The organism is Sphingomonas yantingensis, assembly GCF_014199325.1.
Taxonomy (GTDB): domain Bacteria; phylum Pseudomonadota; class Alphaproteobacteria; order Sphingomonadales; family Sphingomonadaceae; genus Sphingomonas; species Sphingomonas yantingensis.
This window is the reverse complement of sequence record NZ_JACIJJ010000001.1, coordinates 1170555-1225869: the sequence shown is the minus strand read 5'-3', so window position 1 is coordinate 1225869 and position 55315 is coordinate 1170555. Positions and strand designations below refer to the sequence as shown.

General features: G+C 69.7%; 54 protein-coding genes, 1 other RNA gene and 1 pseudogene (2 of these 56 only partly in view). 20 read left to right on the top strand and 36 right to left on the bottom strand.

Features of this window, described 5'->3' with window-relative positions:
* On the top strand, positions 1-431 hold the 3' end of the coding sequence (locus tag FHR19_RS06165; RefSeq protein WP_184025638.1) for a porin. Its footprint begins 985 nt before the window's first position; 431 of the gene's 1416 nt are visible here — the last part of the coding sequence; its start codon lies off the left edge, out of view; the stop codon is at positions 429-431.
* A 34-nt stretch (positions 432-465) separates the two neighbouring features.
* Here FHR19_RS06165 and FHR19_RS06160 read toward each other — a convergent pair whose 3' ends face one another.
* Positions 466-1407, bottom strand: a complete 942-nt coding sequence (locus FHR19_RS06160; RefSeq protein WP_184025636.1) for a quinoprotein relay system zinc metallohydrolase 1 — start codon at positions 1405-1407, stop codon at positions 466-468.
* On the bottom strand, positions 1404-2153 hold the full coding sequence (locus tag FHR19_RS06155; RefSeq protein WP_184025635.1) for a quinoprotein dehydrogenase-associated SoxYZ-like carrier: 750 nt from the start codon (positions 2151-2153) through the stop codon (positions 1404-1406). The genes FHR19_RS06160 and FHR19_RS06155 overlap by 4 nt, the downstream gene beginning before the upstream one ends.
* Positions 2154-2231: 78 nt before the next feature.
* Here FHR19_RS06155 and FHR19_RS06150 point away from each other — a divergent pair, with 78 nt between their 5' ends.
* Positions 2232-2765, top strand: a complete 534-nt coding sequence (locus FHR19_RS06150) for a rhodanese-like domain-containing protein (protein ID WP_184025632.1) — start codon at positions 2232-2234, stop codon at positions 2763-2765.
* A 45-nt stretch (positions 2766-2810) separates the two neighbouring features.
* A complete protein-coding gene (locus FHR19_RS06145) occupies positions 2811-5096 on the top strand; it encodes a TonB-dependent receptor (protein ID WP_184025630.1) in 2286 nt (761 codons plus the stop codon).
* Here FHR19_RS06145 and FHR19_RS06140 read toward each other — a convergent pair.
* Complete coding sequence (locus FHR19_RS06140) at positions 5093-5575, bottom strand: PilZ domain-containing protein (RefSeq protein ID WP_184025628.1); 483 nt, start codon at positions 5573-5575, stop codon at positions 5093-5095. The two genes, FHR19_RS06145 and FHR19_RS06140, sit on opposite strands and share 4 nt — an antisense overlap.
* A 147-nt stretch (positions 5576-5722) precedes the next feature.
* On the opposite strand from FHR19_RS06140, the gene FHR19_RS06135 reads away from it, so the two are divergent.
* Positions 5723-7516 (top strand): putative bifunctional diguanylate cyclase/phosphodiesterase, encoded by a 1794-nt coding sequence (locus tag FHR19_RS06135; RefSeq protein WP_184025625.1) that lies wholly within the window; start codon positions 5723-5725, stop codon positions 7514-7516.
* 9 nt (positions 7517-7525) lie between these two features.
* On the opposite strand, the gene FHR19_RS06130 is transcribed toward FHR19_RS06135, so the two are convergent.
* The 16 genes from FHR19_RS06130 to FHR19_RS06055 all read right to left on the bottom strand — a co-directional run bounded on the left by FHR19_RS06130 (position 7526) and on the right by FHR19_RS06055 (position 21897).
* Positions 7526-8188 carry a response regulator transcription factor gene (locus FHR19_RS06130; RefSeq protein WP_184025622.1) on the bottom strand — a complete coding sequence of 221 codons (663 nt, stop codon included), beginning with the start codon at positions 8186-8188 and terminating at the stop codon, positions 7526-7528.
* A 2-nt stretch (positions 8189-8190) separates the two neighbouring features.
* Positions 8191-10413, bottom strand: coding sequence for a sensor histidine kinase (locus FHR19_RS06125; RefSeq protein ID WP_184025619.1), 2223 nt, complete (start codon positions 10411-10413; stop codon positions 8191-8193).
* Positions 10407-10784, bottom strand: a complete 378-nt coding sequence (locus tag FHR19_RS06120) for a response regulator (protein ID WP_184025617.1) — start codon at positions 10782-10784, stop codon at positions 10407-10409. Before FHR19_RS06120 ends, FHR19_RS06125 begins: the two co-directional genes overlap by 7 nt.
* 40 nt (positions 10785-10824) lie before the next feature.
* Complete coding sequence (locus FHR19_RS06115) at positions 10825-11109, bottom strand: hypothetical protein (protein WP_184025615.1); 285 nt, start codon at positions 11107-11109, stop codon at positions 10825-10827.
* Positions 11106-12146, bottom strand: a complete 1041-nt coding sequence (locus FHR19_RS06110; RefSeq protein WP_184025613.1) for a chemotaxis protein CheB — start codon at positions 12144-12146, stop codon at positions 11106-11108. The genes FHR19_RS06115 and FHR19_RS06110 overlap by 4 nt, the downstream gene beginning before the upstream one ends.
* A gap of 33 nt (positions 12147-12179) precedes the next feature.
* Entirely contained in the window at positions 12180-12632 is a 453-nt protein-coding gene (locus FHR19_RS06105) for a chemotaxis protein CheW (RefSeq protein ID WP_184025610.1), read from the bottom strand.
* A 20-nt stretch (positions 12633-12652) separates the two neighbouring features.
* A complete protein-coding gene (locus tag FHR19_RS06100; protein ID WP_184025608.1) occupies positions 12653-13018 on the bottom strand; it encodes a response regulator in 366 nt (121 codons plus the stop codon).
* Between the two features lie 15 nt (positions 13019-13033).
* Complete coding sequence (locus tag FHR19_RS06095; RefSeq protein ID WP_184025606.1) at positions 13034-13582, bottom strand: chemotaxis protein CheD; 549 nt, start codon at positions 13580-13582, stop codon at positions 13034-13036.
* The gene (locus tag FHR19_RS06090) at positions 13582-14604 is read right to left on the bottom strand and encodes a protein-glutamate methylesterase/protein-glutamine glutaminase (protein WP_184025604.1); all 1023 of its coding nucleotides are present in this window, start codon (positions 14602-14604) and stop codon (positions 13582-13584) included. The genes FHR19_RS06095 and FHR19_RS06090 overlap by 1 nt, the downstream gene beginning before the upstream one ends.
* Positions 14601-15467, bottom strand: a complete 867-nt coding sequence (locus FHR19_RS06085; RefSeq protein ID WP_343053176.1) for a CheR family methyltransferase — start codon at positions 15465-15467, stop codon at positions 14601-14603. The genes FHR19_RS06090 and FHR19_RS06085 overlap by 4 nt, the downstream gene beginning before the upstream one ends.
* Entirely contained in the window at positions 15455-17512 is a 2058-nt protein-coding gene (locus FHR19_RS06080; RefSeq protein WP_184025601.1) for a chemotaxis protein CheA, read from the bottom strand. Before FHR19_RS06080 ends, FHR19_RS06085 begins: the two co-directional genes overlap by 13 nt.
* Complete coding sequence (locus FHR19_RS06075) at positions 17509-17805, bottom strand: STAS domain-containing protein (RefSeq protein WP_184025597.1); 297 nt, start codon at positions 17803-17805, stop codon at positions 17509-17511. Before FHR19_RS06075 ends, FHR19_RS06080 begins: the two co-directional genes overlap by 4 nt.
* 23 nt (positions 17806-17828) lie before the next feature.
* Positions 17829-19358 (bottom strand): methyl-accepting chemotaxis protein, encoded by a 1530-nt coding sequence (locus tag FHR19_RS06070; RefSeq protein WP_184025594.1) that lies wholly within the window; start codon positions 19356-19358, stop codon positions 17829-17831.
* 98 nt (positions 19359-19456) lie between these two features.
* On the bottom strand, positions 19457-20803 hold the full coding sequence (locus tag FHR19_RS06065) for an ATP-binding protein (protein ID WP_184025591.1): 1347 nt from the start codon (positions 20801-20803) through the stop codon (positions 19457-19459).
* Positions 20800-21486 carry a winged helix-turn-helix domain-containing protein gene (locus FHR19_RS06060; protein WP_184025590.1) on the bottom strand — a complete coding sequence of 229 codons (687 nt, stop codon included), beginning with the start codon at positions 21484-21486 and terminating at the stop codon, positions 20800-20802. Before FHR19_RS06060 ends, FHR19_RS06065 begins: the two co-directional genes overlap by 4 nt.
* Positions 21487-21489: 3 nt before the next feature.
* Entirely contained in the window at positions 21490-21897 is a 408-nt protein-coding gene (locus FHR19_RS06055; protein ID WP_184025588.1) for a PDZ domain-containing protein, read from the bottom strand.
* 121 nt (positions 21898-22018) lie between these two features.
* Here FHR19_RS06055 and FHR19_RS06050 point away from each other — a divergent pair, with 121 nt between their 5' ends.
* From FHR19_RS06050 to FHR19_RS06030, 5 genes are all read left to right on the top strand, one after another.
* The gene (locus FHR19_RS06050) at positions 22019-22384 is read left to right on the top strand and encodes a hypothetical protein (RefSeq protein ID WP_184025585.1); all 366 of its coding nucleotides are present in this window, start codon (positions 22019-22021) and stop codon (positions 22382-22384) included.
* A gap of 26 nt (positions 22385-22410) precedes the next feature.
* Positions 22411-22833: a DUF2147 domain-containing protein gene (locus FHR19_RS06045; protein WP_184025973.1), complete on the top strand. Its 423-nt coding sequence runs from the start codon at positions 22411-22413 to the stop codon at positions 22831-22833.
* Complete coding sequence (mprF, locus tag FHR19_RS06040) at positions 22830-25451, top strand: bifunctional lysylphosphatidylglycerol flippase/synthetase MprF (protein WP_184025582.1); 2622 nt, start codon at positions 22830-22832, stop codon at positions 25449-25451. The genes FHR19_RS06045 and mprF overlap by 4 nt, the downstream gene beginning before the upstream one ends.
* Positions 25448-26203, top strand: coding sequence for an AcvB/VirJ family lysyl-phosphatidylglycerol hydrolase (locus FHR19_RS06035; RefSeq protein WP_184025579.1), 756 nt, complete (start codon positions 25448-25450; stop codon positions 26201-26203). Before mprF ends, FHR19_RS06035 begins: the two co-directional genes overlap by 4 nt.
* A gap of 84 nt (positions 26204-26287) precedes the next feature.
* A complete protein-coding gene (locus FHR19_RS06030) occupies positions 26288-29584 on the top strand; it encodes a trifunctional glycoside hydrolase family 18/polysaccharide deacetylase/glycosyltransferase family 2 protein (RefSeq protein WP_184025575.1) in 3297 nt (1098 codons plus the stop codon).
* Here FHR19_RS06030 and FHR19_RS06025 read toward each other — a convergent pair.
* The 6 genes from FHR19_RS06025 to FHR19_RS06000 form a co-directional block, all read right to left on the bottom strand.
* Entirely contained in the window at positions 29581-31197 is a 1617-nt protein-coding gene (locus tag FHR19_RS06025; protein ID WP_184025572.1) for an FAD-dependent oxidoreductase, read from the bottom strand. The genes FHR19_RS06030 and FHR19_RS06025 overlap by 4 nt on opposite strands.
* Before the next feature lie 25 nt (positions 31198-31222).
* Positions 31223-31528: a (2Fe-2S) ferredoxin domain-containing protein gene (locus FHR19_RS06020; protein ID WP_184025569.1), complete on the bottom strand. Its 306-nt coding sequence runs from the start codon at positions 31526-31528 to the stop codon at positions 31223-31225.
* 17 nt (positions 31529-31545) lie between these two features.
* Positions 31546-32082, bottom strand: a complete 537-nt coding sequence (locus tag FHR19_RS06015) for a J domain-containing protein (RefSeq protein WP_184025566.1) — start codon at positions 32080-32082, stop codon at positions 31546-31548.
* Positions 32083-32574: 492 nt separating this feature from the next.
* Positions 32575-32943: RNase P RNA component class A (gene rnpB / locus FHR19_RS06010), an RNA gene on the bottom strand.
* A gap of 33 nt (positions 32944-32976) precedes the next feature.
* On the bottom strand, positions 32977-33171 hold the full coding sequence (locus FHR19_RS06005) for a hypothetical protein (RefSeq protein ID WP_184025563.1): 195 nt from the start codon (positions 33169-33171) through the stop codon (positions 32977-32979).
* A gap of 37 nt (positions 33172-33208) precedes the next feature.
* On the bottom strand, positions 33209-34573 hold the full coding sequence (locus FHR19_RS06000) for an NAD-dependent succinate-semialdehyde dehydrogenase (protein WP_184025560.1): 1365 nt from the start codon (positions 34571-34573) through the stop codon (positions 33209-33211).
* 102 nt (positions 34574-34675) lie between these two features.
* Here FHR19_RS06000 and FHR19_RS05995 point away from each other — a divergent pair, with 102 nt between their 5' ends.
* From FHR19_RS05995 to FHR19_RS05975, 5 genes are all read left to right on the top strand, one after another.
* Positions 34676-34918, top strand: a complete 243-nt coding sequence (locus tag FHR19_RS05995; RefSeq protein WP_184025557.1) for an exodeoxyribonuclease VII small subunit — start codon at positions 34676-34678, stop codon at positions 34916-34918.
* The gene (locus tag FHR19_RS05990; protein ID WP_425505945.1) at positions 34918-35829 is read left to right on the top strand and encodes a polyprenyl synthetase family protein; all 912 of its coding nucleotides are present in this window, start codon (positions 34918-34920) and stop codon (positions 35827-35829) included. The genes FHR19_RS05995 and FHR19_RS05990 overlap by 1 nt, the downstream gene beginning before the upstream one ends.
* On the top strand, positions 35826-36332 hold the full coding sequence (gene coaD, locus FHR19_RS05985; protein WP_184025553.1) for a pantetheine-phosphate adenylyltransferase: 507 nt from the start codon (positions 35826-35828) through the stop codon (positions 36330-36332). The genes FHR19_RS05990 and coaD overlap by 4 nt, the downstream gene beginning before the upstream one ends.
* Before the next feature lie 94 nt (positions 36333-36426).
* The gene (locus FHR19_RS05980) at positions 36427-38790 is read left to right on the top strand and encodes a PAS domain-containing protein (RefSeq protein WP_184025550.1); all 2364 of its coding nucleotides are present in this window, start codon (positions 36427-36429) and stop codon (positions 38788-38790) included.
* The gene (locus tag FHR19_RS05975; RefSeq protein WP_184025547.1) at positions 38787-39206 is read left to right on the top strand and encodes a response regulator; all 420 of its coding nucleotides are present in this window, start codon (positions 38787-38789) and stop codon (positions 39204-39206) included. Before FHR19_RS05980 ends, FHR19_RS05975 begins: the two co-directional genes overlap by 4 nt.
* Here the strand turns inward: FHR19_RS05975 and FHR19_RS05970 are convergent.
* From FHR19_RS05970 to FHR19_RS05960, 3 genes are all read right to left on the bottom strand, one after another.
* On the bottom strand, positions 39188-39919 hold the full coding sequence (locus FHR19_RS05970; protein WP_184025544.1) for a Crp/Fnr family transcriptional regulator: 732 nt from the start codon (positions 39917-39919) through the stop codon (positions 39188-39190). The two genes, FHR19_RS05975 and FHR19_RS05970, sit on opposite strands and share 19 nt — an antisense overlap.
* A 159-nt stretch (positions 39920-40078) precedes the next feature.
* The gene (locus FHR19_RS05965) at positions 40079-40582 is read right to left on the bottom strand and encodes a PIN domain-containing protein (RefSeq protein ID WP_184025541.1); all 504 of its coding nucleotides are present in this window, start codon (positions 40580-40582) and stop codon (positions 40079-40081) included.
* Between the two features lie 7 nt (positions 40583-40589).
* Positions 40590-40814, bottom strand: a complete 225-nt coding sequence (locus FHR19_RS05960) for a type II toxin-antitoxin system Phd/YefM family antitoxin (RefSeq protein WP_184025538.1) — start codon at positions 40812-40814, stop codon at positions 40590-40592.
* 186 nt (positions 40815-41000) lie between these two features.
* Here FHR19_RS05960 and FHR19_RS05955 point away from each other — a divergent pair, with 186 nt between their 5' ends.
* Both FHR19_RS05955 and FHR19_RS05950 read left to right on the top strand, forming a co-directional pair.
* A complete protein-coding gene (locus tag FHR19_RS05955; RefSeq protein ID WP_184025535.1) occupies positions 41001-42371 on the top strand; it encodes a cation:proton antiporter in 1371 nt (456 codons plus the stop codon).
* On the top strand, positions 42371-43573 hold the full coding sequence (locus FHR19_RS05950; protein WP_184025532.1) for an alginate export family protein: 1203 nt from the start codon (positions 42371-42373) through the stop codon (positions 43571-43573). The genes FHR19_RS05955 and FHR19_RS05950 overlap by 1 nt, the downstream gene beginning before the upstream one ends.
* On the opposite strand, the gene FHR19_RS05945 is transcribed toward FHR19_RS05950, so the two are convergent.
* Positions 43570-45090, bottom strand: coding sequence for a tryptophan halogenase family protein (locus tag FHR19_RS05945; RefSeq protein WP_184025529.1), 1521 nt, complete (start codon positions 45088-45090; stop codon positions 43570-43572). The genes FHR19_RS05950 and FHR19_RS05945 overlap by 4 nt on opposite strands.
* Before the next feature lie 165 nt (positions 45091-45255).
* Here FHR19_RS05945 and FHR19_RS05940 point away from each other — a divergent pair, with 165 nt between their 5' ends.
* Positions 45256-45771 carry a sigma-70 family RNA polymerase sigma factor gene (locus FHR19_RS05940; RefSeq protein ID WP_246359294.1) on the top strand — a complete coding sequence of 172 codons (516 nt, stop codon included), beginning with the start codon at positions 45256-45258 and terminating at the stop codon, positions 45769-45771.
* 2 nt (positions 45772-45773) lie between these two features.
* Here the strand turns inward: FHR19_RS05940 and FHR19_RS05935 are convergent, their stop codons facing one another.
* The 3 genes from FHR19_RS05935 to trmD form a co-directional block, all read right to left on the bottom strand.
* Positions 45774-46520: a Crp/Fnr family transcriptional regulator gene (locus FHR19_RS05935; RefSeq protein WP_184025523.1), complete on the bottom strand. Its 747-nt coding sequence runs from the start codon at positions 46518-46520 to the stop codon at positions 45774-45776.
* Positions 46521-46700: 180 nt separating this feature from the next.
* Positions 46701-47087: a 50S ribosomal protein L19 gene (gene rplS / locus FHR19_RS05930; protein WP_184025520.1), complete on the bottom strand. Its 387-nt coding sequence runs from the start codon at positions 47085-47087 to the stop codon at positions 46701-46703.
* The gene (gene trmD, locus FHR19_RS05925; protein ID WP_184025517.1) at positions 47084-47821 is read right to left on the bottom strand and encodes a tRNA (guanosine(37)-N1)-methyltransferase TrmD; all 738 of its coding nucleotides are present in this window, start codon (positions 47819-47821) and stop codon (positions 47084-47086) included. Before trmD ends, rplS begins: the two co-directional genes overlap by 4 nt.
* A gap of 39 nt (positions 47822-47860) precedes the next feature.
* Here trmD and FHR19_RS05920 point away from each other — a divergent pair, with 39 nt between their 5' ends.
* The gene (locus tag FHR19_RS05920) at positions 47861-48766 is read left to right on the top strand and encodes an FAD-dependent oxidoreductase (protein WP_184025968.1); all 906 of its coding nucleotides are present in this window, start codon (positions 47861-47863) and stop codon (positions 48764-48766) included.
* Between the two features lie 97 nt (positions 48767-48863).
* Here the strand turns inward: FHR19_RS05920 and FHR19_RS05915 are convergent, their stop codons facing one another.
* From FHR19_RS05915 to FHR19_RS05900, 4 genes are read right to left on the bottom strand one after another with little or no spacing between them, the layout of a single operon-like run.
* Positions 48864-50051, bottom strand: a complete 1188-nt coding sequence (locus FHR19_RS05915; RefSeq protein WP_184025514.1) for a copper resistance protein B — start codon at positions 50049-50051, stop codon at positions 48864-48866.
* A complete protein-coding gene (locus tag FHR19_RS05910; RefSeq protein WP_184025511.1) occupies positions 50048-51787 on the bottom strand; it encodes a copper resistance system multicopper oxidase in 1740 nt (579 codons plus the stop codon). Before FHR19_RS05910 ends, FHR19_RS05915 begins: the two co-directional genes overlap by 4 nt.
* Before the next feature lie 60 nt (positions 51788-51847).
* The gene (locus FHR19_RS05905; RefSeq protein ID WP_184025508.1) at positions 51848-52189 is read right to left on the bottom strand and encodes a hypothetical protein; all 342 of its coding nucleotides are present in this window, start codon (positions 52187-52189) and stop codon (positions 51848-51850) included.
* A gap of 10 nt (positions 52190-52199) precedes the next feature.
* Positions 52200-53456 (bottom strand): SGNH/GDSL hydrolase family protein, encoded by a 1257-nt coding sequence (locus FHR19_RS05900; RefSeq protein ID WP_184025505.1) that lies wholly within the window; start codon positions 53454-53456, stop codon positions 52200-52202.
* Between the two features lie 187 nt (positions 53457-53643).
* Between FHR19_RS05900 and FHR19_RS05895 the strand changes: the two genes are divergently transcribed.
* Together FHR19_RS05895 and FHR19_RS05890 are read left to right on the top strand one after the other, a co-directional pair.
* Entirely contained in the window at positions 53644-54705 is a 1062-nt protein-coding gene (locus FHR19_RS05895; protein WP_184025502.1) for a LacI family DNA-binding transcriptional regulator, read from the top strand.
* 83 nt (positions 54706-54788) lie between these two features.
* A pseudogene (locus FHR19_RS05890) lies at positions 54789-55315 on the top strand (sugar porter family MFS transporter) (its annotated part continues 883 nt past the right edge of the window); the annotation flags it as partial.

Below are 55315 nucleotides of genomic sequence, written 5' to 3'. Positions count from 1 at the left end.
ACGGCATTGCCGGTTCGCCGAGCTATACCGGCCGCGCGTTCGACGTGGGCGCGAAGCTGACCGCCGGGTCGGCTAGCCTGCTCGGCTATTACTATATGGGCACCGGCGTCGGCACGACGGGGCTGTTCATCCTCTCGACCGATGCGCTGGGGCGCAAGCGCGACAGCAACGGCTTCTACGTCCAGGGCACCTACGGCATCGGCAAGCTGACGCTGGGGGCAAGCTATGGTGCCAGCTATCTCGACCTGGCGGACGGCGAAGTGAACCCGACGCTCCTCGACAACAATTCGAGCTGGGTGGGCCAGGTCCGCTACGGCCTGACGAGCTGGGTGACGCTGCTCGGCGAGTATACGCATACGCGGGCCGAGGCACAGAACAACAACCGCGCGACCAGCGATGCGCTGGCGCTGGGGGCGATCCTGTTCTTCTGAAGATCGACGGGCGGCGGCGACGCCGCCCGTTTCGCTATTGGTCGGCGCGGGGGAAAAGCTCGGCCTCGAGCCGCGGGTAGAAGTGCGAGACCGACCGCTGGAGCTCGTAGCGCGCCGCCTTCAGCCCATCGAACCGAGCCGGGATCGCGACCTCGCCCGCCGCCACCATGTCCAACCCCGCCGCCACCGAGCCGCGAAGACTGCTCTCCAGCCAGTCGATCCAGTCCAGCGTCTGCGCGATCGCCGCCTGTCCGCCCGGATCGAACGGCCCGTGCCCCGGCAGCAAACCCTTGTGGGACATCGCCGCCAGCGTCCCCAGCGTCTTTCGCCACGTTGCCAGATCGGCATCGGGCGTGGACGGCGCGCGATCGTGAAAGACGAGATCGCCGGCGATCATCGTTCCCGTCGCCACGTCGGTGACGACCAGATCCGCCGGGCTGTGCCCCGCCATCGGCGCGAAGACGAGCCGCCGCCCCGCCACCAAGCGCTCGCCCGCGGTCACGGTCGCGGCGGGGACCACCGGCTCGGTTCCGCGCATCCAGTCGCCCAGCAGCCGGTACATGCCGTCCGCATAGCCCGCCGCCGTCGCCTGAAGCTCGCGCCGCACTTCGGCCGTGCCCGCCACTTCGGCGTTCGCGAATGCGCCGGCGGCGAAGCCGTGGTCGGGATGGAGATGCGTCAGGAACACATGCCCGACCGGCTTGCCCGTCAGTTTGCGCGCCACCGCATCGAGCACCCGACCGTAGCGCAGCGACGGCCCGCAATCGATCAGGATCGCCGCCTCGTCCCCCGCCAGGATCGCAAGATTGGCGATCGCGCCGCCATTGCCGCGCTCGATCGGCGCATCGGCCCCGCGCACGATCCACAGGCCGTCGCCCACCTCCACCGGCTCGATCCGATAATCGAGCGACTGCGCCCGCACCGCGACGGGCAGCGCGGCCATGCCGCCGAGCAGCGTGCGCCGCGTCAGCCTCATGGCGCTGCCTGCACCGCGACCCTGCCCTCGATCTCTCGCCCGTTGGTGTCGCGCCCGCGGATCGTCAGCGTGTCGCCGGCGGCGGCGGGGAGGATCAGGCCGATCGCCGGATCCTCCGCGACCGACGCCCAGAGCTTCATCGATCCCAGCCGGGTTTCGCCGCGCCAGACCGACAGTTCCTCGACATGGTAGAGCGGCGTGTTGCCGACGAGGCCGGTGTCCATCGGATGCCGGATCGCGACGCGCAGCCTCGCCTCCGCCCCGACCAGCACCGCCCGCGCGCGCACCTCGCCCAGATGCTCGGCCCAGTCGCCCTTCACGCGGCTGACCGGCGGGGCGGAACAGCCGCCGCCCGCCGCGTCGATCCACGCGCCGTTGATATGCCAGCGCCCGTCGCCGGTCAGCACCGCCGCGCGCACCGGCGTGCGCTGGTCGAGCTTGATCCGCACCGACACCACCGGCGCGGCACCCGTCGGGGCATAGTCGATCGCGACGGGAATGGGGTTGAGGTCGGCGAGAAGGACGATGCGCTTCACGTCGGGCAGCGCGCTGGCGTCGATGGCGACGGGAAAGACGCGCTGGTTCTCCGCCAGCATCGGCATGTCGACGACCACGCGCCGGTCGAACTCGACGGGGGCATCGGCGAACAGCACGCGCGCATGGTCGGCCCACATCGGCGAGCCGAGCGGATCGGCGGGCAGCGCCGCCGCCATCGCAACCGGCGCGAACATGAATATCGCGAGCATCTCCCTCTCCTACCAAGGTAGCGTTTACCCGCGCCCCCGCCCGCCTACCATCCGACCAACGGACGAGGGAGGCGGGCGATGTGGCGGGCGCTGATGCTGGTGGCGGCGCTTCAGGGCGGCGATTTCGACGCCGCTGGCTATCGCATCGCGCGCTATCGCGGCGTCGTGGCGGCAGCGCCGGCCGGGGTCGTACGGATCGACGCCGACGCCGCCCGCGCGCTCCAGCGCCGCGGCGCACGCCTGATCGACGTCACACCGGCCGAGGGCGGGCATTGGGACCCCGCCCGCCGCGCATGGCGGCTGGCCGAGGCCCATGCAACGATCCCCGGCGCGCGCTGGTTGCCCGAGGCGGGGCGCGGCGACGCACCGCCCGGCGCGGTCGCGTGGCTGCTCAGCGTCGCGCCCGCCAACAAGCGCCGACCCGTCGTCGTCTTCTGCCTGGCCGATTGCTGGATGAGCTGGAACGCCGCGCGACGCCTGGTCGCGGCGGGGCATCGAGACGTGCGCTGGTTCGCAGAGGGGATCGACGGCTGGCGCGAGCGCGGCTGGCCGCTGGTCCCCGTGAGCCCGGCGGGCGGCCCCGCCCGCCCCGCCATCGTACCAAAGGCCTAGAGCCGCGGCTCCGCCAGCCTGCCACGATCGGCGCGGGGAGAAACGATGCGACTACCGACACTTCTGACCGCGACCGCGATCGCCATGGCCGGCACCGCGCATGCGCAGGAGGCGGACGCGCCGATCGTCGTCACCGCGCCCGGCACCACCGCCGATGCCGACGATGCCGTCGCGGTGGACGCCGCCGCGATCACACGCGCAGGCCATCCGGACCTGTTCGCCGCACTGACGCGCGAGGTGGCGGGCGTCACGCTACAGGACGCACAGGGCAATCCGTGGCAGCCCAACCTCGTCTATCGCGGCTTTTCCGCCTCGCCGCTTCAAGGGCTGGCACAGGGCCTCGCCGTCTATCTCGACGGCGCGCGGTTCAACCAGCCGTTCGGGGATACCGTGCAGTTCGACCTTATACCGGAAGCCGCGATCCGGCGCGTCACCCTGCTCGACGCCAATCCGGTCTATGGCCTCAATGCGCTGGGCGGCGCGATGGTGATCGAGACCGCGACCGGCCGCGACACCCCCGGCCTGACGCTCACCGGCACCGGCGGCCGGTTCGGCTATGCCGAAGGGTCCGCAGCGGCAGGCCTTTCGTCGGGGCCGTGGAGTGCATTCCTCGCCGCGCAGGAACGTCACGATGGCGGCTGGCGCGATTTCAGCCCCTCGACACTCTACAACGGCTATGCCGATTTCGGTTATGACGGCGCAGGCGGCGGGCTCCACGTCAAGCTTATCGGTGCCGACAGCGACCTGACGGGCAACGGCGTCGTACCGGTCGAGCTTTATGCCGCGCGCCGCGATGCGGTCTTCACCCATCCCGACAACACCCGCAGCAGTTACTGGCGGATCAGCGTCCATCCCTGGCTTCGCCTCGGCACGCACACCCGGATAGAAGCGTCGGCATACGAACAGTTCCTCCTGCGCCGAAACCTGAATGGCGACGCAGCCGACATCGAGGAATGCGAGGAGGCGGACGAGGAGGGCCTGCTCTGTCTCGAAACCGTCGGCGACGACGACGGGGAGGAGGAGGAACAGTCGGTCCTGAATGATGCCGCCGGTAACGCCATCGGCGAATTCGACGGCATCGACGCCTATGGCGTGCGCAACACCGGGCGCGAGCGGACGCGCAGCCGCGGCATTCTCGCGCAGATCGTCGACACGCGGTCGCTCGGCGCGGGCGAGAACATGCTCGCGGTCGGCGCAAGCTATGACGAGGCGCGCACGCGCTTTGACACCGCGACCGAGCTTGGCGCGATCGACGAAACGCGCGGAGTCTCGGGGCTCGGCCCGACGATCGTCCAGCCGGATGGCGCGATCGCGCCCGTCGGGCTTGTCACGAACAGCAGCAGCGTCGGGGTGTTCGCGCTCGACCGCCTGCCGATCGCCCCCGGCCTGTCGGCGGAGATCGGCGTCCGCTGGAACCGCACCCGGATCGAGCTGATCGACCTGATCGGCACCGCGTTGAACGGCCGCCACGCGTTCGAGCGAACCAATCCGGGCATCGAGTTCGACTGGACGCTGTCGCCGCGCCTCACCCTGCGCGCCGGCTATGCCGAGACGAGCCGCGCGCCGACCGCCGCCGAGCTTTCCTGCGCGGACGAGAATGCGCCCTGTTCGCTCACCAACTTCTTCGTCGCCGATCCGCCGCTGAATCAGGTCGTGTCCCGCCACTGGGAACTGGGCGCAAGCGGGCGGCGCGGCGGCTTCCGTTGGCTGCTGTCGAGCTATCGCGCGACCAACGCCGACGACATCCAGTACGTCGCGTCCGAAATCCGCGGCCGCGCCTATTTCCGCAACATCGGCCGCACCCGGCGACAAGGGGTCGAGGCAAGCTTCGCCTACGAGCGCACGCACTGGCGGATCGCCGCAAGCTATGCCTTCGTCGACGCGACGTTCCGCACGCCGTTGACCCTGTCGAGCCCGGCGAACCCCACTGCGGCCGACGACGGCACGATCGCGGTGGAGCCCGGCGACCGCTTGTCCGGCCTTCCGCGGCATAGCGGCGCGCTTTCGATCGACTATACCCCTCGCGGCTGGTCGTTGGGCGGCGACCTCATCGCGCGCTCGGGCCAGCGGCTGGTAGGGGACGAGGGCAACGACGTTGCGCCGCTTGCCGGGTACCTCGTCGCCAATGCGCGGGCGGGCGTCGCGCTCGCCGACGGCCTTCGCCTGATGGTCGAGGTGCGCAACGTCTTCGACCGCGGCTATGCCAGCTTCGGCACCTTCAGCGACATCGGCGAAGTCGCGATCGCCGAGGTTGCCGGCGCCGCCGATCCGCGCGCCATCGGGCCGGGCGCGCCGCGCCGCTGGTTCGTGTCGCTGGTGGCGACGCGCTAGCTTGCCGGCCCGCTAGAGGCGGCGATGATCTCGTGCGAGGTATGGTCGAGGAAATGATAGACCGTGCTCGCCAGCGTAAGCGACGCGATGCCGAGCGCGACTGCCAGGACCGTCGCCTCGATCCGGCGGCGCACCGTCGTCGCATCATAATCAAGCAGCGCATGATGTCGCGGCAGGTGGCGTCGATCGCCCCCTGCCGCGACGGCCCCCTCCCCTTTACCCCGTTCGAGCGCGGCGACGTCGATCCGCTCGCGCGTGCTGATCCCGCAGCGATTGGCCGCGGCCCAGATCACCCGGCCGATCAGCACCGACGTCGCGCGGCGCAGTTCGACATAGGTGCCGCGCGGCGGCGCCCCGCCCGCCATCTCGATCATCGCTCCCCGGCTGGACAGGTTGCGGATGATCGCGTCGCACCACCCGGCATCGGTCAGCACCCGTGCCTGGATGAACGTCGTCTTTCTCGGCTCGCGGTTGATCATTGCCTGTCCTTCAACTCGAAAGACTAGATAATGTCGCCGCCCGCGACCGCGTAATCGGTAGTTCTACGAACCCCGTATAAACCCGCTATTTTACTTTCCGTTAACCGGAAACGGCGCTCTTCTGCGGTTTCACGACGGGATTCCATCATGTCGCTGCACCAACGCATCATCGGTCCGGAGATCGACGCCGAGGAGACGATCGTCGATCTGGATCGCGAGATCGCCGCGCTCGAAAGCCGGACCCGCTCGCAGCAGGGTCGGCTTCAGGCGCTCGCTGCGCTTGCAGATTTCCAGCGCGAGGCGATCGATGCCGCCGCGATCGTCGCCGTCACCGACCGCCGCGGCCGCATCCGCTCGGTCAATGCCAAGTTCTGCGAGCTGAGCGGCTATTCGGAGGCCGAGCTGATCGGCGCGACGCACCGCATCGTCCATTCGGGGATGCACGACCGCGCCTTCTTCCAGAACCTCTACCGCACGATCGGCAGCGGGCGGATCTGGCACGATGTGATCTGCAACCGCGCCAAGTCGGGCCGGCTCTATTGGGTGGACACGACGATCGTGCCGCATCGCGACGGATCGGGCTATACCGCGATCCGCTTCGACGTGACGCCGCAGAAGGAGGCCGAGCAGCGCCTCTGGATGCTCGCCAATGTCGATTCGCTGACCGAACTGCCCAACCGCCGCCGCTTCATGGAATTGCTGGCGGAGCGGACCGCGCGCGGGGGATCGTTCGTGACGGCGATCCTCGACCTCGATCATTTCAAGGACGTCAACGACAGCGAGGGGCACGATGCGGGCGACCGCCTGCTCACCGCGGTCGCGGCGACGCTGCGCGAGCAGCTTGCCGAGGGTGACGTCGTCGCGCGGCTGGGCGGCGACGAATATGCGCTGATCCTGTCGGCCGAGGGCGTGGGACAGGCGACCGCGCGGCTCGAACGGATCGTCGCCGCGGTGGGCGCCCGCCGCTCCGACGGCATCGCCGACTGGACAGTGCAGGCCAGCGTCGGCGCCGCACTCTATCCCCGCGACGGCGCGAACAAGCACGACCTTCTGAAGTGCGCGGACATGGCGCTCTATGCGGCCAAACAGTCCGGCCGTGGCTGTGCCCGCCTGTTCGAGCCACGCTTTCGCGAGGCTGCCGAACAGCGCGCAGGGCTTCGCGCCGCGATCCAGCAGGCGCTGGCGAAGGGCGAGATGTTCGTCCTCTATCAGCCGATCGTCGACCTGACGGGCGAGCGGCCGCTGGCGTTCGAGGCCCTGCTTCGCTGGCGCCGCCCCGATGGCAGCGTGCAGACGCCCGCGCTGTTCGGCGCGGTCTTCGACGACGAGCAGATCGCCGCCGATATCGGCAATTTCGTGCTCGGTCAGGTCCTCGCGCAGATCGAACGGTGGCAGGCCGAGGGCGTGCCGTTCCGGTCGATCGCGATCAACGCGACGCTCGGCGACTTTCGCTCGCCTGCGTTCGTCGACCGAATCGTCGATGCGGTGGACAGCGGCCGAATCCGGCACGACCAGCTTTGCGTCGAGATTACCGAGGGGATGCTGCTCGATCGCGGCGGCCGGGCGGTGCGCGCCGCTATCGAGCGGCTCGACGCGTGCGGGATCGACATCGCCTTCGACGATTTCGGCACCGGCTTCGCGTCGCTCACGCATCTGCGCCAATTGCCGATCGGCCATGTGAAGATCGATCGCAGCTTCATCGAATCGATCTGCGCGGGCGGCAAGGATCGGGTGATCGTCGAAAGCGTCATCGACCTTGCCCATCGCCTCGGCCTTAAGGTCGTGGCCGAGGGGGTGGAGGAAAGCGATCAGGCACAGATGCTGCGCGACCTCGACTGCGATTCGATCCAGGGGTTCCTCGTCGCCCCCGCGCTTTCCGAGCAGTCGGCGACCGCCTTCGTGCGGGACGGCACCGCCAGCGACCGGCTCGCCGCGGCATAACGCCTTCGTTCAGGCGGCGGGATCGGTGCGGAGGATATCGCCCCGGGGCGCAAGGTCGGCATCGATCGCGATCTGAACCGCCTCAGCCAGGCTGCGGACGGCCAGCTTGTCCATAACATGCGCACGATAGGTCTCGACCGTCCGCACCGACAGGCCGAGGCGATAAGCGATGATCTTGTTCGCAAGGCCCAGCACCATGCCGGCCAGCACGTCGCGTTCGCGCTCAGACAATCGCTCGACCTGCGCCTGCGCGTCGCGCCGCCGGCTGGCCTCGCGCAGTGCCTGGCGCTGCTGCGTCAGTGCCCGGCCGATCGCGCGAACCAGCTCGTCGATGCCGAACGGCTTCTCGATGAAATCAACCGCGCCGGCGTGCATCGCCCGGACCGCGGTCGGGATCGATCCCGATCCGGTCAGCATCACCACTTTGTGCGCGCTATCGCGCTCGGCGAGCGCGGTCTGGACGTCGATCCCGCTCAGCCCCGGCATGTTGAGGTCGAGGACGACGCAGCCGCCGGGCAGCGCATCCTGCGCGGCGAGGAACGCCTCGCCGTCGCCGAACCCCTGCACCGCAAAGCCGCGCAGCGACAATGCCGTCTCCAGCTCGCCGCGCACGTCGTTGTCGTCGTCGACGAGGAAGACGTTCCGCTCGGCCTCCGCGATCGCCCCCGCCATCGTCACGCCTCCTCCTCCATCGGAAAGCGCAGCGTCAGCGCGGCCCCCGGCGCGCCCTCGTTCGGCGTCAGTGCGATCGATCCGCCGACCTCGTCCATGATCTGGCGGCAGACGAACAGGCCGAGGCCCGTGCCCTTGCCCGACGGCTTGCTTGTGCAGAAGGCGTCGAAGGCGCGGTTGCCCACCGCCTCGCTGATCCCCGCCCCGTCGTCGGCGATGGTGAGCGTGATCGTCCCGTCCCCCTGCCACAGCGCGATCGACACGCGGCCGGCGTCGCCGCGCCCGCCCTCGCGCGCCGCGTCGATCGAATCGGCGGCATTCTGAAGGGCGTTGACGACGATCTGCTCGATCCCGATCCGCGGCAGCAGCAGCAACGGCACGCTGGCGGGCAATTCGGTGAACAGCTGGATCGACCGCTCGGTCATGACCGGCCGCATGAAGCGGATCGCGTCGTGGACCGCCTGGACCAGGTTCGTGGGCTCACGCTCGTCGCGCTCCAGGCGGGCATAGCTGCTGGTTCGCTGGACGATCGAGCTGGCGCGTTCGACCTGTTCGATGATCCGGTCGAACTTCGCCGCCACCCTGGCCGCTGCGGGATCGGCAGCATCGAGCATCAGGCTGCCGTTCTCGGCCGCGAGCGAGATGGTGAAGAGCGGCTGGCGCAGTTCGTGACTGAGCGCGCTTGCCATGCCGCCGAGCTCCATCAGCCGCGCATTGTGCCGCATCCGCGACTGGAACGCCTTGGCGGTGCGCAGCCGGATCAGGCAGCCATAACGCCAATGGCCGCTTTCCTCGTCATATTCGTGAGCCAGCAAAAGGTACCATTGGTCGTCGCCGCCATCACCGCGGCGGAACTCGATCATCACGTCGTGCTTGCCGGCGCTCGCGGCGAACTGGCCGGCGTCGGCGGCATGGACGGGGAAGCTCAGCCGCCGCTCGCCCGCGACCGGGTCGATCTTGACGAAATGGAGCGCGCAGGCCGCGGGGTCGAAGCCCACGTCGCCGAACAGCTTGAGCTCGATCGCGGAGCGCAGTTCAGACACCGCACGCGAAAGGCGCTGGCGCTCCTGCTCGGCGACGACATAATCGTTGTTGGCCGAGACGAAGGCACGCAACAGCGCGTCGGTCTCGTGGAACGGTGCGTGCGGCAGCGCCAGCGTCTCGTGCCGCCCAAACCCGCGCAGCGCCGTTTCCCAGAGCCCCATGGACCGCCGGATCGCCCGCCCGAATGCCAAGAGACCCAGCTCGGCGATCAGCAGATAGATCATCATCGGCGTGACACCGCGGACGATATCGCCGAACAACACCAGCACATGCGGCTGCGGCGCGACCGCCGCCGACAGCCCCGGCCCCGCCGGCACGACGTAGCACATGGTCAGCCAGTAGGCGAAAGTGTCCCGGTCGTCGGGTCCCGCCTCTCCGGTATCGGTCCGCGCACAGCCGATCCGGTGCGCGGCGGTGCCGATCGCCGCGGTCCGGTCGATGACGTACGGCATCGCCGCCCGCGCGCCCGGCAGCACCAGCGTCGCGCGCTGGCCGGGCCGGAACGGCTCGTCGCGACCGAGGTCGGCGACAACCTGCGCCACTTCCTGCTCATGGATCGCCAGCCGGTCGCCGACGTGATGAAGTTCGCCGAGCAGGAACAGCGTCGCCGCCCCCGCCACCGCGATCGACACCGCCGCCTCCAGCGATCGCTGAAGCCCGAACTGGCGCGCGCGGCGGATCGTCCCCTGGACCGGATCGACGACCAGCGCGAGCGTGACGAGGTCGGCGATCGCCGCCAGCATGATCTCGCACAGGATCTTGCGCAACGAGACGACCGCGGTCACCTCGATCGGCGTGCGGTAATGCACCCAGACGAGCGCGAGCGCCGCGGCGACGCCGACCGTCGCCTGATAGAAGAAGGTGATCGCCGCCAGACTCTGCTGCCCGCGCGACAGCCGGTGGACGACGAGGACGTGGCCGAGCGCGAGCAGCACCGACACCGGATGCCCCCACCACAGGATCGACGGCGCCATCGTCGCCGCCGCCACGACCAGGCCGACCGTCAGCCCGAACCAGCGATAGGCGAGCAGGTAGAAGAGCGGCCCGAGATAGAATTCGAAGCCGGGCGCGGCCACCAGCCGCATGCTCGACAACGCGACCGCCGCCGCGAACGCGATCCCTGCCATCGGCCAGAAGGCCGGGGCGGTCACCTGTTCGCGAGGGCGGGCTAGGTTCAGCATGGACGCCCCACTGACGCTGCGACGAGTTGGCGGAGCATCGCCGCGCGCACGGGCTTCATCAATAACCCTTTGGTGGAAGCGGCAATTTCCTCTCGCGCGGCGCGAGTCAGGTCGAGATGGCCGGTCATCAGATAGATGTCGGCCTCCAGCGCCTGCGGCGCCCCGCGGGCCAGCGTGCGCAAGACGTCGAGACCGTTCTCGCGTTCGAGCTTGTAGTCGCAAAGGACGAGGTCGAACGTCTGCGCCCGGCACGCATGCTCGGCGCCGGCGCCGTCGCGCACCCCCGTCGCCGCCGCGCCCAGGGCGCCGAACAATTCGACGAGTTCACCACGCAGCGCCTCGTCGTCCTCGATGATGAGTATCCTCGGCATGATCGGGTCGCTAACCTGCCGCAACTTGGTTGATCCTTTCCTAAGACCCGCAGTCGAGTTCGAGCGCGCTCTCCAGCCGCACGCGCAGCCGTTCGAGCGGGGTGTCGCCGATCGCCGCCTGCGGATCGTCGGCACGCAGGATCGCCGCGAGCGCCAGTTGCTGCTGGCCGAGCATGTCGAGCGCCTGAAGCGCCGAGACGTGCCGCTCGACCAGCGCCGGGTCAGAGCACAGGATCGCGCCCAGCCGCTCGATCTCCTCGCGCGCGCATTCGAGCTCGTCGGCGATCTGCGCCCGCAAGCGGTGGGAGAGGCCGAGCCCGTTCATGCGGCCATCGCCGCGACGGCGCCGTGCATCAGAAGTTCGCGGCCCATGTCCTCCAGCGGGCGCGGCGTCGCCCCGCCGATCATCGCCGCCTGTTCGGGCAGTTCGCGCGCCTTCGCGTCGTCGGGGAGCACCGCCAGCGTCGGCGCGCCCGCACCGCGCAGCGCGCCCAGCACTGCGACGCCGTCGTCGCCGATGCCGCTCAGCATCCCCACCGCCGCGCGGCCGCCCGCGGTCTTCGCGACCGATTGGAGCAGCAGGTTGGCCGAGGGGCGATGCCCCGCGATCGGCTCGCCGTCGATCAGGCGGATGGCGGCATCGGGCCAGCGGTCGACGACCGCATGCCGCGCCGCCTCGCGCAGGACATAGACGTTACCCCGCTCCAGCGGCACGCCGTCGTAGGCGGCGCGCACCGCCGGCCGCGCGCTCTTATCCAGCTTCTCGACCAGCGCGTCGGCGACGTTGTGCGCATCGCCGAGGTGAACGATCACCGGCGGGCAATTGACGGGCAGGCGATTGACGATCGCACTCACCATCTCGACGCCGCCGGTATTGCCCACCAGCACGATCACGCCGTCGCCGGGCATGTAGTCGCTGCCGACCAGCACCTCGCCGCTCGCCGCCTTCGCCTTGACCGCCTTGCCCGCCGCCGCCGCCTTGACCAGCTTGGCGAGGCGTGGGCCGATCTTGCGGAACTCCTCCATCGTCGCCGCCTTGGGCTTGGGGAAGCAATCATAGGCGCCGAGTTCCAGCGCCTCGAGCGTCGCGGCCGACCCCTTCTGCGTCAGCGACGACAGCATGATGATCGGCATCGGCCGCTCCGCCATCACCTCGCGCAGCAGCTCGAGGCCGCTGGTCCCCGGCATCTCGACGTCGAGCGTCACCACGTCGGGATAGTCGCGCGCGATCAGGCGGCGCGCCTCGTCGGCATTGGCGGCGTGATCGATCACGGTGATCCCCGGCGCCTCCTCGAGGATGGTGGTGAACAGTGCGCGCATCGTCGTCGAATCGTCGACGATCAGGACACGGACCGGTGGCATTGGCGTTACTCCGACAAGCGAAAACGAAAGACGTCAGGCCGCTTCGGCAAGCGGCGGCGCGGCGACGGTCCCGACCGCCATCGCGCGCAGGTCGAGGACCATGGCCATCCGGCCCTCGACCGCGATCAGCCCCTCCAGGAACCGTTCGGCACCCGCCTGGCCGAGTTCGGGCGGCGGCTGCATTTCGGCGGGCTCGACGCGGACGATATCGTTGACCGAATCGACGATCAGGCCGTTCAGCTGGCTGCCGATCTGAAGGACGATGATGACGTGCCGCCCGGTGGGGTCGATCCGCCCCCAGCCCAGCCGCTCGGACAGGTCGATGACGGGCAGCACGGTACCGCGCAGGTTGACGACGCCGCGCACGAACGACGGCGCATGCGGGATCGCGGTGGTCGGCGTCCAGGCGCGGATCTCGCGGATCGCCATGATGTCGACGCCGAGCAGCTTGTCGGCGATCTGGAACGTGATGAGCTGTTCGGCCACGACCCTCTCCTTTTCTTCGCTCAATGCATCACGCGGCGGACCGCGACGGTCAGCTTCTCGGGATCGAAGGGCTTGACGATCCAGCCGGTCGCCCCGGCATCGCGCGCGCGCGCCTTCTTTTCGGGCGAGCTTTCGGTCGTCAGCACCAGGATCGGCATGTCGCGGAACCGCTCCTGCGCGCGCAGCTCGGCGATCAGCCCGAACCCGTCGAGCCGCGGCATGTTGATGTCGGTGATGACGAGCGTCGGCTCGTTGTTCTCGAGCCAGTCGAGCGCGGCTCGGCCATCCTCGGCCTCCGCCACCTCATAGCCCGCACTGGTGAGCGAGGCGCGCAGCAGCATCCGCATGCTGAGGCTGTCGTCCACCGCCAGGATACGCTTCTGCATGTTTCTCCCCTCGGATCAGAACAGTTCGACGTCGCCCAACGTCGGCGGGACGGCGGGCCGGTGAAGTTGCGGAAAGGCCTGTGCCACCTCGCGGCAGCGCACCCGCCCGCTGGCGGGTTGCAGGTCGAGGCGGCGCGCCAGCGTGCCGCCGGTATCGGCGCGGGCTAGCGCGATGCCGTCGTCGCGCAGGAAACGGCGCGCGAACTCGGCATTCTCGGTCCCGATCGCGCGCATCCCCGAATGAAGGTTGGCGCCGCCATAGAGATGCGCGCGCATCGTCGGCCGCGTCGCGCCGCGCTTCAGCATGCCGTTGACCAGCATCTCCATCGCATAGAGACCATAGCGGCGCGCTTCCTCGCCCGGTCCCGACCGGACATGCTCGGGCGGGGTGGGCAACAGGAAGTGGTTCATGCCGCCCACGCCCGCGACCGGATCGTAGAGGCAGCAGGCGATGCAGCTGCCCAGCACGGTCGTCAGGATCAGGTTGGGATCGCTCGACACCTCATACTCGCCCTGAAGGACGTTGTGGCGCTGCTGCCGGGGCGCGGCCGTGATCGGTGCCATCAGCATCGGCAAAGCTCCAGGATACGCGCGGCGATGCGATCGACGGGCAGGATCTCGGCCAGCGCGCCGCGCTCGGCGGCGGCGCGCGGCATGCCGTAGATGAGGGCGCTCGCCTCGTCCTGGCCGATCGTCGGCATGCCGAGCTTGCGCAGCGCCGCCAGCCCCTCGGCCCCGTCCTCGCCCATCCCGGTCAGGATCGCGCCGACCACCTTGTCGGCGGGCAACCCCGCGAGCGAACGGAACATCGCGTCGGCGGAGGGACGATGGCCGGAAACATGCGCCCCCTCGGTCAGGCGGCAGACGAGCTGCTTGCGCCCGCTGACCGTCAGGTGCCGGGTGCCGCCGGGCGCGATATAGACGTGGCCCTGCTCGACCGGCATCCCGTCCGCCGCCTCCACCACGCGCGGCGCGACCCGGGCGTCGAGGCGGCTGGCGAACATGCGGGTGAAGCCCGCCGGCATGTGCTGGACGACGATCGTCGGCGGGCCGTTGTCGGGATAGCCGGCAAGCAGCGCGCCCAGCGCCTCCACCCCGCCGGTCGACGCGGCGATCGCGGCAATCCGCCCGTTCCAGCGAAAGCGTTCGGGCGAGCGCACCGCGCGGCGCGGCTGCTGAAGCCGGTCGCGGCAGCCGGCGGCCAGCTTGACCATCGCCGCCAGCTCTCCGTCGTCGAGGTCGCGCATCACCCCCAGTCCACCCGAGGGTTTGGCATAACAGTCGATCGCACCGAGCTCGAGCGCGCGGACGGTGGCCTCCGCCCCCGCCGTGGTGTGCGACGACACCATCACGACCGGCGTTGGGCGCAGCCGCATGATCTTTTCGAGGAAGGCGAGGCCGTCCATACCCGGCATCTCGACATCGAGCGTCACGACGTCGGGATCGAGCTCGCGGATCATCGACCGCGCCTCGACCGGGGTAGCGGCGGTGCCGATCACCTCGACCTCCGGATCGCGGCGCAGGAGCGCGGTGACGACGCCGCGCATCGTCGGCGAATCGTCGATGACGAGCGCGCGCACCGTCATGCCGGCACCTTGCGGAACACGGTCTGCCCGACGGGGCGGAGCATCCCCGCCGCCTCGCCGAGCAGTCTCTCCGAATGACCGATGTAGAGGTAACCGCCGGGCAGCAGCTTTTCGGCGAGCCGGCATTGCAGCCGCTCGTTGGTGGCGGCATCGAAATAGATCATCGTGTTGCGACAGAAGATCGCGTGGAACTGCCCCGCGATCGGCCATTCGCCCAGCAGGTTGAGCTGGCGGAAATGGACGATGTCGCGCACCTCGCGTCGGATTGTCAGCGCGTCGCCCGTCCGCTCGGTCCAGAGGCGGCCGAGTGGTTCGGGGATCGCCGCCGCCGCCTCAGCGGCATAGCGGCCCGCCCGCCCGGTCTCGAGCACCTGCGCGTTCAGATCGGTCGCCAGCATCGCCACGTCGCGCGTCAGGATGCGCCGCCCCTCCCGCTCGTTCGAACCGAGCAGGGTCATCGCCAGCGAATAGACCTCCTCGCCCGAGGAGGATCCCGCCGACCACATCCGCACCCGCCGCCCCTTTTCGAGCGCGCCGACGATCTCGGGCCGCAGCACCTCGTCGAAATGGCGGAAGTGATGGTCCTCGCGGAAGAAGCGTGTGTGGTTGGTGGTCAGCGCCTCGATCGCCGCGGTCCGCGCCCGGGCGTCGTGGCTGATGTGCTGGATATACTCGCCGATGTCGCGAGACCCGTGTGCGCGCACCAGCTTGGCGAGGCGCGAGGAGACGAGCACCCGCTTGCCCGGATGCAGGACGATACCGGCATGGGCATGGGCCATCCGCGCGACGGCGGCGAAATCCTCGGGCGACAGGTCGCGCGGCTCGGGCGCGGCGATCGCGGCGGCGACGCTCACGACGCGCACCGGAGCGGCATCGGCGCGCGCAGGCCCACCAGCCCCTCAACATCGAGGATCAGCGCGACGCGCCCGTCGCCCAGGATCGTCGCCCCCGCGACGCCCTCGACCTGCTGGTAATGCGTCTCCAGGCTCTTGATGACAACCTGGCGCTGGTCGATGATCGCGTCGACCATCAGGATCGCGCTGCCCGCGCTTTCGGTCTCTACGACGATCAGGACGCCCTCCGACGGCTCGCTCACCGTCCCCGACAGGCCGAGCTGGTCGCCGATGCCGAGCACCGGCAGGAACGAGCCCCGCACGTTGAGCACGCGGTTGCCGAGGCCAGTCGACTGCACCTGTCCCCGCTCGGGCCGCAGGCTCTCGACGATATGCGTGAGCGGGATGATGTAGGTCTGGTCGCCGACCGATACGACCATGCCGTCGACGATCGCGAGCGTGAGCGGCAGCGCGAGCGCAAAGCTCGACCCCTCGCCCGGCCGCGACTGGATGGTGATGCGGCCGCCCAGCGCCTGGACGTTCTGGCGCACCACGTCCATGCCGACCCCGCGACCGGAGATGTTCGACACCTCCCGCGCGGTGGAGAAGCCCGGCGCGAAGATCAGCTGATCGATCTCCTCGTCCGACAGGCGCGCGTCGGCGGGGACGATGCCGCGCTCGGCGGCGATCGCCAGCACCCGCTCGCGATCGATGCCCGCGCCGTCGTCGCTCACCGAAATGACGATCCGGCTGCCCTTGTGCTCGGCCGACAGGCGCAGCCGCCCCTCGGCGGGCTTGCCCTTGGCCAGCCGGTCGGCGGGGAGTTCGATGCCGTGGTCGACACAGTTGCGGACGAGGTGGGTCAAGGGCTCGCCGATCCGCTCGATCACCGTCTTGTCGAGTTCGGTCGCCTCGCCCTCCACCTCGATCTGGACGCGCTTGCCAGTCGATGCCTCGAGCTCGCGGACGATGCGCGGCACGCGGCTGAACACCGACTTCACCGGCTGCGCGCGGATCGCCATCGCGCTGTCCTGTAGCTCGCGCGTCAGCTGGTCGAGGTCGGCGAGTTCCTCGACGGCGGCGAGGCCGTTGGAGACGAGCCGCTGCGACAGCATCGACTGGGTGATGACGAGCTCGCCGACCAGGTCGACCAGCCGGTCGAGCTTTTCGAGATCGACGCGGATCGTCGCGCCCGCCGCGACCTTGGCCGGTTTCGCGGCCGGCGGCGCCTGGACGGCAGGGGGCTCGGCCACCGTCGGCGCCGCCGGAGCGGCCGGGGGGGATTGGAGGACGGGCGTGGGTGCCGGTACGGCCACCGCCGATTCGTCGAACGCCGCGCGCTCGATCGTCACCGACGCCGGATCGGCGACGAAGTCGAACACTTCCTCGATCAGCGCGCGATCGGCGGCGGCGGGCAGGCGCAGCGTCCAGCCCATATAGGCCGCATCGGGATCGAAGCCGTCGAGCGTCGGCACGCGATCGGCATCGGCGCGCACTACCTGCCCGCCGAGCGCCGCCAGTTCGCGCATCAGCAGGAGCGGCTCGCTGCCGTGCGCCAAATCGCCCGCGGCTGGCGTGAAGGCGACGCGCCAATCCTGCGCCGGTACATCAGCGGGCGCGGCGAGCTCGGCCATCATCGCGGCCAGGTCGAACGACAGCTCGGGCACCACGGGCGCGGCGACCGGGACGGCGGCGGGCGCGGCGGTCAGCGCATCGCGCAGCGCCTGCTCCATCGCCGCATCGTCGGGTTGATCGCCCTCCCCCCGGATCGCGGTGACATGATCGGCGAGCACGTCGAACGCGCCCATCAAGAGCTCTACCAGCGGCGGGGTGAGCGACAGCTCGCCGTCGCGCACCTTGTCGAGCAGCGTCTCGAAATGGTGGGTAAAGGCCTGAAGCGGGTTGAAGCCGAACGCCCCCGCCCCGCCCTTGATCGAATGGACCGCGCGAAAAATCGTGTTGATCGTCTCGCCGTCATGCTCGCCGGCCTTGATCGCCATCAACGCGGTTTCGGCGCTGGCGAGGCCCTCTTCGCATTCCTGGAAGAAGATCGACTGGATGTCGTCGGGGCTCATGCCGCCACCTCCGCATCGGCCAGCAGTTCGCTGAGCAGCCGGTCGGCGACGCCGCAGACGCGCGCCGCCTCCTCGACCGCGCGCGAGGCGGCGATCAGGCGGATCTCGGTCGCCCCCTCCGCCCCGGTGCGCAGCGCGCTGAGCAGAAGCTGGATCCCGGCAAGCCCGATCCGCTCCACCTTGCCGGCGTCGATGCCGATCGCACCGCCCAGATCGAGCATGTCGCGCAGTTCGTTGGCCATCAGCCGGACCCCCGATCGGTCCAGCACCGGCAGCATGGTCAGGCGGCGCATCGCTCCGTCTCCCCTTCGAATGCTCAGAACTCGGACCATTCCTCGGCGTGCGCGACGGCAAGGTTGCCGCGCGTCACCGGACGGGGGGCCGAACGGGCCGTCTTCTTGCGCGCGGGCTGCGGCATGGCGCGGACGGGCGCGGGCGCCGAATGCCCCTCGCCCGACAGCGTGAAGCGCGAAACGAGGCCGGTCAGCTGGTTGGCCTCCCCCGCCAGGCTGCGCGCCGCCGCGGTCGACTGTTCGACCATCGCGGCATTCTGCTGCGTCATCTTGTCCATCTCGCCCACCGCGGCGTTGACCTGTTGCAGGCTGTTCGACTGCGAGGCGGCGAGTTCGGAGATGTTGGCGGCGAGGCTGGCAATCTCCGCCACCTTGCCGACGATCCGGTCGAGCGCGGCACCCGACTGGCCGACCAGGTCGACGCCGCGGCTCACCTGCTTCGAGCTTTCGCCAATCAGCTCCTTGATGTGCTTGGCGGCATCAGCCGATCGCTGGGCGAGCGCGCGCACTTCGTTGGCGACGACGGCAAACCCCTTGCCCGCGTCGCCCGCACGCGCCGCCTCGACCCCGGCATTGAGCGCGAGGAGATTGGTCTGGAAGGCGATGCCGTCGATCACGTTGATGATCTGCGCGATCTCCTGTGCCGAGCGTTCGATGTCGTCCATCGCGGCGACCGCTTCCTTGACGACAGTGCCGCCGCGCGTCGCATCGCCATGCGCCTCCGCCACCGAGCGGTTGACGTGCGCGGCGCCGTCGGCGGTTTCGCGGATGCCGCCGGTCAGCTGGTCCATCGCCGCCGCCGTCTGCTCGAGCGAGGCGGCCTGCTGCTCGGTGCGCGAGGAGAGGTCGTCCGACGCCTGGCTGATCTCGATCGACCCGGTGTTGATGCTCTCGGCCGTCTCGGACACCTGCGTCAGCGTCTCGCTGATCCGGCTGCGCATGAACTCGAAATCCTGCTCGACCTTGCGGAACGTCTCGGGCAGCCCCTCAAGCGTCACGGTGAAGTCGCCCTTGGCCAGCGCCTCCAGCGCCGAGCCGACCTGCGCGATCACGGCCAGGCGCTGCGCCTCCTCGGCCCGGAAATAACTCGACAGCGCGACGTCCATGTCGAGCAGCGCGCACTTCACCAGCGTGCCGATCACCTTGCCGAGGCGATTGCCCGCCAGCCGCGCGATCGGCGACTGTGCGATCATCTCGCCGATCAGCTCCTCGAGCACCATCGCATAGCCGCCGATGTACCAGGTGGGAGCGAGGCCAATCTTTGCGTGGACGTTGCCGATCTGCTCGGCCTTGGCGAAGTAACCGTCGCCGATATCGCGCGAGAAAAGCTGGACCCAATGGTTGAACTGCTTGTCGCGCGCATGATCCATCGTCTGGCGCGAGGTAAAGAAGCGGGCGGTGTCGGGCGTCGCCGACATCTTGGTATAGAAGTCGTCGAGCGCGCCCGGCGCGTGCTTCTGAATGGCTCGCAGGATGCGGGGGAAGCTGGCATAGTCGTCAGCATCGATACCGAAGAATTGCAGTCTGTTCTGATTGGCTGACGAATTGTCCATCTGACCGTCTCCACTTGGGCGCGAGGCGATCCAAGCGGTTTCGCGGTAACCAAAATCCTAACCTGCGTAGAACTACGGATGGCCGCCCGGCCGGGTCGTCAGGCGGCGGCGAGCCGGATCGAAACCGCCAATCCGGGGCCTGCATCGCCCAGTTCGACCTCGCCGCCGTGCAGGTGCGCGACTGCCTGGACGAGCGCGAGGCCAAGGCCTGCGCCGTTTCCGCCGCGGGCGGGGTCGAGCCGGCCGAACCGGCGCAGCGCTTCGCCCCGCTGATCGGGCGCGATTCCCGTACCCTCGTCGGCGACGGTGACGACCGCGCCCTCACCCCAAATGGTGAGCCCGAGCGTGATCGTGCCCGCGCCGTATTTCAGCGCGTTGTCGATCAGGTTGCCGATCGCCTGATCGAGCAGCTGCCGGTGGATCGGACGGATGAGCGCCGCCGGCGCCTCGACCCGGATCGAGCGCCCCGCCTCCTCGACGACGGGGGCGTAGAGGTCGGCGATATCCTCGACCATCGCAGACAGGTCGACCGGGGCGAAATGGTCGCGGCCCAGCCCCGCCTCCGCCCGACTGATCGCCAGCGCGGTCTCGACCAGCGCGAGCAGGCGCTCGCCCTCGCCCTCGGCGCGCTCGATCGCGTCGCGTGCGGGTCCGTGGCCGACCTCGGCGCCGGCGCGTTCGAGCGCGACGCGCAGCCGGGTCAGCGGCGAGCGAAGGTCATGGGCCAGGCCGTCGGTCGCGATCTTCAACTCGCCGATCAGCGCCGCCACGCGGTCGAGCGTGCGGTTCACCTCCTCGCCCAGCATCGCGAACGCATCGCCCGATCCGTCCGGGGCCACCCGCTCCGCCAGCGATCCGCCGCGCACATGGCGCAGCGTCTCGACCGTGCCCTCCAGCCGCCCGGTGATGACCCGCGCCGACAGCCACGCCGCCAGCGCTGCGAACACCAGCGCCAGCGCCAGCGCGGCGAGGCTGGCACGTTCGAGCAGCGACAGGAGGTTGCGCTCCCCCTCGACCACCATGCCGGTCAGCAGCCGCGCCCCGCCGGGCAGCGCGGTCGCACGGACCAGCATCGTCTCCGCCTCGACATGGCCGAGACGATAGAGCGTGACGTCGACATCGTCGGCGCCCGGCGCGACACTCGGCGGCCAGTCGCCGACATTACCCGCCAGCCGCGATCCGTCGGCGGCGGCGAGCAGCATCACCTCGCCCCCCGTCATCGCCTGCGTCCGGCGAAACTCGATCGCGCGGGCAAGCGCGGGCAGACCGCCCTGCGCATGGGTGGCGAGCAGGTCGCTGCGCACCGTCTCCGCCGCCGCCGCCGCCTCCGCATCGCTGCGCCCGCGCAGTACCGCGCCGAGCCCGGCGAGCAGCACCGCGGCCGCCACCACCTGTGCCAGGAAGACGAGCGCCGCGAAGCGCAGCGTCGTCGATCGCCAGATCACGGCTCCGCGCCGAGCCGGTATCCAGCGCCGCGCACGGTATGAAGCAGCGGCTTCTCCTCGCCCTGATCGACCTTCTTGCGCAGGCGGCTGAGGTGCACGTCGACGACGTTCGTTCCGGGGTCGAAATGATAGTCCCAGACGCCTTCGAGCAGCATCGTGCGCGTCACGACCTGCTCGGCATGGCGCAGCAGGAACTCGAGAAGGCGGAACTCGCGCGGTTGCAGGTCGATCGTCCGCCCGCCCCGCCGCACCCGGCGCGCGAGCAGGTCCATCTCGAGGTCGGCGCTGGACAACACCGTCTCCGGCCCTGGCGCGGCAACACGGCGGCGGATCAGCAGGCGAACGCGCGCGAGCAGCTCGGCAAAGGCGAAAGGCTTGGTCAAATAATCGTCGGACCCGCCGGTCAGCCCGGCGATCCGGTCCTCCGCCGATCCCAGCGCCGACAGGATGATGACCGGCGTCGCCACCCCCGCCGCGCGGACCGCGGCGAGCACGGACATGCCGTCGAGGCCGGGCAGCATCCGGTCGAGAACGATGCAATCGTAGCTGCCGTCGGTGGCGTGGAACAGGCCGTCGCGGCCATTGTCGGCGCGGTCGACGACGAAGCCTTCCTCGCTGAGGCCCTTGGCGATGAAGTCGCCCGTTGCCCGGTCGTCCTCGACGACCAGGATCCTGTGGCTCATGAATCAGCTCCGCGTCGCCGGCACATCGAGGTCGAGCGTGCGGCCCCCGCGCCGAACATGCAAGGCGACATGCGCCTCCGCCCCCAGCGCATCGCCGATCGCATCGGCATCGGCGGGGGCGCGGGCGTCGATCGTCTCGATCCTGTCGCCGACGCGGAGCCCCGCCTGCTCGGCGATCCCGCCGCTGCGCAGGCTGTCGACCAGGAGCGTGTGCCGTTTGCCCGGCGCCACCGTCAGCACCGCGCCCAGCCAGTCGCGGTCCTCGCGCCGATGCGCCACCACCCCCCGCCATGCGAGCACGCCCGCCAGCATCGCCGCCAGCAGCGTCAGCGCGGTGACGACGCGCAGCGCGCGCATCGCCGCGCCGCCATCGGCCTTCATCCTCGTCAGGGGCGTTTTCGAAAGGGGCATGGATCGTCCTCCATCCCCGCCCTTCTGCCCCGCCCCGCCCGTCCGCCGGGTGGGGAGCAGATGAACTTTTGCTCATGTTCCGGCCAGGGCGGCGTAGGCGGCGGGGGCGTAGCGGGACGGGATGAAGGTCCGTCCCCGCCCCGCCGATACCGAAGCAAAAGCGCGCCGACAGCGCGCGGTGCTCGACGAGCGGACGTGCCGAATGATCTGTCCGGTCGCGGCGGCGATGGTCGGCGTCTGTCTGACGGGCATCGGGCTGCTGCGCGTCGTCGCGTCGGTGCGCGGGCGCGAGACGATCGCCGACGACCTGCTCTCGCTCGACGCGCTGCTGTTCCTGGCCGCGACGCTCGCCTCCTACATCGCGCTGCGCGTCCAGTCGCACCAGCGGCTCCACGGGCTGGAGCGAATCGCCGATGCCGCGTTCATCGCGGCGATGGTCCTGCTGACGCTAGCCTGTTTCGTCATCACCTATGCGATCAGCCGATGATCGCGTCGTTCCCAGGGAAGAACATGATGCGCCCTCACGCGATCCTCGCGGTCGCCGCCGCGATGCTGGCCGCCGCGCCCGCCGCGGCCCAGCCCGCCCCCAACCTTGCCGGCCTGTGGCAGAACCCGCACCGCACCGTTGTCGTGCGCACCGGCAATTGCGGGGCGGAACGCTGGTGCGGCTGGGTCGCGTGGGCAAGTGCGGAGGCGGAGGCGGATGCAAAGGACGGCGGCGTCGACCGGCTGGTCGGCACCGAATTGCTGCAAGGCTATGAGCGCGACGGGCCGGGAAGCTGGACGGGCACCGTCTTCGTCCCCGACATGAACCGCCGCTTCTCCTCCCGGATCGAGGCGGTGTCGGCCAACGAGCTGCGCATTCGCGGCTGCGTCCTGGGCGGCCTGTTCTGCAAGACGCAGGTGTGGACGCGCGTCGAGGCGCTGCCGCGATGAACGCCGCCCGCGCCCTGGTCGAGCGGCATCGCCGGCTGATCATCGTCGGCGTGGTGCTCGCGCTGATCGCCATCGGCTTCGGCGCGCTGGAGGCGATGACGCGCGAGATCCGCTACGCCGATGTGCGCGCTGCCGCCGATGCACTGAATGGGCAGCAGGTGTTTCTCGCGCTCCTGTTCACGGGCGCGAGCTATCTGGCGCTCACCTTCTACGACGTGCTCGCGCTGCGCGTCATCGGCCGTGCGCTCCCTTGGCGGACCGCAGCTCTCGCTTCGTTCACCAGCTATACGCTCAGCCACAATCTGGGCCTGTCGCTGCTCACTGGCGGATCGGCGCGCTACCGCGTCTATACCGCCGCCGGGCTGGACGGGGGCGAGGTGGCGCAGGTCGTGGGGCTCGCCGCCAGCGGGTTCTGGGCGGGCGTGCTCACGATCGCGGGCGCGGCGATGCTGCTCCATGCCGGAACGCTGGCAATCGCCGGGTTCACGCTGTCGGCGCTCTTCGTCCATGTGATCGGCGCGCTCGCGGTACTGGCGATGGCCGCGGGCGTGGTCGTCGCCGCAAGGCTCAACGGACCGGTGCGCCTCCTCGGGCTGACGATCCCCGTCCCCGACGCGGGCCAGTGGCTCGCGCAGATCGGCGTCGCGCTGGTCGACATCGCCTTTGCCAGCGCCGCGCTGTTCGTGCTCATCCCCGGCGCCAGCCCGGCGCTGCTCCCCGCCTTCATCCTCGCCTATGCGCTCGCGATCGTAGCAGCAGTGCTGACGCACGTGCCCGGCGGGCTGGGCGTGTTCGAGGCGGTGGTGCTCGCCGTCGTCCCCGGCGACCGCGCGACGCTGTTCGCCGCGCTCATCGCCTATCGCCTGATCTACTATCTCCTCCCCCTCGCGCTCGGCGTCATCCTGCTCGCGGGGCACGAGGCGGCGCAGCGGCGCGCGCTCCGGCGGATCATGGCGGGGGCACAGTCGGTGGCGAACGGCCTCTCCCCGCTCGTCCTTGCCGCCGCCACCTTCATGGGCGGGGCGATGCTGCTGCTGTCGGGCTCGCTCCCCGCACTTCACCAGCGCATGGGGCTGCTCGCCGGCATCCTGCCGCTTCCTTTCATCGAGGCGAGCCACGTCGCCGCCAGCCTCGCCGGCACCGGGCTTCTGCTGCTCGCCCCAGGCCTCTATCGCCGGCTCGACGGCGCATTTCATGCGACGCGGCTGCTGCTGATCGCGGGCGCGCTGTTCTCGGTGCTCAAGGGTGTCGATGTCGAGGAGGCGACCGTCTGCCTGATCCTCGCGGGCCTCCTACAGGCGACGCGCGGCGCCTTCTATCGCCGCACCGCGCTGACGCAGCAGCCGCTGACAGCGGGCTGGCTCGCCTCGATCGCGGCGGTCGTGGCGCTGGCGGCATGGGCGGGCTTCTTCGCCTATCGCCACGTTCCCTATGACGACGACCTGTGGTGGAGCTTCGCGTGGCGGGGCGATGCGCCGCGGTTTCTGCGCGCGATGCTGGCCGTCGCAGTGGCGCTGGCCGGGGCCACCGTCTGGCGACTGATGGCCGCCGCCCCCGCCGCGGGGAGCGCGAACGAGCCCGGCCTCGACGCCATCCGCCCGATCCTGGCCACCGCCACCCGGACCGAGGCGATGCTGGCGCTGACCGGCGACAAGCGGTTCCTCGTGGCCGAGGGCGGTGACGCGTTCCTCATGTATCAAGTGCGCGGCGCCAGCTGGATCGCAATGGGCGACCCGGTCGGCGCGCGAGAGGCGTGGGCCGACCTCCTCTGGACGCTGCGCGACCGTGCCGACCGCGCACAGGGCCGCGTCCTCCTGTACGAGGTGTCGCCCGCGGTCCTCGACATCGCCATCGGCATGGGCCTGACGATCGCCAAGTACGGCGAGGAGGCGGTGGTCGATCTCACCGCCTTCACGCTCGACACGCCGCGGCTGCGCTCGGTGCGCAAGTCGGAGCGCGCCGTCGCCCGCACCGGCGCCGCCTTCGAGATCGTGCCCCGCGCCGCCGTCCCCGCGCTGCTCCCCGAACTGCGCGCCGTCTCCGACCAGTGGCTCGCCGCCAAGCGCCAGCGCGAAAAGCGGTTCAGCCTCGGCCGGTTCGACCGCGACTATCTGATGCAGTTCGATATGGCCGTCGTGCGGGTCGAGGGGCGGATCGTCGCCTTCGCCAATCTCTGGCTGACGGAAACGGGCGAAGAGGCATCGATCGACCTGATGCGCCACAGCGTCGACGCGCCGGGCGGCACGATGGACTTCCTGTTCGTCAACCTGATCCGCTGGGCGCAGGAACAGGGCTATCGCCGCTTCTCGCTCGGCATGGCGCCGCTCGCCGGGATCGAGGGTCGCCGCCTCGCCCCCGCCTGGGCCAAGGTCGCGCGCTTCGCCTTTCGCCACGGGGAGCGCTTCTACGGGTTCAGTGGGCTGCACCAGTACAAGGAGAAGTTCGCCCCCGCCTGGGAGCCGCGCTACGTCGCCGGCCCCGCGGGCGTCGGCATGCTGCGTGCGCTTCGCGACCTCTCGCGCCTGATCGGCGACACCCGCCCCCCGCGCCCGCCGCGCAGTCCTCGCGCGACCCAGACCCGCCCGGCGCCCGGCCGGCTTCAGGAAGCGACCCTATGACCCGTCCCCTCACCCGCGCCGCCCGCATCCGCCGCTTCGTCGGCATCACCGCGATCCTTGCCGGCATCGCCTATCTGATCTTCGCCGCCGCGCCAGTGCTCCACCTGATCGACAATCAGGCCGAGCGGGTCTTTGCACCCAGCGGCAAGCGGCGCGACGTGGGCGCGGCGTTCATCTCGGGCGACATGGGCCTTGCCTATGGCATGGGCGCGCGCACCGCCCCGGCGCTGGTCGCGCGCGGCGTCCCGGTCCTCGGTTTGAGCTCCGTCGTCGAGTTTGCGCACTATCACACCCGCGAGCAGGTCGACGCCGTCGTCACCCGCACGATCCGGGACACGCTGGCGAAGACCGGCGCGCGTCGCGTGCTGCTGATGGGCCAGTCCTATGGCGCCGACATCGTTGCCACCGCCGCCCCCGACCTGCCCGCCGACCTGCGCGACAAGGTGGCCGCAATCGTCCTCGTCGTCCCCGGCACCAGCGCGTTCTTCCGCGCCGACCCGAGCAACCTGTCCTATATGGGCACCCCCGACGCCTATCCCGCCGCCAAGCTTCGCACGCTGAGCTACGCGCCCGTCATCTGCATCTATGGCACCGCGGAGCGCGACAGCCTCTGCCCCCAGCTTGCCGGCAGCCGCGCGCAGGTCATCGGCCTGCCCGGCGGCCATTTCCTGCGCGGCGACGACAAGACGCTGGTCGCGCGGATGGTCGGCGCGATCGACCGCGCGGACCCGACGATCCTCGACGGAAGATGACTAAAGTTTAAGTTGCGTCCCAGCACCGCGTCATCGGGGCGGCCCTAGACCGGCATCGTCCCTGATACCGGAGTCCGACCCCCGATGCGCACGCCCGTCTTCTTCGATCCCACCGGCCGGCGCGGGCGCTGGGCCAAGCGGAGCGTCGCCGCGCTGATCGCCGCGGTCCTCGTCGCCGCGCTCGCCTTTGCGACGACGCTGGTCGCGGTGCCGCGCGGCCGCGGGCTCGACCTGCCCGGGCGGCATCTGAAGGGCGAGAGCCTGCCGCACCAGACGCTCGGCCACCGCCTCGCCGCCTGGCTGCCAAAGGGCCGCGGCCATGGCGGCGCGCAGTCGCTCGGCATCGGCTTCTACGTGCCCGGCGACGATGGCGGTCTCGCGTCGCTGCGCGCCAATGCCGGCCAGCTCGACTGGATCGTCCCCGCCTCGATCAGCATTTCCGGCCCGAATCATCGCGTGAGCGTGGACGAGGACGCGCGCTTCGACGCCGCAGTCGCGACCATGGCCCGCGCGCCGAAGGTGCTGCCGATGGTCCAGAATTTCGGTACCGACGAATGGGATGGCGCCGGTGCCGCCGCACTGCTGCACGACAAGGCGGCGCGCGCCGCGATGGCGGCGAAGCTCGGCGCCTATGTCGTCGCGCATCATCAGGCGGGCCTCGTCATGGATTTCGAGGCGCTGCCCGCCGGTGCGATGGGCGACTATATCGCCTTCCTCCGCACGCTCCGCGCCGCGCTGCCCGTCGGAGCCCAGCTCGCCGTCACCGCCCCGGCGGAGGACGAGGCATGGCCACTCGCCGCGCTCGCCCGCGTGTCGGACAAGCTCATCTTCATGGCATACGACCAGCATTGGGAGGGCGGCGTTGCCGGCCCCATCGCCGGCCAGCACTGGTTCGTGCGCGAAGTCGAGGATGCGCAGCGGACCGTCCCCGCCGAAAAGCTCGTCGTCGCGCTCGCCAGCTACGCCTATGACTGGCATGGCGACGATACCGACGCGCTGTCGGTCGAGGATGCCTGGCTCGCCGCGCACGACAGCGCCGCACCGATCGGTTTCGACTCCGCCAGCGGCAACGCGCACTTCGCCTATGACGAGGGCGACAAGCGCCACGACATCTGGATGGTCGATGCCGCGACCAGCTGGAACGAGATGCAGGCGCTCAAGCGCCTCGGCATCGGCCAGGTCGCCTTGTGGCGGCTGGGCAGCGAGGACCCCGGCATATGGGCCGACATGCGCGCCTTCCGAAAGGGCGGCACCCCTGACCTGTCGGCACCCAAGTCGCTGCTCAGCACCGATGTCGAGGGATCGGGCGAAATCCTGCGCATCACCGCGACGCCGACCACCGGCCGCCGCCTGATCGACCTCGACCCGCAGGGGATGATCCGCGGCGAGCGCTATGCCGCGCTCCCGACCCCGTACGTCGTCCAGCGCACCGGGGCGCAGGATCCGAAGGCGATCGCGCTCACCTTCGACGACGGCCCCGACGCCACCTGGACGCCGCAGATCCTGAGCGTGCTGGAGGCGGCGCGCGTCCCTGCCACCTTCTTCGTCATCGGCGAGAATGCGGTCGCGCACCCGGCGATCCTCAACCGCATGGTTGCCGACGGGGACGAGATCGGCAACCACAGCTACACCCACCCCAACCTCGCCGACGCCAGCGAGCGGCAGACCCGGCTGGAACTCAACGCCACGCAGCGGCTGGTCGAGGCCTATACCGGCCGCCAGATGACGCTCTTCCGCGCCCCCTATTTCGGCGACGCGGAGCCCACCACGGCCGACGAGCTCGGGCCGGCGATCGAGGCGCAGAAGGCGGGCTATACCGTCGTCGGACTCCACGTCGATCCGAACGACTGGCGGCGACTGGGGGTGGACGAAATCGTCAACCAGGTCGTCGACCAGATCCATGGCCGCACCGCCGAGAACGCGACCAACATCGTCCTCCTCCACGACGGCGGCGGCGACCGCGCCCAAACCTTGGCCGCGCTCCCGCAGGTGATCGCGCGGCTGAGCGCCGAGGGCTATCGCTTCGTCACCGCTTCGCAGCTTGCCGGCATTTCCCCGGCAGAGGCGATGCCGAAGGTGGCGAAGGGCGACCTCTGGGCCGTGCGCACTGACGTCGCCGTCTTCCTCGTCGTCGCCGGGGTCATCGCGATCGTCACCTGGCTCTTCTACGTCGCGATCGCGCTCGGCATCGGGCGGGCAGTGACGATGGCCGCCCTCGCCTGGTGGCAGAGCCGCCGCCGCCGCGCCGAACCGCCCGCGCACGAACCCAGCGTCTCGGTCATCATCCCCGCGCATAACGAGGCGCGGGTGATCGCCGCCTCGGTCGCGCGCGTCCTCGCCAGCGACTATCCCGCGCTCCAGGTGATCGTCGCCGACGACGGCTCGACCGACGAGACGAGCCCGATCGTCGCGCGCGAGTTCGCGAACGACCCGCGCGTCACGCTGCTCACGATGCGCAACGGCGGCAAGGCGGCGGCACTCAACCGCGCCCTCCTTCAAGCCACGGGCGAGGTCATCATCGCGCTCGACGCCGATACGCAGTTCGAGCCGACGACGATCCGCCGCCTCGCGCGGTGGTTCGCCGATCCGCTCATCGGCGCGGTCGCGGGCGACGCGCGGGTCGGCAACCGCGTCAACCTCGTCACCCGGTGGCAGGCGATCGAGTACATCACCGCGCAGAATCTCGAGCGCCGCGCGCTGGCGGGGTTCGAGGCGATGACCGTCGTCCCCGGCGCAGTCGGCGCATGGCGGCGCGCCGCGCTCGACGCGGTCGGCGGCTATCCCGAGGATACGCTGGCCGAGGATCAGGACCTGACCATCGCCGTCCAGCGCGCCGGCTGGCGCGTCACCTACGACCCGCGCGCCACCGCTTGGACCGAAGCGCCCGAGAGCTTCGCCGCGCTCGCCAAGCAGCGCTATCGCTGGGCGTTCGGCACGCTCCAGTGCCTGTGGAAGCACCGCTCGGTCCTGCGCACCCGCCGCCCCTCGGGCCTCGCGCTGGTCGGCCTGCCCCAGGCGTGGCTGTTCCAGATTGCCTTCGCCGCGATCTCGCCGCTGATCGACCTGGCGCTCGTCGTCTCGATCGTCGGCACGGTAATGCGCGTCGTCCAACACGGCTGGGCACAGACCGCCGGCGACGTGGGGACGATGGGGCTCTACTGGCTCGCCTTCACCGCGATCGACGTGGCGTGCGGATGGGTCGCCTATCGCCTCGACGGGCACAACTCACGCTACCCGGCGCTACTGCTCGTCGCGCAGCGGCTGGTCTATCGCCAGATCATGTATTGGGTGGTGCTGCGCGCCATCGCCTCGGCAATCGGCGGCTGGATGGTCGGCTGGGGCAAGCTGGAGCGGACGGGCCGGGTCGCCGCGCCGGCTTAACGCCGGCCTGCCAGGTGCGACCAGACCGAGGAGATCACCACCGACCCCTCCCCCACCGACGAGGCGACGCGCTTGACCGATCCGGCACGGACGTCGCCGACCGCGAACACACCCTCGCACGACGTCGCATAGGGCGAGGCGGCCCCCACCGCCTCGCCCGTCAGCACGAAGCCCTTGTTGTCGAGCGCGACCAGCCCCGCCAGCCAGCCGGTATTGGGAACCGCGCCGACCATCACGAACATCGCGCAGGTCTCGACCGTCTCGGTCGCATCCCCGCGGGCGATGGTCACCGCCTCCAGCTTCTCATCGCCATGCACCGCGACGGCGGCAGCGCCATAGTCGATCGTGATCGCCGGATCCGCCTCCAGCCGGCTCGACAGATAGCTCGACATCGAGGTGGCGAGGCTGTTTCCCCGCACCAGCACGCGCACGCGGCGGGCGACACGGCTCAGGAACATTGCCGCCTGCCCCGCCGAATTGCCGCCGCCGATCACGATCACCTCGGTGTCGCGGCAGAAGCGCGCCTCGTTCTCGGTCGCGGCGTAATAGATGCCCGCGCCCTCGAACTCGGCCAGCCGGTCGATGGGCAGCCGGCGGTACTGCACCCCCGTCGCGACGACCACCGCGCCCGCGCGCACCCGCTGGCCATTATCGAATGTCGCGCAGAAGTCGCCGCCCTCCAGCCGTTCCAGCTGCATCACGCGCAGCGGCATTACGAAGCGCGTGCCGAACTTCATCGCCTGCACCTCGCCCCGCCAGACCAGGTCGGCGCCGGAAATGCCGGTGGGGAAGCCCATGTAATTCTCGATCCGGCTCGACGTGCCCGCCTGCCCGCCGATCGCATTGTCCTCGACCACCAGTGCCGACAGCCCCTCCGCCCCGGCATAGACCGCCGCCGCGGTTCCCGCCGGCCCCGCGCCGACGATCAGCACATCGACCGCCTCGTCGTCGACGAACTCGCGGCACAGGCCCAGGCGCCGGGCGATCTCATGCGGGGTGCGCGGCTCGACCACCTGATGGCGGCCGAAGATCACCGCCGGCCGCCCGGCCGGAATCGCGCAATGCCCCGCGACGACCGCCGCCGCCTCGCTGCCGAGCGGGTGGGAGGCATAGGGGATGCGGTTGCGGCTCGCGAACTCGGCGACGCGGCGCACGCTCCGGTCGGCCTCCTCGCCGATCAGGACCAGCGAGCTTCCCGGCGCCTCCAGCTGGCGGCGGCGGCGCGCGGACAGGACGGTGATGATGATGTCCGACATCTCGGGCACGTGCGCCATCAGCGACAGCATCGCCGGCCGCGGCACCTCGATCACCCGCGTGTCGCGCGCCGCGCGCATCGCCATCGACCAGCTGCCGCCGCTCAGGAACGAGATTTCCGCCATGAACTGCGTCGGGCCGAGGGCGGAGGGGACCAGCCGCTCGCCCGTAAACGGATCGACCACCTCGATCTCGCCCTCGATCACATAGACGAACTGCTCGACGGGATCGCCCGGCCGGACGAGGAACGTGCCCGCGGGGTAAAAGGCCTCGGCCCCCGCGCGCCGGATCGCCTCGACATGGGCCGGCGCCAGCGGCACCCGCTGCATCTCGGCAAGGTCGCGGCCGATCGTTTCCATGCCAATCCCCCTGATCGCGGAAGCCCTAGGTGTCGGCGAGCCCCACCGACTTTGCAACCTCGTCCAGATCGCTGCCCGGCCGGACAAGATGCCACGTCCGCGGCTCGGCGCCGTTCACCACCACGACGGCATCGCGCGGACAAATGCCGAGGCACTTGACCTCGACCACCCCCGCTGCGCCCTTGCGGCCCTTCTTTAGGTGCAAGTGCTTGCGCAGCGCCTTCGACAGCGCGGTCTTGCGCTTCGGGCCGAAGCCGCCGCCGACGCGCTTCGAACATTTGGCGCAGACGAGCACTGTGTTCGACCAGTTCGAGCGGACTTCAGTCTTCATCTGGCGCCTTCATGCGGTCAGGCGGGCTTCCACTGCCGCCGCTCCTCGGCCGAGCGCAGCACGTCATAGGCCGCCTGCCCCTGCCGGAACCGCTCCGCCGCGTCGGCGTCGCCGGGGCGCAGATCGGGGTGGTTGGCCTTGGCATGACGCCGCCAGGCGAGCTTCACCGCCTCGAAATCGGCATCCGCCTCCAGCTCCAGGACGTCGAGCGCGCGCATCTCGTCGCGTGATCGGCTGCCGTCGCCCGGCCCGGCCCACGCATTGTGCTTCGATTCGGAAAAGCCCGACGCATCACGCCGCTCGTCCGCCTCGCGCTGCGCGGCTTCTTCCGCCGACAGGCCGGCGAAATAGTCCCAGCCCTTGTTGTATTCGGCGGCATGCGTCTCGCAGAAATACCAGCGTTCGGGGCTGTTGGGCGACTTGGGCGCGGGGCAGTTACCCGGCGCGTCGCAGCCATGCCGGTCGCACAGCCGAACCTGCGTCGCCGCCCGCTCGGCCTCATAGCCCCGCCACCGCGGAAAGCCCCAGTCGTTGGATCGTGTCGGCCGTCTCATGTCCGGACAGCAGATAGGCCGGATGCTGCGGTGCGCAAGCGGGGATAGCGGGCGTGTCTTGCGACAAATACGCGACCGTCGGCGCGGGCACACCGGTGAGAGGCCGCTTTCGGCTAAAGCAGACCTTCCGCTTACGTAAATTTGCGGACATAGCTATATCATGACAGCCTCGCGGCTATGGAGTGATCAATGGGCAACCTATCTCTGGATCTGCAACTTCGCACACACCCGCGGTTGCGATTTTTTGCAGGCAGGCTTTTGCTCATAACGGTTGTTTGGCTGGCTACCGCTGGCTTAATCGACATGGTCAAGAATGACGACTACCCAAGTCTCGCGTTGATTATTGCCGCCGTTGTAGCTTGTGCTTTGAGAGCAACGTTTATGCGCCTCCCAGCAGAAAGCTGACGGCTTCCTCAGAAAGCTTATCCTGGCCAGCCAATATCCGCTTTCCTGCCCAAAGCGGACATTTGCTCTCGCGCACCCAAGCAGAAATTCGCCAGAGGGCCTATAAGCCGGGTTCTGTCCGTCCCGCGAACGGGACTGGGCGACCATTCCTCTAGGCGCGCCGTTGCCGACGCGCTCAAGCAACCAACCCGGGCGACGGGCCGAGACAAGGCCCATGCGCCGCCCCTATTCGGTCTTGCTCCCGGTGGGGTTTGCCGTGCCGCCCCCGTTACCGGGCGCGCGGTGCGCTCTTGCCGCACCCTTTCACCGTGGCGTGGTCGAAACCGTCGCCGTCTGCTCTCTGTGGCACTTTCCCTGGGGTCGCCCCCGCCGGGCGTTACCCGGCACCGCTGTCTCGTGGAGCCCGGACTTTCCTCGCGCGAGGTCACCCCCACCCGCGGTCGCCCGGCCCTCTGGCGACGCGCGCCCTAGCGCCTTCGCGCCCGCCGCTCAACCGGAGAACGCGGCGATCAGCGCATGGAGCACCGTCGCCCCGGCAAGCGGCCCTAGCACCAGCATGACGAGGTTGAGCGCGATCACCCAGCCGAGTCGCACCTCCGCCTTGCGGTCGAGGCGCGGCTTTGGCGGCGGCGGCGCGGGCTGCTCAGGCATCGGCGGCCAGTCGCCGTTGAAGTTCACGAACATGGCATGATCCTTCGCGAGGGTGCAGCCTGCCCCACCCTCAATCCTTCACCAATACCGCCTTGAGGTTCATGAACTCGTGCATCCCCCACGGCCCCAGTTCGCGGCCATGGCCCGAGCGCTTGATGCCGCCGAACGGCGCTTCCGGCACCGAGGCGACCATCTGGTTCACCGCGACCATCCCGCATTCGAGGTCGCGGACCAGCCGCTCGCGCTCGCCCTCGTCGTTCGTCCAGATCGAGGAGCCGAGGCCAAACGGCACGTCGTTGGCGAGCGCGATCGCGGCGTCGAGGTCGTCGGCCCGGAACACCATCGCCACCGGCCCGAACAGCTCCTCCTTCGCAAAGTCGCTGTCCGGATCGACGTCGAGAAGGATGCCCGGCGTCAGATACGCGCCCGGAAGGTCCAGCTTCTCCGCCCCGAACAACAGCCGTGCGCCCTCTTCTCGCGCCCGCGCCACCTGCTCGATCACCGTGTCGCGCTGCTCGAAGCTCGACAACGGGCCGATGTCATTGGCCTCGTCCATCGGATCGCCGACCTTCGCCGCGCGCATCGCGGCCGAGAATTTGTCGAGAAAGGCGTCGAACACGTCCGCGTGGACGATCATCCGCTTGGCGCAGATGCACGACTGGCCGGCATTCTGGATGCGCGCGGTCGTCGCAACCTTCGCCGCCTCGTCGAGGTCGGCGGACGGCAGGACGATGAACGGGTCCGACCCGCCCAGTTCCAGCACCACCTTCTTCAGCGCGCGGCCCGCCGCCTCGGCGACCTTCTGCCCCGCGCCCTCGCTGCCCGTCAGCGTGACCGCGGCGACCCGGTCGTCGGCGATCAGCGCCTCGACCGCGCCCGACTTGATGGGCAGGTTAGTGAACAGCCCCTCGGGCGCACCCGCCGCCCGCACCATCTCCTCGATCAGCGCGCCGCAGCCCTGCGTGATCGACGCGTGCTTCAATAGCCCGACATTGCCAGCAAGGATCGCGGGGGCGAGGAAGCGGACCACCTGCCAATAGGGGAAATTCCACGGCATCACCGCCAGCACGATGCCAATCGGTTGCCACGTGGCGATGGCGTGCCCGCCCTTCGTCTGGACGCGCTGGTCCTTCAGGAAATCGGGGCCGGCTTCCGCATAATAGCGGAACCCCGCCGCGCATTTCTCGACCTCGGCGATCGCGGATTTCAGCGTCTTGCCCATCTCCTCGGTCGCGGTGTGCGCCAGCCGGTCTTTGTTCGCCTCGAACGCCTCGGCGATCTTGGAGAGAAGGTCCGTACGCGTCTCGACCGAGGTCAGGCGCCAGTCCTTGTAGGCGGCATGCGCGGTCGCCAGCGCCGCCTCGATCCCGGCGGCGTCCAGCTCCTCGATCGGGGGGCGGGCTTCGCCGGTGGCGGGGTTCACGGTTTCGAACATGGGGGATACGACCTTTCGGCTTGGATTTGTCCGCAACAACCCACGGACCGACGCTTGGCTCCCCATTGCGCCGCGCCCCTTCCCTGTCGCATAGGCTGGCGCATGGCAGAGGAAACCGGCATCGCCGAGCTATCGTTCGAGGACGCGCTCAAGGAACTCGAGCGCATCGTCGCCCGCCTCGAAAGTGGCGACGCGACGCTTCAGGAAGCGATCGAGCTCTACGAGCGCGGTGACCGGCTGAAGCGCCAGTGCGCCGCCCGGCTCGACGCGGCACAGGCCCGGATCGAGGCGATCCGCACCGACGCCGATGGCCGCGCCGCCGGCACCACCCCGTTCGGCGCCTGATGGGCATGACGCTCGCCGCGCCCAGCCTCGCGCTCAAGAACGCGATGCGCGACGTCGCGGTCGAGATCGACCGCCAGTTCGACGCGCTGCTCCCCGTGCCCACGGATGCGCGCGCCAACCTTTACAACGCGATGCGCCATGCGGCGATCGGCGGGGGCAAGCGGCTGCGCCCGCTCCTCGTCTTCGCGACCGCGCGGCTGTTCGGCGTCGATCGCCAGTGCGCCGCGCGCGTGGCGACCGCGATCGAGTGCATCCACGTCTACAGCCTTGTCCACGACGATCTGCCCGCGATGGACGACGACGACATGCGCCGCGGCAAGCCCACGGTGCACAAGGCGTATGACGAGGCGACCGCGATCCTCGCGGGCGACTGCCTCCACGCGTTGGCTTTCGAGATCCTCGCGGATGAGGCGACGCACCCCGACCCCTTCGTCCGCGTCGAACTCATCCAGTGCCTCGCCCTCGCCTCTGGCCCGTCGGGCATGGCCGGCGGTCAGGCGATGGACCTCGAGGCCGAGCGGTCGAGCTTCGACCTCGCCACCGTGACGCGGCTTCAGGCGATGAAGACCGGCGCGCTGATCGCCTGTTCAGTCGAAGCGGGCGCGATCCTCGGCCGCGTGGCGCATGAGGGGCGGACGGGGCTGAAAGGCTATGCCCGCGACATCGGCCTCGCCTTCCAGATCGCCGACGACCTGCTCGATATCGAGGGGGACGAGGACAAAGTGGGCAAGGCGCTGCGCAAGGACGGCGACGCGGGCAAGGAAACCTTCGTCTCGCTCCTCGGCGCCGAGCGCGCGCGCGAACAGGCGCGGATGCTCGTGGATCAGGCGGTCGCGCATCTTCACGCATACGGCCCCGAGGCCGACCTGCTCCGCGACCTCGCCCGCTACACGCTGGAGCGCGATCGTTGAGCGCGCGTACCGCCGTCTATCCCGGCACCTTCGATCCCGTCACGCTGGGACACATGGACATCATCGGGCGGGCGGCGCGGATCGTCGACCGGCTGGTGATCGGCGTCACCACCAACCCGTCCAAGTCGCCGATGTTCACCCTCGACGAGCGGATGGCGATGGTCCGGCGAGAGGTCGCCGCGATCGAGGGCGACGTCCACGTCGTCGCGTTCGATTCCCTCCTGATGGACTTTGCCGAGCGCGAGGGGGCGGACATGATCGTCCGCGGCCTGCGCGCGGTCGCCGACTTCGAATACGAATATCAGATGGCCGGGATGAACCAGCAGCTTAACGACCGGATCGAGACGGTCTTCCTGATGGCCGACGTGTCGCTCCAGCCGATCGCCAGCCGGCTGGTCAAGGAAATCGCGCTCTATGGCGGCGATATCGGCCGGTTCGTGACGCCCGGCGTCGCCGCCGACGTGGCGGGCCGGGTCGCGAAGATCGGCCGCAAGGGTAGCTGATCGAAACCGTCGCTGTGCCTCGCCTGGATCAGCGACGCGCCCGCCCGATCGCGCTAGGATGGCGCGAGATGCGCAATGGGGCGGGACGCCAGCGATGAAGCCACGCGATTTTGCAGCGGCCGACGCGGTCCGGTTGCTCGACCGGCGGCCGACGCGTGCGCCCGACCATGCGCTCGAGGCGCAGATGCTCTCCCGCCTCGCCACCGAACTTGCCGAACGGCCGGAGGGCGTGCTCGCGCGGCTGGCCGATCTCCTCGTCGAAGCCGGGATCGCGGGGTCGGCGGGAACGACCATCTGCGAGGGCGCGTGCGGCGTGTGGGAGGCGGTGTCGGGGGCCTGGGCATCGCTCGGCGGCACCTCGATCCCGCTGGAGGGGAGCCCGTGCGGCATCGTCGTCGATCGCGACGCGCCGCTCCTGATGATCCGGCCCGCCGACCGGTTCGCGGGCGCGCCGACCGATCCGGCCGCTGCCGAATTGCTGATCGTACCGTTTCATCTCGATTGTGTGCCGGCGGGGACGCTTTGGATTGCCGCACACGATCCCGGCCACCGTTTCGACGGCGAGGACCTGCGCCTGCTCCAGAGCCTCGCCCGCTTCGCCGCCAGCGCCCAGCGCGTGCGCGAGCGCAGCCGCGAACTGGCGCGCAGCCGCGACCTGCTTCAGGGCACGATGAATGCCTCGATCGACATGATCCAGGTATTCGAGGCGGTCCGCGACGCCCGGGGCGCGATCACCGACTTCAACTGGCTGCTCAACAACCACATGTCCGAATCGCGGTTCGGCAAGGTCGAGGGCGAGAGCCTGCTCGAACGCAATCCCGGCGTCGTGGCCGAGGGGATCTTCGACGTCTTTCGCCAGGTCACCGAAACGGGCGAGCCAAGCCTGCGCGAGCACCACTATGTGCACGAGCAGTTCGACGGCTGGTTCCTGCAGAGCGTCACGCGGCTTGGCGACGGCGTCGTCACCACGACCAAGGACATCACCGAGTGGAAGGCCGCGCAGACCGAGCTGCTGCGCCTGCGCGACGAGGCGGCCAGCGACCGCCTGCGCCGCAGCGAGGAACGCTTCCGCCGGTTCGGCGAAGCCTCGCAGGACGTGCTGTGGATCCGCGATGCCGCGACGCTGCACTGGGAATATCTGACCCCGGCGTTCCAGGCGCTGTACGGCATCCCCGTCACGCTGGCGATCGTCACCCCCGGCCTCGACCGCTGGCTCGACCGGATCGTGCCGGGCGACCGAACGGCGGCAAAGGCGCAGATCGCCCGTGCGCAGGCGGGGGAATCAACCACCTTCGACTATCGCATCCACCATCCGGACGGGGAGGACCGATGGGTGCGCACCACCGCCTTCCCGATCCGCGGTACCGATGGCGCGATCGAACGGATCGGCGGCATCGATCAGAACATCACCCGCATCCAGCGCGCGCAGCACGCGCTTGCGGAAAGCGAGGAGCGGCTGCGCAGCGCGACCGAGGTCGGACGCCTCGGCCTGTGGGACTGGAACGTACGGACGGGGCACATCGCCTGGTCCGACGAACATTACCGCATGTACGGCTATGCGGTGGGCGAGATCGTGCCGGCTTTCGAGACGTGGCTCGCCTCCGTCCACCCCGACGATCGCGCGGCGACAGAGGCTGCGCTGGCGAGGGCGACCGCCGATCACGGCGAATATGACCATGAGTTTCGCGCGGTCCACCAGAACGGCACCGTTCGCTGGATCGCGGCGCGCGGCCGCTTCACCTACGACAGCGAAGGCCGTCCCCAGCGCATGGTCGGCGCCGCGATCGACCTGACCGAGCGGCGCGAGGCCGAGGAGCGCCAGCGGCTGCTGCTCGGCGAGCTACAGCATCGAGTGCGCAACATCCTCGCGGTCGTCCGCTCGATCATCCGGCGCACCCACGACGCCGATCAAAGCGCGGAGGAGTTCGTCCAGCATCTTGAGGGGCGGCTCGGCGCGCTCGCGCGGACCCAGGTCCTCCTGACGCGGGCGGTCGATGCGGGCGCAGACCTCGAACTGGTCATCCGCGACGAACTCGACGCACAGGCTGCCGATTTCGACCGTGTGGAGCTGTCCGGGCCGGGCGTCCGCCTTCCGGCAAAGGTGGCCGAGGTGCTGACGCTTGCCGTGCACGAGCTTTCGACGAACGCCCTCAAATACGGGGTCTTCTCGAGCGATCGCGGCCGACTGGCGATCGAGTGGGACGAGCGGGTCGTGAGCGACTGCCGGTGGCTGCACCTCGAATGGCAAGAGCGTGGCGTCGACATGCCCCGGCCCGCCCCCGGGCGCGGAGGGTTCGGGTCGGAGCTCATCACCCGGCGCGTTCCCTACGAACTGCGGGGCGAGGGGCGGATCGATCTGCTCCCCGATGGTATCCGCTGCACGCTCGACATCCCGCTCTCGGCCAAGGCGAGCATCCTGAGCGGCGGCGACCCCGCCCGCGTAGAGAACCGGAAGTGACCGCCAAAACTCGCCTGCGCGAACCCGCTCGACCGATCCTCGCCGGGGCGGCGATCCTGGTGGTCGAGGACGAATTCTACCTGGCGTTCGAGCTCAAGGCGGCGGTCGAGCGCGCGGGTGGCATCGTCGCCGGGCCGTTCGCCGATGCGGCGTCGGCGATCGCGCATCTGGTCGAAGCGCGGATCGACGGCGCGGTCGTCGACGTCAATCTGGGCAGCGGGATCTCGACGCTCGTGGCCGACGCGCTCATCGAGCGTGCGGTACCGTTCCTGCTCCTGACTGGCTACGACGCCGCCGCTCTGCCCGATCGGTTCGGCGGGGTCGAACGGATCGAGAAGCCCGCCGATCCCTGCGCCGTCATGCGCAAGCTGCGCGTTCTCGTCGGCCCGGGTGAGGGTCAGGCCGCGGCAAGATAGGCACGGTCGAACTCGCCCGCGGCGACCAGCCCGTCCCAGTCGAGGATTTCGACGCTGTCGCGCGATACCGACACCAGCCGCTCCTCGCGCAGGCCCTGGAGCGTGCGGTTGACATGGACCGAGGTGAGGCCGAGCGCGTCGCCGAGTTGCTCCTGCGTCATCGGCAGGCGATAGCGGCGGCCGTCGGACTGATCGAGCTGCGCATAGCGCGTCGCCATTTCGCAAAAGAGATGCGCCATCCGCGACCGTGCCGGGCGCTGGCCGATGTTGATGAGCCATTGCGCGACGATTGCCGCCTCCACCACGCAGGCGCGCCAGAAGGCGGTGGCGATGCCCGGATGCCGAAGGCCGACGCGCCGCAGGTCGTCGTGCGCGACGCGCAGCAGCGTCGATCCGGTCAACGCGGTGAGCGCAGTCGTCGCCTGAGGCACGATCACCGATTGCAGGTCGGCGATCTCGCCCGGCAGGTGCAGCGACACAATCTGGCGTCGCCCGTCGCCGGTCTGGCCGAAGCGCCCCACCAGCCCCTCCGCCACCAGGCTGGCATGGTCGCTCGACGAGCCGACCTCGACGAAATCGGCATGCGCGCGCACGTCGTGCCGCTGGACGGGCAGCGACAACAGCGCCTCTCGCGCATCGGCGTCGAGCGGCGTGTGCGATGCGAGGCGCTGGACGAACAGCGCCATGGCGGAGTGGTTCGACGGATAGGGCATTGATGCTTCCTTCGAAGCGAGTTTCAAGCGCCGCGCTCGGCGGCCATTCTGGCGCTATAATGGAACGGCTGCGGAATAACGCCCCTAAACTACGCTAAGTATCTGTCGATTCATGGTTAACGGCGCGACTCCAGCGTCCGCCGTCCCGGACGAGACGATTCAGCCACGAATGAACAGATTGCGCAACCATGCCGGACCGCCCCGCCCGGCAGTACGCCAATCCTCCGCCTCCTCGGCCGGCGGCGCCGCTGCCGCCTGCGCGGACGGATCAAGCAGCCGCGCGCGCGTGCCGCGATAGGCGGGGCGATCGCGCGTGACGATCGTGAGGCCATGCTCGATCGCGGTCGCGGCGATCAGCGCATCGCGCGTATCGGCCAGCGCAAGCGTCCCCCGCCGACGCGCCACCGCCGCATCGACTGGCAAGACGTGTCCCTCGAATGCCGGCAGCAGCCGCGCCTCGATCCATTCGCGCCAGGCCGCGCCGGCCGCCTTGTCGTCGCGCCCGGCACGCGCCGCCGCGCCTTCCACCTCTACCAGGCTCACGGCCGAGACGAACAACCGTTCGCGCGGCGTCGCCGCGGCCCAGGCGACCAGCCGCGGATCGGCATCGGGCGCCCGCGCGCCCCGCAATTCGATCAGGATCGGCGTGTCGAGCAGGTACACCGGCCCCTCAGCCCCGCCAGTCGTCGCGCGTGGCGACCGGCGGCGCAGGCGTGGTGACCGCCAGCAGATCGACGATCGATTCGCGGCGTCCCTTCAGCCCGCGATACGCCTCGATACTCATCAGCACGTGAGTCGGCCGGCCGCGATCGGTCACGAACAGCGGCTCCTCGCGCGCGATCCGCTTGGCGGCGCTCACGTCCTGATTGAATTCGCGTGCGCTGACGACCTTCATAACCCGGCCCTAAGTGCTTTAAGATGTAGGTACGTACCTACGTTGTGGAGCCGCTGCAACAGATCGGCGACCCGGGCGGGAAATCGTCCGGCGCGCCCCAAAGGCCGCTTGCGGGCATCCGCGGATCGCGGTTTCAACGCGGGTGACATAAGGCGGCGAAGCGCCCGCACCCTCGGGGGAGGAACGATGCTCGAACTATTGGCTCAAGGTTGGACCGCGCTAGGCGACGTGCTGTCGCCGCACGGCCCTGCGGTGAACGCCGCCAAAAGCTATGCGCCCGGCGATTTCAGCATCCATTTCTTCCTCCAGCTCGCGATCATCATCGCCGCCTGCCGCGTCGTCGGCTGGATCGGCCAGCGCTTTCTCGGCCAGCCGCAGGTGGTGGGCGAGATGATTGCCGGCGTGTTGCTCGGCCCGTCGCTGTTCGGCCTCCTCACCCCGGACCTCCAGGCAGCTATCTTTCCCAAGGAAACGCGCAACGTCCTTTACACGGGCGCGCAGCTCGGTGTCGGGCTCTACATGTTCCTCGTCGGCCTGACGCTGCGGCTCGACCATTTCCGCACCAAGGCGAAGAGCGCCGCGGGCGTCTCGGCCGCCGGCATCGCCGCGCCGTTTGCGCTCGCGGCGCTCATCACGCCCTGGCTCCTCCAGGTGCCGGGTCTGTTCACGCCGGGGATCAGCACCAGCAACGCGACGCTGTTCATGGGTGCGTGTATCGCCCTCACCGCCTTCCCGATGCTGGCGCGCATCATCAACGAGCGCGGGCTCGCCAATTCCTCGCTTGGCACTCTGTCGTTGACCGCGGGGGCCTTCGACGATGCGGCATCATGGTGCGTGCTTGCGGTGGTATTGGCGACGTTCGGTGCCGGACCGGGCGTTGCGGTGATCGCGATCGGCGGGGCGCTTCTCTACGTCCTGTTCATGGTCACGGTCGGCCATCGCCTGCTCGCCCCCCTCGGCCGTGCGGTCGAGGCGCGCGGCGAGATGTCGATGCAGGTGCTGGCGATCACGCTGGCGCTCTTCTGCCTGTCGGCGTTCCTGATGGACGCGATCGGCATCCACGCGATCTTCGGCGGTTTCCTGCTCGGCGCGTGCATGCCTCGCGGGCTGTTCGTGACCGAGATGAAGCGCAAGGTGGAGCCGCTGGCGGTCGTCCTCCTGCTGCCGATGTTCTTCACCTATTCGGGGCTGAACACGCGGATGGACATGGTGAACTCGCTGCCGCTGCTGCTCGTTGCGCTCGGTATCCTCGCGGTCTCGATTCTCGCCAAGTTCGGTGCCTGCTACGCCGCCGCGCGGCTGGCGGGGGAGGACAACCGCACCGCGCTCGGCATCGGCGCGCTGATGAATTCGCGCGGGCTGATGGAGCTCATCATCATCAACATCGGCCTGCAAAAGGGGATCATCGGCCCGACGCTTTTCTCAATGCTGGTCCTGATGGCGATCGTGACGACGGTGATGGCGACCCCGCTGTTCGAGGCGGTCTATGGCCGGCGCGCGCGTGCCAGCGGCGAGCTGGCGCCCGTCGACGAGCGCGAGCTGGCGACCGCGGCCTGATGCTGAGGGCACTGGCGGTCCTTGCGGTGCTCGTCGGCACGCCGGCGTCGGCGCAGGAGATCGCGATCAAGCCGAGCATCGATGCGCGGCTGCGCTACGAGCATGTCGATCAGGCCGATCTGCCGCGCAGCGCCGACGCACTGACGCTGCGCCTGCGCCCCGGCATCATCGCCGAGCACGGGCCATGGTCGGCGCTGGTCGAGGGCGAGGCCGTCGCCGCGCTGGTCGATCGCTACAATGACGGGCTGAATATGCGGCCGGGCTATCCGACCGTACCCGACCCCGAGAATATCGAGCTCAACCGCCTTCAGCTTCGCTATGCCGGGCCGAACGTAACCGCGACCGCGGGCCGCCAGCGGATCACGCTCGCCGACGACCGCTTCGTCGCCGCGGCCCCCTGGCGGCAGAGCGAGCAGACCTTCGACGCCGCGCGCGTCCAGCTTGGCAAGGGCGCGGCGCCGCGCCTCGACCTCAGCTATGCCTGGTCGGTGCGGACGGTCTATGGCCGCGACGGCTATGGCGCGCGCCCGACCAGCATCGGCGGCGACAATCTCTTCGCGCTCGCCAGCATCGGCGGCCCACGCGCGACGCTCTCGGCCTTCGCCTATCTGGTCGATCAGGATGCGGCGGCGGTGCAGAACTTCGCGTTGTCGAGCCAGACCTGGGGGCTGCGCGCCAACGGCAAGCTGCCGCTCGCCCGCGACCTTTCCCTCACCTACACCGCCACGGCCGCGCGGCAGAGCGACTGGCATCGCAATCCCAACGACTATGCCGCGACCTATGCGCTGGCGGAGGCGGTGCTGGGGCGCGGCGGCTGGACCGCGGGGCTGGGCGGCGAGCTTCTGGGGGCCGACCGCGGGATCGCACTGACGAGCGTGCAGGCCCCGCTCGGCGCCGCGTTCAAGTTCAACGGCTGGGCCGGCAAGTTCGCGACCACCCCGCCCGACGGCGTGCGCGACTATTATGCGACGCTCGGCCATAGCTGGAAGCAGGTGGGCGCGTTCGGCAGCATCGCACTGACCGCGGCGGGTCATCATTTCACCAGCGACCGGCTGGTGCACCCCTATGGCGACGAACTGGACCTGCTTGTTCTGGCGAAGCGGGGGCCGTTCCAGTTCTCCGCACGATGGGCGCATTATCTGGCCGACGGCTTTGCCGCCGACACCGACAAGTTCTGGCTGGAGATCGACTGGCTGCGTTAAGCCGCGACGCCCTCGCCGATCTGGCGGATGAGGGCGCGGTGCTCGGGCAGTTCGGCCACCGCCTGCCGGCCGAAGCTGCGGATGCGCTCGAACAGGCGCTCGGCATGGGCGGCGTCCGCACCGCCGCCCGCGTCCTGGCCGAGATCGGTTTCGAACCCCATCCCGTACAGTACATATTGATAGTTGAACGGCGCGAAGCTCTCCGTCCCCACAAGGAAGTCGAACCGGCTGGGCGGCCGATGCCGCCACTCGGCCAGCATCGCGCCCAGCGTGTCGGGGATCGAGGCCGGGTCGGCATTGTCACGCCAGAACGGTTCGGGCCGGCGCGACAGGCAGTAATGCAGCTTCAGGAAATTGGTGATCGCTCCATAACGCGCACCCATCAGCGCGTTGAAGCGCGACGCCGACGCCGACACCGCCCCGCCGAAGGGCAGGAACTCCGCGATCATCGCCGCTGCCGCCTCGATCAGCACGATGCCCGTCGATTCGAGCGGCTCGAGGAACCCGCCGGCCAGCCCCACCGCGACGCAATTGCCCACCCACTGCGTCTCGCGCCAGCCGGGCTCGAACGGGATGATCCGCGCATCGAAGCGGTCGTGGCCGACATAGGCGCGCAGGATTTCCGCCGCACGCGCATCGGACAGGTGTGCGCTCGAATAGACGCAGCCAAGGCCCCGTGCATGCTGAAGACCGATGTCCCAGATCCAGCCGGCCTCGTGGGCGGTCGCGGTCGTCACGCTCTCGATCGGCGTGTCGGGCCGGTCATAGGCGATCTTGCAGGCGAGCGCCCGGTCGGTGAACAGGTGCGCCTTAGCCGACCTGAACGGCCCGCCTAGCGCCCGGCCGAGCAACTCGGCGCGAAAGCCCGAACAGTCGACATAGAGGTCGGCGGTCAGCGCTCCGTGCGCGTCGGTATGGACGCGCCCGATCCCAGCCTCGCCCGTCTCGACCCCGCGAAGTTCCCCCTCGAGGTGCCTGACGCCCAGTTCGACCGCCCGCGCCCGCAGCAACGCGGCCAGCCGATGCGCGTCGAAATGATAGGCATAGGCCAGCGGCCCGTCATAATCGCCCTCGCCCGAATGCTTGGGCGCGCGGACCGCATCGGCGACGCGGTTCTGGATCGTCATCGCCTCGGCGAAAGGCTCGCGCGCGGATGCCGGCTTGAGCAGCCAGTGCGCGACCAGATCGGTGCCCTCCGCCTGATAGGGCGCGTCGAAGGGGTGGAGATAACGATGCCGTCCCGCCGGGGTGGGCGAATGCAGCCAGTCGTCGAACCGCACGCCCTGCTTGAACGTCGCGCCCGCCTCTCGCACGAAGCGCGCCTCGTCGATGCCGATGTGGCGCAGCGTCGTGCGGATCGTCGGGAACGCGCCCTCACCCACCCCGATGATGCCGATGCCCGGCGACTCGAGGACGGTGATCGCGGCACGCTGGCCGAGCGCCCGCGCCAGATAGGCCGCGGTTAGCCATCCGGCCGTGCCGCCGCCGACGATCAGGATCGAACGCTGCTGCGCCATAGGGTCAGCGTAGCGCAGCCACCGGCGGCCTGCCACCCGCCAATGGCGGGCGGGCATCCGTAGTAGTTCGATGGTTCAAAACTACCTCTTTTCGGCGGTATCGCGCCCCGGCTAAATGTACGAAACGGTACGGGAGAGGCTATGCAAAAGGCGGACGGGGCGCGAATGCGCCTGAATGACGACCTTGCCCTCGCCGCTGCCGGAGATCGCGTGGCCTTTGCGCGGATCTATGCCGATACGTCGCACAAGTTGTTCGGGATCGTCCTGCGCCTCGTCCACGACAAGGAAACGGCGGAGGATGTTCTTCAGGAAGTCTATCTGAAAATCTGGGACCGGGCGGGCAGCTTCGATCCGGCGCGCGCCAGCCCGATCACCTGGATGGCGACGATCGCCCGCAACAGCGCGATCGACAGTCAGCGCCGCCGCGATCGCCGGCGCGAAGACGGCGAACCCGCTGACTCGGCGGATGCGAGTGTCTCTGGCGACCCCGACCTGCGCATCGGTCTCGCCCGCTGCATGACGCTGCTCGAGGACCATCAGCGCCAGTTCATCCGCTCGGCCTTCTTCGACGGCTACAGCTATGCGGAGATGGCGACCCACGCATCGGTACCGCTCGGCACGATGAAGAGCTGGGTGCGGCGCGGGCTCGAACGGCTTCGGGTCTGCCTCGACGCCGACTGACCCTAGGCCGCGATACCGACCTTGCCGAACGGGCCGAGCAGCGCGCGATGCACGGTCTCCGCCGCGCCATAGCATTCGCCCGCCACTCCTTGCAGCGCGGCGCGATCGCGCACCACGATCTTGCCGCGGGTGCAACGTACGACGCGCTCGCCCTCCAGCAGATGAAGGCTGTCGGTCACGCCCGCCCGGCGCGAGGCAAGGAACTCGGCCAGGCGCAGATGGGTGATATCGAGCGTGTCGCCCTCCACCCGGTCGTGCAGCATGCATAGCCACCGCGCCAGCCGCGCCTCCGGCCGGCAATGCAGGCGCCCGGCGATGGTCGAGCGCATCTGGGCGATCACCGTCTCGCGATAGCGCAGCAGCGCGGCGGCGAGCGCCGGGCGCTCGGCACACAGCGCCTGGACGCGCTCGCCAGGGATCGACAGCGCGGTGCCGCGGATCAGGACGCCGATCGCGCTCGACGGCGCGACGCCGGTCGCAGGCTCCCAGCCGAGCACGCCCTCGCGCCCGACCATCCCGCATTCGACCAGTTCGGCGCCGATCCGCTCGCCGAAGGAAAGCACCGCCGTCTCGGGCAGCCAGAGTGAGGGGCCATGCGCCTCCGGCACCACCGGCTCGGCGTTGGCGAAGGTGACGCGGATCGCCACCGCCGCGACTGCCCTCGCATCGTCCCGCGGCAGCGCGGCCAGGAAAAGATTGGCATGGGCAGCGGTGTCGCTGCGATCGGTACGGTCGGTGCTGCGGTACATCTACTCACAATCGCTAAACTAACGCATGTAAGTTTCGCAACAGCCCCCGCGTGCGGATGCACGCCGGACGCGCGCGGGCGAAATAAATGCTCGCTTCCGTACGATCGACCCTGCCCGACACGAAAAGGGGCGCGGCAGGTGTCCCCGCCGCGCCCCGAAATCGTGCGATACCGCAATGCCTTACTTGGCGGCAACCTCGCTCGGGCGCGGGTCGCGGCGCTCGGCGATACGCGCCGACTTGCCGGTGCGGCCACGCAGATAATAGAGCTTCGCACGACGCACGACGCCGCGGCGAACGACCTCGATCGAATCGATCGTCGGCGAATAGAGCGGGAAGACGCGCTCGACGCCCTCGCCGAACGAAATCTTGCGGACGGTGAAGTTGCTGCCCATGCCCTTGTTCGAGCGCGCGATGCACACGCCCTCGTAGTTCTGGACACGGCGACGCTCGCCCTCGATCACCTTCACGCCGACCTTCAGCGTATCGCCCGGACGGAACTCGGGGATCTTCTTGTCGGCCAGGAACTTGGCGATCTGTTCAGCTTCGATCTGCTGGATCAGGTTCATTTCTTGTCGTCCCAATCTTCATCGCTGCGCGCCAGAGGGAGGCTGACCCGAACGCCGGTGTGGCGCTCCCAAAGGTCGGGCCTCCTTAGCCGTGTATCGGTCTCGGCCATCTGACGTCGCCAGGCCGCGATCCGCGCATGATCCCCCGATCGCAGCACTTCGGGGATCGTGCGCCCTTCCCATTCGACGGGTCGGGTGAATTGAGGGTATTCGAGGAGGCCGCTTTCGAAGCTTTCCTCGTCTCCGCTCGAAGCGGCGCCCATTACGCCGGGAAGCAGCCGAACGCAAGCGTCGAGCACGGTGAGCGCCGCCATCTCGCCGCCGGACAGGACATAGTCGCCGATCGACACCGGCTCGATCGGGCGCCCCTCGAACAGGCGCTCGTCGAACCCCTCGAACCGGCCGCACAGGATCGAAACGCCCGGCCCCGCGGCAAGCTCGCGCACCCGCGCCTGCGTCAACGGCTTGCCCCGCGGGCTCATCGCCAGCATCGGCCGGTCATAGCCGACGCTGTCGCAGGCCGCCGCCAGTACGTCGGCGCGCAGTACCATCCCCGCGCCGCCGCCCGCGGGCGTGTCGTCCACGCTGCGATGCTTGTCGGTCGCGAAGTCGCGAATCTGCACGGTCTCGAGGCGCCACCGCCCCTCGCGCAGGCCCCTGCCCGCCAGCGAAAGGCCGAGCGGGCCGGGAAACATCTCGGGGTAAAGCGTTAAGGCAGTGGCGGCGAAGACCATGGGGGCTCCTTGGCCTGCACGCGGGAGGAAAGGCAAGTGATCGAAGATTGCATCATCGTCGGCGCCGGCCCCGCCGGCCTGACCGCCGCGATCTATCTCGCGCGCTTCCACCTCAAGGTCCGCATGTTCGATTGCGGGTCGAGCCGCGCCGCGATGATCCCGCGGACGCACAACCATGCGGGCTATCCCGGCGGCATTCCCGGCCCCGAACTGCTCCGCCGGATGCGCGACCAGGCGGCCGAGTTCGGCGTGACGCGCGAGGAATGCCGCGTGACCGAGATCGAGCCGCTGGACGGCTGTTTTCGCATATCCTGTGGTGACCGCAATTGGGAGGCGCGAACCGTCCTGCTCGCGACAGGCGTCATCAATCACCGGCCGGAGGGGATGGACCACGCGCTCCACGACGCGGCGCTGGCGGGCGGGCAGCTTCGCTATTGCCCGATCTGCGACGGGTATGAAGTGACGGACAAGCGCGTCGGCGTGATCGGTACCGGGGACCACGGGATGCGCGAGGCGCTGTTCCTGCGCGGCTATACGCGCGACGTGACGCTGATCGCGCCGGGGGTTCACGATCTCGACGACGCCTGCCGCGCGGCACTGGACGATGCTGGCGTCGTGCTCGTCGAGGGGCCTTGCGGCGACTACACGATCGACGGCAACCGGCTGGTGCTCGACACCGCCGAGGGACGGGTGGCGTTCGACAGCGTCTATCCCGCGCTAGGTTCGACGATCCGCTCGGACCTCGCCGTCGCGGCGGGGGCGGCGGCGACCGGCGAAGGCTGCCTGACCGTCGACGATCATATGCGCACCACCGTCCCTGGCCTGTTCGCGGCGGGCGACGTGGTGCTCGGCCTCGACCAGGTTTCCAACGCGATGGGCCAGGCGGGCGTCGCGGCGACGACGATCCGCAACGCGCTGAACGACGCAACGCCGCTGCGGCGGTGAACCGCGAGCACGTCGCCCCAGCGAAGGCTGGGGCCTCTGGCCGCAGCACGGCGCCCAAGAACCGAACGATCCCAGCTTCCGCTGGGATGACGCTCATCTAGAACCAGGCGCGCAGCCCCGCGACGAACGCGAAGCCGCCCGTCCCCTCGCCGTCCGCGCGCGCAAATCGCGCGGTGTCGCCGAACCGCCGCTCCCACGACACGCCGACATAGGGCGCGACCTCGCGCTTCCATTCGTAACGCAGGCGCAGCCCCGCCTCCGCCCGAGTGACTCCCGAACCAAGGCGGAGCGCCGGCACGTCCTGTGCCGACAGCTCGACCTCGACCCGCGGTTGCAGCACCCACCAGTTGGTCAGCCGCTGATCGACATAGGCCTCGGCCCGGCCGAACAGCTCGCCCTTGTCGGACAGGAAGGCGGTCGCCTCGACATCGAACCAATAGGGGGCCAGCGCCTCAAACCCCGCGCTGGCGTACGTCCGTCGGGCACCCGCACCCAGGTCCTGCCGAACGCCGAGTTGCACATTCTCATACGGCCCCACCGCACGCGAATAGAGCGCCTGCACTTCCGCCTCGTCCAGGCGGTCGCCGAACCGGCCCTCCCCTTCGGACTTCAGCACCAGCCGGTCGACGTCCCCGCCGAACCAAGCGTCGCCATCCCAGCGATAGCCGTCGCGGCCGCTACGAACCGCGACTTCGGCAAGGTTGAGCATGACCTGATTGAACGCCATCCCTCCATGCTCGCGCCTGAGCGCTTTGGACGCGGTGGTCATTGCCTCCTCGCCGTAGAAGGTCGAAGCTGCGAGGTCGGGAAAGGCGGCGGGCGCCGGTGCGTTGCCGACTTCGTTCCGCGCGGCGGGGGTACAATGCCCCATGGCGGCGTGTTCTGACGGACAGGCCGGATCACCGCCGTTCGGCGCGGCGGTAGCGGGCATGGCGCAATGGCCCATCGCCGCATGCTCGGGCGTGCAGACCGGCGTTGCGGCGACCGGCGCGGGCGCTGGCATCGTGCAATGCCCCATCGCCGCATGCTCGGCCGTGCAGGACGACGCCGCGGAAGCGGCGGGCGCCACCGACTTTGCCGCAGGCTTCCGCGTTGGCACCGCAGCACGCTTCGACGCGGCTTTCGGCTTCGCGGGCGACCTGGGCTTCGGCTTCGCCTTTGCCGCGGGCATCTTGCAATGGCCCATCGCGGCGTGCTCGGGCGTGCAGGCCATGGGCATCGCCATGCCCGGCATCGAATGCTGGGGCGCGGCGGCGAGCGCGGCGGCGAGGATCAGCGCGCTCATGCCACCTTCCCCCCGGCGTCGCGGACCTGGACGACCTGCATCATCCCGGCATGCATGTGATAGAGCATGTGGCAGTGGAACGCCCAGTCACCGGGCTGAGCGGTCACGTCCCAGCTTACCTTGCCGCCGGGCTGGACGAGGACGGTGTGCTTGCGGGGCGCATGGTCGCCCTTGCCCGTCACCAGTTCGAAGAAATGGCCGTGCAGGTGGATGGGATGGCCCATCATCGTGTCGTTGATCAGCGTCACTCGCACCCGCTCGCCGCTGCGCATCGGGATGGGCTTGTCGACATGTGCGAACTTCATGCCGTCGAAGCTCCACATATAGCGTTCCATGTTGCCGGTCAGGTGGATGACGATCTCCCGCCCCGGCGCGCGCATGTCCGGGTTGGGCACCAGCGCCTCCAGCATTCGGTAGTTGAGCGTGCGGTGGCCGACATCCTCCAGCCCCTGCCCCGGGTAATCGGTGCGGTCGGCGGGCATCGGCGAGATCGTCTGGACGCCCGGATCGCGCTTCACGCCGGGCGCGGGGGTGAAGTCGCGCATCGAATGGTCCATCGAATGTCCGGCACCGGAGGGCGCGCAATGCCCCATCGCGGCATGCTCGGGCGGGCAATCGCCGCCCATCGCCATCGCCCCCATGCCCATGTCGGTCATCGTCGCGACCGGCCGACGACGCAGCGGCGGGACGGGCGCGGTCATGCCGACGCGCGGCGCGAGTGTCGCGCGCGCCATGCCCGAGCGGTCGATGCTCTCGCCGACGATGGTGAAAGCGCGATCCTCGGCGGGCACCACCACCACGTCATAGGTTTCGGCGGGCGCGAACTGGAACTCGTCGACCTCGACGGGACGGATGTTCAGCCCGTCCGCTGCAACGACGCTCATGGCGAGGCCCGGAATGCGCACGTTGAACGTCGTCATCGCGCTGGCGTTGACGAAGCGCAGCCGCACCCGCTCGCCCGGCTTGAACAGCGCGGTCCAGTTGTCGGCGGGGCCGTGCCCGTTGACGAGATAGGTGTAGGTCGTGGCGGTCACGTCGGCGATGTCGGTGGGGTCCATCCGCATCGCGCCCCATTCGACACGCTCCCCCGCCTTCTGGTCGCGACCCGCCAGCAGCCCGCCGATCGTCTGGCGCTGGCGATTGAAGTAGCCGGGCTCGAGCTTCAGCTTGCGAAAGATCGCGTGCGGATGAAGCGGGCTGTGGTCCGACAGCATCACCACATGCTCGCGGTCGAAGGCGACCGGATCGGCGCCCGCAGGATCGATCAGGATCGGCCCGTAATGGCCCATCTGCTCCTGAAGCCCCGAATGGCTGTGATACCAGTAGGTGCCCGACTGGATCACCGGGAAGTCGTAGGTGAAGCGCCCGCGCGCCGGGATGCCGGGGAAGCTCACGCCCGGCACGCCGTCCATCTGGAACGGCAGGATCAGGCCGTGCCAGTGGATCGAGGTTTCCTCGTCGAGGCTGTTCTCGACATGGATACGGACACGCTGCCCCTCCTTCAGACGGATCAGCGGTGCTGGGGCATGGCCGTTGATGCCGATACCGTGCGCCGTTTTGCCGTCGACGGTGCGCATGACGTGGCCCACGGTGAGCGTCATTTCCTCGCCCGATAGTTCGGGCGGCAGCGCGGTCGTGCCCGCCGAGACGGGGCTTGCCCAGCCGGGGAGCGCCAGCCCCGCACCGGCAAGGGCCACGCCGCGCATCATCGCGCGGCGATCCAGATTGAGATCCATGTAAAATATCCGTTCCGCGAGCGCTCGCGCGCCCGTTGTCAACAAAAAGGCGGAAGCGGATCAGCCGCGCGGCGGCGGCGGTGCGGGGCCGTTGACCAGATGCGCGAGCGACACGGGCACGCGCTGCGCCGGCTCGGACATGGCCACCATCGCCCTCGCCTCGGGCGACGGGGGCGTCGGCAACGCCGCGCAGGCAAGCGCGCAGTCCGACCGGCAATCATGCGCCGGCGCGGCGGGTGGCCGCTTGCCCTCGCAATCCATATGCGACGCCATGACGGGCGCCGGGCCGGCCACTGCCTGCCCCGCGCAACCGATGCCGAGCGGCATCAGCAGCAGCGCCACGACGACCGCCGCCATCAGGCGGAAAAGCGCACGGGGCGACAGGGCGGACGGCCGATTCACACCGCGGGAATTAGGGCCTCGCCGCGCCGCCCGCAACCGCGCCCTTCAGCGATCCGATGGGCACCGCCGCCGCCATCCGCGCAAAGCCCGCCGGGTTGGGGTGCAGCCCGTCGCCGGTATCGAACGCCGCCGCCAGCCGGTCGAGCCGCGCCGGGTCGGCAACCACTCGGTCCAAGTCGATCACGCCATCGAAATGGCCGGGCGTGCGGATCCACGCGTTCACACGGGTCCGCAGCCCCTCGATCAGCGGGGTCGCGTGGTAATAGTCGCTGGCCCCGAACGGCGTGATCGTCGCGCCATGCACACGCAGCCCCCTCGCCCGCGCCCGCGCGGCGATCTGCGCATAGGCGCCGGTGAGCGCGTCGAAGAGCGCATCGGCATCCGCCTGGATCGGCCGCTCCGTGCGCGACAGCGTGCCGATATCGTTCACCCCCTCGAACACGATCAGGTCGGTCACGCCCGCCAGCGCCAGCACGTCGCGATCGAGCCGCGCCAGCGCACTCGGCCCGAGCCCGTCGGCCAGCACGCGGTTGCCGCCGATCCCCTGATTGAGCACCGCCATCCCCCGCGTCCGCCGATCCGCCGCCAGCCGACGGGCGAGCAGGTCGGGCCAGCGGTCGTTGCCGTTCGTGGTCGACCCTCGCCCATCGGTGATCGAATCGCCCAGGACGACGACCGCGCCCGTTCGCCCGCACGCCTCGACCTCGACGCCCGACAGGTTGAACCAGTGCTCGGTCGGCGCCGCGACCGCCATCGCCGGGTCGCGCGTCGCATCGCCCTTGGCGAGCCAGGAGGTCGCGCGCGACCCGGGGTGGGAGGTCTGCTCGCCCGGCTCACCCGCGACGTGCAGCGTGACGGAGAGGTCGTCGAACGCCGCGACCGGCATCTCGACCGGATCGGACAGCCAGTCGCTGCCCGGCGGCACGGCCATCCCTGCCCTGCCGCCGAAGCGTATCGGTACAAGGCTTGCCGTCTGCACCGCCGCCGCGCCCGGCCGAACAGGGCGCGCGATCGAGGCGCTCCGCACGATCAGCGGCTTTGTACCGAAGGCATTCGAGATACGTATACGTATACGTGGCCCTCCGGCACTCACGCGGACAGTCTGCCGCAGGCTGGCGTCGGTCATTGCGCCCGAAACCAGGCGGTTATCCCCGCCCGGCACCATCTGCGCGGACACCCAGGCGGGCTGCCAGCCGCAGCTGCTCGCCCATGCCGGGGCCGCGGACAGCAGCGCCAGCCCCGTTATCGCCCACTCGGTCCGCCGCATCGCCCGCGCTCCCCCCTTCGTCTCCCCAAGCATATATGATATCGCTATCACCCATGGGAGGGCCAGCCTCGAAAGGGCTGGATGCGGGGTTTATCGTTCGGGCCAAGGGACTTGGCCCGGCGGATCATCGTACCTGATTTGCCAAGAACGACGCGCCCCCTTAACGAGCGCGCGACGGAGGAACTGAATGCGGGCGACACGGCGGGGGCAAGGCGGCGTCACGGTTCAGGATGTCGCGCGCGCGGCCGGGGTATCGGCGATGACGGTCAGCCGCGTCGTCAATGGCGGCCACAACGTCCGCGAATCCACCCGCCTCGCCGTCGCCGAGGCGATCGAGCGCCTCCAGTACAAGCCCAATCCCGCCGCCCGCTCGCTGGCCGTTGGTGAGGCGACGCAGATCGGCTTGCTCTATGCCAACCCCTCGGCCGCCTATCTCAGCCAGTTCCTGATCGGCGCGCTCGCCGCCGCGCGGCGTGCGGGCTGCCACCTCGTCCTGGAACCGTGCGAGGGCGAAAGCGCGGACGAGCAGGCCGAATCGACGCGCCAGTTCGCGGGCGCCGACGTGCAGGGCGTGATCCTGCCGCCGCCGCTGTGCGAGTCCGAACCCGTCCGCACCGAACTCGCCGCCGCCGGCATCCCCTCTGTCGCGGTGGCGATGGGGCGGCACGAGGCGGGCACCTACAATGTGCGCATCGACGATTTCGAGGCGGCGGCGGCGATGACCCGCCACCTGATCGATCTCGGCCACCGCGACATCGCCTTCATCCGCGGCCACCCCAACCAGGTGGCGAGCGCCGAGCGCTATCGCGGCTTTGTCCACGCGGTCGAGGCGGCCGGCCTCGACCCCAAGGCGATGCGCGTTGAGCCGGGCTATTTCACCTATCGCTCGGGCCTGGCGGCGACCGAGCGGCTGCTGCGCCAGAGCCCCCGCCCCACCGCGATCTTTGCCGCCAACGACGACATGGCCGCCGCCGCCGTGGGCGTCGCCCACCGGCAGGGCCTTCACATCCCGCGCGACATCAGCATCGTCGGCTTCGACGACGTGGCGCTTGCCACCAACGTCTGGCCCGAACTGACGACGGTGCGCCAGCCGATCGCGCAGATGGCCGAAACCGCCGTCGCGATGTTGCTCGCCCGCCTGCGCAAGCGCGGCGGCGACGCCGGCGAGGGCGAGGAACTGGTCGTCCCGCACGAGTTGATCGTGCGCGAATCCACCGCGCCGCCGCCCAAGGCCGGCGGGGCGCGCTGACACTTGCCAAACGCCCGCGGGGGGCTCTAGGTTATCGCTAACATCCAGAACGGGGCCAAAGCGCCCCGCACGATCGGGAGACGGGAATGCAAGGGGCGGGCAACCGAGCCAATATCGGCTTCATCGGCGCCATCGTCGCGGTGGCGACGATCGGCGGTTTCATGTTCGGATACGACAGCGGCGTCATCAACGGGACGCAGGAGGGGCTGGAGGCCGCGTTCGACCTCTCCGCGCTCGGCACCGGTTTCAACGTCGGCGCGATCCTGATCGGCTGCGCGGCAGGCGCCTTTTCCGCCGGGCGGCTGGCGGACGTGGTCGGGCGCAAGAAGGTGATGATGCTGTCGGCGGTGCTGTTCTTCATCAGCGCGCTGCTGGCGGGCGTTGCGGGCAGCTCGGCGATCTTCATCGTCGCGCGGCTGATCGGCGGCCTGGGCGTGGGTGCCGCGTCGGTGCTGTCGCCAGCCTATATCTCCGAAGTGACACCCGCGGCGATCCGCGGCCGCCTCGCCTCGGTGCAGCAGATCATGATCATCACCGGCCTTACCGGCGCATTCGTCGCCAACTGGGCGCTCGCCAACGTCGCGGGCAGCTCGACCGCGCCGTTCTGGGG

What these genes read in the sequence shown, in the direction of transcription:
- FHR19_RS06140 (WP_184025628.1), bottom strand. Translation starts at nt 5,575, where the DNA reads ATGATCAACCGCGAGCCGAGAAAGACGACGTTCATCCAGGCACGGGTG.
- FHR19_RS06045 (WP_184025973.1), top strand. Translation starts at nt 22,411, where the DNA reads ATGCGCCCTCACGCGATCCTCGCGGTCGCCGCCGCGATGCTGGCCGCC.
- FHR19_RS06125 (WP_184025619.1), bottom strand. Translation starts at nt 10,413, where the DNA reads ATGCTGAACCTAGCCCGCCCTCGCGAACAGGTGACCGCCCCGGCCTTC.
- FHR19_RS05900 (WP_184025505.1), bottom strand. Translation starts at nt 53,456, where the DNA reads ATGCGGCGGACCGAGTGGGCGATAACGGGGCTGGCGCTGCTGTCCGCG.
- FHR19_RS06050 (WP_184025585.1), top strand. Translation starts at nt 22,019, where the DNA reads ATGAAGGTCCGTCCCCGCCCCGCCGATACCGAAGCAAAAGCGCGCCGA.
- trmD (WP_184025517.1), bottom strand. Translation starts at nt 47,821, where the DNA reads ATGGTCTTCGCCGCCACTGCCTTAACGCTTTACCCCGAGATGTTTCCC.
- FHR19_RS06080 (WP_184025601.1), bottom strand. Translation starts at nt 17,512, where the DNA reads ATGAGCCCCGACGACATCCAGTCGATCTTCTTCCAGGAATGCGAAGAG.
- FHR19_RS06015 (WP_184025566.1), bottom strand. Translation starts at nt 32,082, where the DNA reads ATGAGACGGCCGACACGATCCAACGACTGGGGCTTTCCGCGGTGGCGG.
- FHR19_RS06075 (WP_184025597.1), bottom strand. Translation starts at nt 17,805, where the DNA reads ATGCGCCGCCTGACCATGCTGCCGGTGCTGGACCGATCGGGGGTCCGG.
- FHR19_RS06115 (WP_184025615.1), bottom strand. Translation starts at nt 11,109, where the DNA reads ATGAACGGGCTCGGCCTCTCCCACCGCTTGCGGGCGCAGATCGCCGAC.
- FHR19_RS05955 (WP_184025535.1), top strand. Translation starts at nt 41,001, where the DNA reads ATGCTCGAACTATTGGCTCAAGGTTGGACCGCGCTAGGCGACGTGCTG.
- FHR19_RS06030 (WP_184025575.1), top strand. Translation starts at nt 26,288, where the DNA reads ATGCGCACGCCCGTCTTCTTCGATCCCACCGGCCGGCGCGGGCGCTGG.
- FHR19_RS06150 (WP_184025632.1), top strand. Translation starts at nt 2,232, where the DNA reads ATGTGGCGGGCGCTGATGCTGGTGGCGGCGCTTCAGGGCGGCGATTTC.
- FHR19_RS05950 (WP_184025532.1), top strand. Translation starts at nt 42,371, where the DNA reads ATGCTGAGGGCACTGGCGGTCCTTGCGGTGCTCGTCGGCACGCCGGCG.
- FHR19_RS05970 (WP_184025544.1), bottom strand. Translation starts at nt 39,919, where the DNA reads ATGCCCTATCCGTCGAACCACTCCGCCATGGCGCTGTTCGTCCAGCGC.
- FHR19_RS06070 (WP_184025594.1), bottom strand. Translation starts at nt 19,358, where the DNA reads ATGGACAATTCGTCAGCCAATCAGAACAGACTGCAATTCTTCGGTATC.
- FHR19_RS06145 (WP_184025630.1), top strand. Translation starts at nt 2,811, where the DNA reads ATGCGACTACCGACACTTCTGACCGCGACCGCGATCGCCATGGCCGGC.
- FHR19_RS06020 (WP_184025569.1), bottom strand. Translation starts at nt 31,528, where the DNA reads ATGAAGACTGAAGTCCGCTCGAACTGGTCGAACACAGTGCTCGTCTGC.
- FHR19_RS05945 (WP_184025529.1), bottom strand. Translation starts at nt 45,090, where the DNA reads ATGGCGCAGCAGCGTTCGATCCTGATCGTCGGCGGCGGCACGGCCGGA.
- FHR19_RS05935 (WP_184025523.1), bottom strand. Translation starts at nt 46,520, where the DNA reads ATGTACCGCAGCACCGACCGTACCGATCGCAGCGACACCGCTGCCCAT.
- FHR19_RS05980 (WP_184025550.1), top strand. Translation starts at nt 36,427, where the DNA reads ATGAAGCCACGCGATTTTGCAGCGGCCGACGCGGTCCGGTTGCTCGAC.
- FHR19_RS06100 (WP_184025608.1), bottom strand. Translation starts at nt 13,018, where the DNA reads ATGCAGAAGCGTATCCTGGCGGTGGACGACAGCCTCAGCATGCGGATG.
- FHR19_RS05910 (WP_184025511.1), bottom strand. Translation starts at nt 51,787, where the DNA reads ATGGATCTCAATCTGGATCGCCGCGCGATGATGCGCGGCGTGGCCCTT.
- FHR19_RS05960 (WP_184025538.1), bottom strand. Translation starts at nt 40,814, where the DNA reads ATGAAGGTCGTCAGCGCACGCGAATTCAATCAGGACGTGAGCGCCGCC.
- FHR19_RS06060 (WP_184025590.1), bottom strand. Translation starts at nt 21,486, where the DNA reads ATGAGCCACAGGATCCTGGTCGTCGAGGACGACCGGGCAACGGGCGAC.
- FHR19_RS05990 (WP_425505945.1), top strand. Translation starts at nt 34,918, where the DNA reads ATGGGCATGACGCTCGCCGCGCCCAGCCTCGCGCTCAAGAACGCGATG.
- FHR19_RS05940 (WP_246359294.1), top strand. Translation starts at nt 45,256, where the DNA reads ATGCGCCTGAATGACGACCTTGCCCTCGCCGCTGCCGGAGATCGCGTG.
- FHR19_RS06035 (WP_184025579.1), top strand. Translation starts at nt 25,448, where the DNA reads ATGACCCGTCCCCTCACCCGCGCCGCCCGCATCCGCCGCTTCGTCGGC.
- FHR19_RS06005 (WP_184025563.1), bottom strand. Translation starts at nt 33,171, where the DNA reads ATGTTCGTGAACTTCAACGGCGACTGGCCGCCGATGCCTGAGCAGCCC.
- FHR19_RS06055 (WP_184025588.1), bottom strand. Translation starts at nt 21,897, where the DNA reads ATGCCCCTTTCGAAAACGCCCCTGACGAGGATGAAGGCCGATGGCGGC.
- FHR19_RS05995 (WP_184025557.1), top strand. Translation starts at nt 34,676, where the DNA reads ATGGCAGAGGAAACCGGCATCGCCGAGCTATCGTTCGAGGACGCGCTC.
- FHR19_RS06120 (WP_184025617.1), bottom strand. Translation starts at nt 10,784, where the DNA reads ATGCCGAGGATACTCATCATCGAGGACGACGAGGCGCTGCGTGGTGAA.
- FHR19_RS06160 (WP_184025636.1), bottom strand. Translation starts at nt 1,407, where the DNA reads ATGAGGCTGACGCGGCGCACGCTGCTCGGCGGCATGGCCGCGCTGCCC.
- FHR19_RS06000 (WP_184025560.1), bottom strand. Translation starts at nt 34,573, where the DNA reads ATGTTCGAAACCGTGAACCCCGCCACCGGCGAAGCCCGCCCCCCGATC.
- FHR19_RS05895 (WP_184025502.1), top strand. Translation starts at nt 53,644, where the DNA reads ATGCGGGCGACACGGCGGGGGCAAGGCGGCGTCACGGTTCAGGATGTC.
- FHR19_RS06025 (WP_184025572.1), bottom strand. Translation starts at nt 31,197, where the DNA reads ATGGAAACGATCGGCCGCGACCTTGCCGAGATGCAGCGGGTGCCGCTG.
- mprF (WP_184025582.1), top strand. Translation starts at nt 22,830, where the DNA reads ATGAACGCCGCCCGCGCCCTGGTCGAGCGGCATCGCCGGCTGATCATC.
- FHR19_RS06130 (WP_184025622.1), bottom strand. Translation starts at nt 8,188, where the DNA reads ATGGCGGGGGCGATCGCGGAGGCCGAGCGGAACGTCTTCCTCGTCGAC.
- FHR19_RS06110 (WP_184025613.1), bottom strand. Translation starts at nt 12,146, where the DNA reads ATGCCACCGGTCCGTGTCCTGATCGTCGACGATTCGACGACGATGCGC.
- FHR19_RS05915 (WP_184025514.1), bottom strand. Translation starts at nt 50,051, where the DNA reads ATGAGCGCGCTGATCCTCGCCGCCGCGCTCGCCGCCGCGCCCCAGCAT.
- FHR19_RS06155 (WP_184025635.1), bottom strand. Translation starts at nt 2,153, where the DNA reads ATGCTCGCGATATTCATGTTCGCGCCGGTTGCGATGGCGGCGGCGCTG.
- FHR19_RS06090 (WP_184025604.1), bottom strand. Translation starts at nt 14,604, where the DNA reads ATGACGGTGCGCGCGCTCGTCATCGACGATTCGCCGACGATGCGCGGC.
- FHR19_RS06095 (WP_184025606.1), bottom strand. Translation starts at nt 13,582, where the DNA reads ATGGCACCGATCACGGCCGCGCCCCGGCAGCAGCGCCACAACGTCCTT.
- FHR19_RS06135 (WP_184025625.1), top strand. Translation starts at nt 5,723, where the DNA reads ATGTCGCTGCACCAACGCATCATCGGTCCGGAGATCGACGCCGAGGAG.
- rplS (WP_184025520.1), bottom strand. Translation starts at nt 47,087, where the DNA reads ATGAACCTGATCCAGCAGATCGAAGCTGAACAGATCGCCAAGTTCCTG.